This window comes from Nocardioides humilatus (assembly GCF_008373755.1).
In the GTDB taxonomy this organism is placed as follows: Bacteria; Actinomycetota; Actinomycetes; order Propionibacteriales; family Nocardioidaceae; genus Nocardioides; species Nocardioides humilatus.
The window spans coordinates 1,308,666-1,364,205 of the sequence record NZ_VUJV01000003.1 but is presented as its reverse complement, the minus strand read 5'-3'; the positions used below and the strand labels follow the sequence as shown (position 1 = coordinate 1,364,205).

60 protein-coding genes and 1 riboswitch (2 of these 61 only partly in view) are annotated in these 55,540 nt (G+C 70.4%); of the genes, 47 read left to right on the top strand and 13 right to left on the bottom strand.

Features of this window, described 5'->3' with window-relative positions:
* On the bottom strand, positions 1-338 hold the start of the coding sequence (locus F0U44_RS14410) for a penicillin-binding protein (RefSeq protein ID WP_149728951.1). Its footprint begins 2,068 nt before the window's first position; the window shows 338 of its 2,406 coding nt (coding positions 1-338); it begins with the start codon at positions 336-338; its stop codon lies beyond the left edge, outside the window.
* 229 nt (positions 339-567) lie between these two features.
* Between F0U44_RS14410 and F0U44_RS14405 the strand changes: the two genes are divergently transcribed.
* Entirely contained in the window at positions 568-864 is a 297-nt protein-coding gene (locus tag F0U44_RS14405) for a WhiB family transcriptional regulator (RefSeq protein WP_188113484.1), read from the top strand.
* A gap of 19 nt (positions 865-883) precedes the next feature.
* On the opposite strand, the gene bagB is transcribed toward F0U44_RS14405, so the two are convergent.
* From bagB to F0U44_RS14390, 3 genes are read right to left on the bottom strand one after another with little or no spacing between them, the layout of a single operon-like run.
* Positions 884-2,074 carry an ArsA family ATPase gene (gene bagB, locus F0U44_RS14400; RefSeq protein ID WP_149728949.1) on the bottom strand — a complete coding sequence of 397 codons (1,191 nt, stop codon included), beginning with the start codon at positions 2,072-2,074 and terminating at the stop codon, positions 884-886.
* Between the two features lies 1 nt (position 2,075).
* Complete coding sequence (gene bagA, locus F0U44_RS14395) at positions 2,076-3,074, bottom strand: ATPase BagA (protein ID WP_149728948.1); 999 nt, start codon at positions 3,072-3,074, stop codon at positions 2,076-2,078.
* A 26-nt stretch (positions 3,075-3,100) separates the two neighbouring features.
* Positions 3,101-3,514 (bottom strand): hypothetical protein, encoded by a 414-nt coding sequence (locus tag F0U44_RS14390; protein WP_149728947.1) that lies wholly within the window; start codon positions 3,512-3,514, stop codon positions 3,101-3,103.
* An 83-nt stretch (positions 3,515-3,597) separates the two neighbouring features.
* Between F0U44_RS14390 and sp36 the strand changes: the two genes are divergently transcribed.
* The 4 genes from sp36 to F0U44_RS14375 are packed head-to-tail and all read left to right on the top strand — an operon-like array spanning position 3,598 to position 5,907.
* On the top strand, positions 3,598-3,753 hold the full coding sequence (gene sp36, locus F0U44_RS23040; protein ID WP_188113483.1) for a Sp36 family protein: 156 nt from the start codon (positions 3,598-3,600) through the stop codon (positions 3,751-3,753).
* Between the two features lies 1 nt (position 3,754).
* Positions 3,755-4,216 carry a RidA family protein gene (locus tag F0U44_RS14385; RefSeq protein ID WP_149728946.1) on the top strand — a complete coding sequence of 154 codons (462 nt, stop codon included), beginning with the start codon at positions 3,755-3,757 and terminating at the stop codon, positions 4,214-4,216.
* On the top strand, positions 4,213-5,082 hold the full coding sequence (locus F0U44_RS14380; RefSeq protein ID WP_149728945.1) for an NUDIX hydrolase: 870 nt from the start codon (positions 4,213-4,215) through the stop codon (positions 5,080-5,082). The genes F0U44_RS14385 and F0U44_RS14380 overlap by 4 nt, the downstream gene beginning before the upstream one ends.
* Before the next feature lie 3 nt (positions 5,083-5,085).
* A complete protein-coding gene (locus tag F0U44_RS14375) occupies positions 5,086-5,907 on the top strand; it encodes an MBL fold metallo-hydrolase (protein ID WP_246160467.1) in 822 nt (273 codons plus the stop codon).
* On the opposite strand, the gene F0U44_RS14370 is transcribed toward F0U44_RS14375, so the two are convergent.
* Positions 5,904-6,275 carry a DUF1330 domain-containing protein gene (locus F0U44_RS14370; RefSeq protein ID WP_149728944.1) on the bottom strand — a complete coding sequence of 124 codons (372 nt, stop codon included), beginning with the start codon at positions 6,273-6,275 and terminating at the stop codon, positions 5,904-5,906. The genes F0U44_RS14375 and F0U44_RS14370 overlap by 4 nt on opposite strands.
* Positions 6,276-6,388: 113 nt before the next feature.
* Here F0U44_RS14370 and F0U44_RS14365 point away from each other — a divergent pair, with 113 nt between their 5' ends.
* The 4 genes from F0U44_RS14365 to F0U44_RS14350 all read left to right on the top strand — a co-directional run bounded on the left by F0U44_RS14365 (position 6,389) and on the right by F0U44_RS14350 (position 10,029).
* Entirely contained in the window at positions 6,389-7,171 is a 783-nt protein-coding gene (locus F0U44_RS14365; RefSeq protein ID WP_149728943.1) for a helix-turn-helix domain-containing protein, read from the top strand.
* Positions 7,172-7,241: 70 nt separating this feature from the next.
* The gene (locus F0U44_RS14360) at positions 7,242-8,735 is read left to right on the top strand and encodes an NAD(P)-binding protein (protein ID WP_149728942.1); all 1,494 of its coding nucleotides are present in this window, start codon (positions 7,242-7,244) and stop codon (positions 8,733-8,735) included.
* 114 nt (positions 8,736-8,849) lie between these two features.
* The gene (locus tag F0U44_RS14355; RefSeq protein ID WP_188113482.1) at positions 8,850-9,353 is read left to right on the top strand and encodes a Uma2 family endonuclease; all 504 of its coding nucleotides are present in this window, start codon (positions 8,850-8,852) and stop codon (positions 9,351-9,353) included.
* Positions 9,354-9,489: 136 nt separating this feature from the next.
* A complete protein-coding gene (locus tag F0U44_RS14350) occupies positions 9,490-10,029 on the top strand; it encodes a Uma2 family endonuclease (RefSeq protein ID WP_188113481.1) in 540 nt (179 codons plus the stop codon).
* Here F0U44_RS14350 and F0U44_RS14345 read toward each other — a convergent pair.
* Together F0U44_RS14345 and F0U44_RS14340 are read right to left on the bottom strand one after the other, a co-directional pair.
* A complete protein-coding gene (locus tag F0U44_RS14345; protein WP_149728939.1) occupies positions 10,026-10,400 on the bottom strand; it encodes a YdeI/OmpD-associated family protein in 375 nt (124 codons plus the stop codon). The two genes, F0U44_RS14350 and F0U44_RS14345, sit on opposite strands and share 4 nt — an antisense overlap.
* 14 nt (positions 10,401-10,414) lie before the next feature.
* Positions 10,415-11,092: a Crp/Fnr family transcriptional regulator gene (locus F0U44_RS14340; protein ID WP_149728938.1), complete on the bottom strand. Its 678-nt coding sequence runs from the start codon at positions 11,090-11,092 to the stop codon at positions 10,415-10,417.
* 167 nt (positions 11,093-11,259) lie between these two features.
* Here F0U44_RS14340 and nth point away from each other — a divergent pair, with 167 nt between their 5' ends.
* Genes nth through F0U44_RS14315 form a run of 5 tightly spaced genes read left to right on the top strand, consistent with a single transcriptional unit; the run spans position 11,260 to position 15,344 of the window.
* Positions 11,260-11,976 (top strand): endonuclease III, encoded by a 717-nt coding sequence (gene nth, locus F0U44_RS14335; protein ID WP_149728937.1) that lies wholly within the window; start codon positions 11,260-11,262, stop codon positions 11,974-11,976.
* Positions 11,976-12,575, top strand: coding sequence for a TlpA disulfide reductase family protein (locus F0U44_RS14330; protein WP_149728936.1), 600 nt, complete (start codon positions 11,976-11,978; stop codon positions 12,573-12,575). The genes nth and F0U44_RS14330 overlap by 1 nt, the downstream gene beginning before the upstream one ends.
* Entirely contained in the window at positions 12,572-13,336 is a 765-nt protein-coding gene (locus F0U44_RS14325) for an NUDIX hydrolase (protein ID WP_246160466.1), read from the top strand. The genes F0U44_RS14330 and F0U44_RS14325 overlap by 4 nt, the downstream gene beginning before the upstream one ends.
* Positions 13,336-14,517 (top strand): MarP family serine protease, encoded by a 1,182-nt coding sequence (locus tag F0U44_RS14320; protein ID WP_149728935.1) that lies wholly within the window; start codon positions 13,336-13,338, stop codon positions 14,515-14,517. Before F0U44_RS14325 ends, F0U44_RS14320 begins: the two co-directional genes overlap by 1 nt.
* Before the next feature lie 53 nt (positions 14,518-14,570).
* Positions 14,571-15,344 carry an enoyl-CoA hydratase/isomerase family protein gene (locus F0U44_RS14315; RefSeq protein WP_149728934.1) on the top strand — a complete coding sequence of 258 codons (774 nt, stop codon included), beginning with the start codon at positions 14,571-14,573 and terminating at the stop codon, positions 15,342-15,344.
* Positions 15,345-15,370: 26 nt separating this feature from the next.
* Here the strand turns inward: F0U44_RS14315 and F0U44_RS14310 are convergent, their stop codons facing one another.
* Positions 15,371-16,159: a hypothetical protein gene (locus F0U44_RS14310; protein WP_149728933.1), complete on the bottom strand. Its 789-nt coding sequence runs from the start codon at positions 16,157-16,159 to the stop codon at positions 15,371-15,373.
* 77 nt (positions 16,160-16,236) lie between these two features.
* Between F0U44_RS14310 and F0U44_RS14305 the strand changes: the two genes are divergently transcribed.
* The 4 genes from F0U44_RS14305 (at position 16,237) to F0U44_RS14290 (ending at position 20,660) form a co-directional block, all read left to right on the top strand.
* Positions 16,237-17,427 carry an oxidoreductase gene (locus F0U44_RS14305; protein ID WP_149728932.1) on the top strand — a complete coding sequence of 397 codons (1,191 nt, stop codon included), beginning with the start codon at positions 16,237-16,239 and terminating at the stop codon, positions 17,425-17,427.
* A gap of 183 nt (positions 17,428-17,610) precedes the next feature.
* Complete coding sequence (locus F0U44_RS14300; RefSeq protein WP_149728931.1) at positions 17,611-18,708, top strand: NAD(P)H-dependent amine dehydrogenase family protein; 1,098 nt, start codon at positions 17,611-17,613, stop codon at positions 18,706-18,708.
* Complete coding sequence (locus F0U44_RS14295) at positions 18,705-19,550, top strand: SDR family oxidoreductase (protein ID WP_149728930.1); 846 nt, start codon at positions 18,705-18,707, stop codon at positions 19,548-19,550. The genes F0U44_RS14300 and F0U44_RS14295 overlap by 4 nt, the downstream gene beginning before the upstream one ends.
* A 24-nt stretch (positions 19,551-19,574) precedes the next feature.
* On the top strand, positions 19,575-20,660 hold the full coding sequence (locus tag F0U44_RS14290) for an MBL fold metallo-hydrolase (RefSeq protein WP_246160465.1): 1,086 nt from the start codon (positions 19,575-19,577) through the stop codon (positions 20,658-20,660).
* On the opposite strand, the gene F0U44_RS14285 is transcribed toward F0U44_RS14290, so the two are convergent.
* A complete protein-coding gene (locus F0U44_RS14285; protein ID WP_149728929.1) occupies positions 20,650-21,093 on the bottom strand; it encodes a GNAT family N-acetyltransferase in 444 nt (147 codons plus the stop codon). The two genes, F0U44_RS14290 and F0U44_RS14285, sit on opposite strands and share 11 nt — an antisense overlap.
* Before the next feature lie 43 nt (positions 21,094-21,136).
* Positions 21,137-21,243: riboswitch (TPP riboswitch) on the top strand.
* Here F0U44_RS14285 and F0U44_RS14280 point away from each other — a divergent pair.
* The 7 genes from F0U44_RS14280 (at position 21,237) to F0U44_RS14250 (ending at position 30,412) form a co-directional block, all read left to right on the top strand.
* On the top strand, positions 21,237-22,310 hold the full coding sequence (locus F0U44_RS14280) for a thiamine ABC transporter substrate-binding protein (RefSeq protein ID WP_149728928.1): 1,074 nt from the start codon (positions 21,237-21,239) through the stop codon (positions 22,308-22,310). Its footprint overlaps the riboswitch before it by 7 nt.
* A 4-nt stretch (positions 22,311-22,314) precedes the next feature.
* The gene (locus F0U44_RS14275) at positions 22,315-23,985 is read left to right on the top strand and encodes an ABC transporter permease (protein ID WP_149728927.1); all 1,671 of its coding nucleotides are present in this window, start codon (positions 22,315-22,317) and stop codon (positions 23,983-23,985) included.
* Positions 23,985-24,986 carry an ABC transporter ATP-binding protein gene (locus F0U44_RS14270; protein ID WP_149728926.1) on the top strand — a complete coding sequence of 334 codons (1,002 nt, stop codon included), beginning with the start codon at positions 23,985-23,987 and terminating at the stop codon, positions 24,984-24,986. Before F0U44_RS14275 ends, F0U44_RS14270 begins: the two co-directional genes overlap by 1 nt.
* Before the next feature lie 10 nt (positions 24,987-24,996).
* Positions 24,997-26,073, top strand: coding sequence for a phosphatase PAP2 family protein (locus tag F0U44_RS14265; protein WP_246160464.1), 1,077 nt, complete (start codon positions 24,997-24,999; stop codon positions 26,071-26,073).
* Between the two features lie 300 nt (positions 26,074-26,373).
* Positions 26,374-27,714: a C40 family peptidase gene (locus F0U44_RS14260; RefSeq protein ID WP_149728925.1), complete on the top strand. Its 1,341-nt coding sequence runs from the start codon at positions 26,374-26,376 to the stop codon at positions 27,712-27,714.
* Positions 27,715-27,746: 32 nt separating this feature from the next.
* Complete coding sequence (locus F0U44_RS14255; RefSeq protein WP_149728924.1) at positions 27,747-29,735, top strand: acyl-CoA dehydrogenase family protein; 1,989 nt, start codon at positions 27,747-27,749, stop codon at positions 29,733-29,735.
* A 2-nt stretch (positions 29,736-29,737) separates the two neighbouring features.
* Positions 29,738-30,412: a class I SAM-dependent methyltransferase gene (locus F0U44_RS14250; protein ID WP_188113480.1), complete on the top strand. Its 675-nt coding sequence runs from the start codon at positions 29,738-29,740 to the stop codon at positions 30,410-30,412.
* A 93-nt stretch (positions 30,413-30,505) separates the two neighbouring features.
* Here F0U44_RS14250 and F0U44_RS14245 read toward each other — a convergent pair whose 3' ends face one another.
* On the bottom strand, positions 30,506-31,072 hold the full coding sequence (locus tag F0U44_RS14245) for an inorganic diphosphatase (protein WP_438616490.1): 567 nt from the start codon (positions 31,070-31,072) through the stop codon (positions 30,506-30,508).
* 45 nt (positions 31,073-31,117) lie between these two features.
* Between F0U44_RS14245 and dacB the strand changes: the two genes are divergently transcribed.
* The 11 genes from dacB to F0U44_RS14190 all read left to right on the top strand — a co-directional run bounded on the left by dacB (position 31,118) and on the right by F0U44_RS14190 (position 41,043).
* Positions 31,118-32,593 carry a D-alanyl-D-alanine carboxypeptidase/D-alanyl-D-alanine endopeptidase gene (dacB, locus tag F0U44_RS14240; protein WP_188113479.1) on the top strand — a complete coding sequence of 492 codons (1,476 nt, stop codon included), beginning with the start codon at positions 31,118-31,120 and terminating at the stop codon, positions 32,591-32,593.
* A 55-nt stretch (positions 32,594-32,648) separates the two neighbouring features.
* Complete coding sequence (locus tag F0U44_RS14235; protein ID WP_246160463.1) at positions 32,649-33,722, top strand: zinc-dependent metalloprotease; 1,074 nt, start codon at positions 32,649-32,651, stop codon at positions 33,720-33,722.
* Between the two features lie 7 nt (positions 33,723-33,729).
* The gene (tilS, locus tag F0U44_RS14230; RefSeq protein WP_149728921.1) at positions 33,730-34,719 is read left to right on the top strand and encodes a tRNA lysidine(34) synthetase TilS; all 990 of its coding nucleotides are present in this window, start codon (positions 33,730-33,732) and stop codon (positions 34,717-34,719) included.
* Positions 34,720-34,724: 5 nt separating this feature from the next.
* On the top strand, positions 34,725-35,276 hold the full coding sequence (gene hpt, locus F0U44_RS14225; RefSeq protein WP_149728920.1) for a hypoxanthine phosphoribosyltransferase: 552 nt from the start codon (positions 34,725-34,727) through the stop codon (positions 35,274-35,276).
* 134 nt (positions 35,277-35,410) lie between these two features.
* Positions 35,411-37,516, top strand: a complete 2,106-nt coding sequence (ftsH, locus tag F0U44_RS14220; RefSeq protein WP_438616489.1) for an ATP-dependent zinc metalloprotease FtsH — start codon at positions 35,411-35,413, stop codon at positions 37,514-37,516.
* A 51-nt stretch (positions 37,517-37,567) separates the two neighbouring features.
* Entirely contained in the window at positions 37,568-38,143 is a 576-nt protein-coding gene (gene folE / locus F0U44_RS14215; RefSeq protein WP_246160492.1) for a GTP cyclohydrolase I FolE, read from the top strand.
* Between the two features lie 8 nt (positions 38,144-38,151).
* The gene (folP, locus tag F0U44_RS14210) at positions 38,152-38,967 is read left to right on the top strand and encodes a dihydropteroate synthase (protein ID WP_149728917.1); all 816 of its coding nucleotides are present in this window, start codon (positions 38,152-38,154) and stop codon (positions 38,965-38,967) included.
* Positions 38,964-39,359: a dihydroneopterin aldolase gene (folB, locus tag F0U44_RS14205; RefSeq protein ID WP_149728916.1), complete on the top strand. Its 396-nt coding sequence runs from the start codon at positions 38,964-38,966 to the stop codon at positions 39,357-39,359. The genes folP and folB overlap by 4 nt, the downstream gene beginning before the upstream one ends.
* Complete coding sequence (folK, locus tag F0U44_RS14200) at positions 39,352-39,924, top strand: 2-amino-4-hydroxy-6-hydroxymethyldihydropteridine diphosphokinase (protein ID WP_149728915.1); 573 nt, start codon at positions 39,352-39,354, stop codon at positions 39,922-39,924. The genes folB and folK overlap by 8 nt, the downstream gene beginning before the upstream one ends.
* Positions 39,921-40,436: a DUF3180 domain-containing protein gene (locus tag F0U44_RS14195; RefSeq protein WP_149728914.1), complete on the top strand. Its 516-nt coding sequence runs from the start codon at positions 39,921-39,923 to the stop codon at positions 40,434-40,436. The genes folK and F0U44_RS14195 overlap by 4 nt, the downstream gene beginning before the upstream one ends.
* A 10-nt stretch (positions 40,437-40,446) precedes the next feature.
* Positions 40,447-41,043 (top strand): hypothetical protein, encoded by a 597-nt coding sequence (locus F0U44_RS14190; protein ID WP_149728913.1) that lies wholly within the window; start codon positions 40,447-40,449, stop codon positions 41,041-41,043.
* A gap of 10 nt (positions 41,044-41,053) precedes the next feature.
* Here the strand turns inward: F0U44_RS14190 and F0U44_RS14185 are convergent, their stop codons facing one another.
* A complete protein-coding gene (locus F0U44_RS14185) occupies positions 41,054-42,049 on the bottom strand; it encodes an ABC transporter ATP-binding protein (RefSeq protein ID WP_246160462.1) in 996 nt (331 codons plus the stop codon).
* Between the two features lie 4 nt (positions 42,050-42,053).
* On the opposite strand from F0U44_RS14185, the gene F0U44_RS14180 reads away from it, so the two are divergent.
* From F0U44_RS14180 to F0U44_RS14170, 3 genes are all read left to right on the top strand, one after another.
* A complete protein-coding gene (locus tag F0U44_RS14180; protein ID WP_246160461.1) occupies positions 42,054-42,761 on the top strand; it encodes an ABC transporter permease in 708 nt (235 codons plus the stop codon).
* The gene (locus F0U44_RS14175) at positions 42,758-43,453 is read left to right on the top strand and encodes an ABC transporter permease (RefSeq protein WP_149728911.1); all 696 of its coding nucleotides are present in this window, start codon (positions 42,758-42,760) and stop codon (positions 43,451-43,453) included. The genes F0U44_RS14180 and F0U44_RS14175 overlap by 4 nt, the downstream gene beginning before the upstream one ends.
* Before the next feature lie 172 nt (positions 43,454-43,625).
* Positions 43,626-44,567 carry a glycine betaine ABC transporter substrate-binding protein gene (locus F0U44_RS14170; protein WP_149728910.1) on the top strand — a complete coding sequence of 314 codons (942 nt, stop codon included), beginning with the start codon at positions 43,626-43,628 and terminating at the stop codon, positions 44,565-44,567.
* A 6-nt stretch (positions 44,568-44,573) separates the two neighbouring features.
* On the opposite strand, the gene F0U44_RS14165 is transcribed toward F0U44_RS14170, so the two are convergent.
* On the bottom strand, positions 44,574-45,683 hold the full coding sequence (locus F0U44_RS14165) for a glycosyltransferase family 2 protein (RefSeq protein WP_246160460.1): 1,110 nt from the start codon (positions 45,681-45,683) through the stop codon (positions 44,574-44,576).
* Positions 45,684-45,720: 37 nt separating this feature from the next.
* Between F0U44_RS14165 and F0U44_RS14160 the strand changes: the two genes are divergently transcribed.
* From F0U44_RS14160 to F0U44_RS14125, 8 genes are all read left to right on the top strand, one after another.
* Positions 45,721-46,761: a Rossmann-like and DUF2520 domain-containing protein gene (locus F0U44_RS14160; protein WP_438616488.1), complete on the top strand. Its 1,041-nt coding sequence runs from the start codon at positions 45,721-45,723 to the stop codon at positions 46,759-46,761.
* A gap of 5 nt (positions 46,762-46,766) precedes the next feature.
* Positions 46,767-47,690, top strand: a complete 924-nt coding sequence (gene panC, locus F0U44_RS14155; protein WP_149728907.1) for a pantoate--beta-alanine ligase — start codon at positions 46,767-46,769, stop codon at positions 47,688-47,690.
* On the top strand, positions 47,690-48,109 hold the full coding sequence (gene panD / locus F0U44_RS14150; protein ID WP_149728906.1) for an aspartate 1-decarboxylase: 420 nt from the start codon (positions 47,690-47,692) through the stop codon (positions 48,107-48,109). The genes panC and panD overlap by 1 nt, the downstream gene beginning before the upstream one ends.
* Positions 48,110-48,148: 39 nt before the next feature.
* Positions 48,149-49,837 (top strand): L-aspartate oxidase, encoded by a 1,689-nt coding sequence (locus F0U44_RS14145; protein WP_149728905.1) that lies wholly within the window; start codon positions 48,149-48,151, stop codon positions 49,835-49,837.
* A complete protein-coding gene (gene nadC / locus F0U44_RS14140) occupies positions 49,834-50,754 on the top strand; it encodes a carboxylating nicotinate-nucleotide diphosphorylase (RefSeq protein WP_149728904.1) in 921 nt (306 codons plus the stop codon). Before F0U44_RS14145 ends, nadC begins: the two co-directional genes overlap by 4 nt.
* Positions 50,751-51,527: a type III pantothenate kinase gene (locus F0U44_RS14135; protein ID WP_149728903.1), complete on the top strand. Its 777-nt coding sequence runs from the start codon at positions 50,751-50,753 to the stop codon at positions 51,525-51,527. The genes nadC and F0U44_RS14135 overlap by 4 nt, the downstream gene beginning before the upstream one ends.
* 132 nt (positions 51,528-51,659) lie before the next feature.
* The gene (locus tag F0U44_RS14130; RefSeq protein ID WP_149728902.1) at positions 51,660-51,986 is read left to right on the top strand and encodes a histone-like nucleoid-structuring protein Lsr2; all 327 of its coding nucleotides are present in this window, start codon (positions 51,660-51,662) and stop codon (positions 51,984-51,986) included.
* 152 nt (positions 51,987-52,138) lie between these two features.
* Positions 52,139-54,703, top strand: a complete 2,565-nt coding sequence (locus F0U44_RS14125) for an ATP-dependent Clp protease ATP-binding subunit (protein WP_149728901.1) — start codon at positions 52,139-52,141, stop codon at positions 54,701-54,703.
* Between the two features lie 72 nt (positions 54,704-54,775).
* Here F0U44_RS14125 and F0U44_RS14120 read toward each other — a convergent pair whose 3' ends face one another.
* On the bottom strand, positions 54,776-55,540 hold the 3' portion of the coding sequence (locus F0U44_RS14120) for an HhH-GPD family protein (RefSeq protein WP_149728900.1). Its footprint extends 102 nt past the window's final position; only the last 765 of its 867 coding nucleotides appear in the window; the start codon falls outside the window, past its right edge; its stop codon occupies positions 54,776-54,778.

Below are 55,540 nucleotides of genomic sequence, written 5' to 3'. Positions count from 1 at the left end.
TAGAAGCGGTAGTCCTCGATCGACACGATCGCCTTGACCATGATCCGCGAGATCTGACGCAGCGGGACGACGACGCGGTTCTGGTCGTAGATGGTGGCGATCTGGTCGCCGTTGCTGTCGAGGATCTCGGTGCGCTGCGGCAGGAGGTCGGTCTCGAGCTCCTGGGGCAGCTCGTCGATCGACTCCGAGACGTTGCGCGCGGCGAAGCCGAGCACGCCGGCGAAGGGGATCGCGAGGCCCGAGACGACCACGCCGAGCACCGCGGAGACGAGCAGCATCACGCCGAGGTGGGAGATCACCTTGGACGCGGGAAGACCATCGGTCCTGGAGCGGGCCATGGGCGCCAGCGTACGTGAGCCTGCCCACCCATCCGGATTCGGCGATTCCACGTGGTCACCGAGCCTGAAACGCGCGGTTCGCCGCCTGCGACTAGTGAAATGTGACTAGACAGGTTGCGCACAACGAGTGATGTGCCGGACCAGACCAGTCCTTTACCTTTACCAGCACGAGAAGGAACTCGCGACGCTGTGGGGGCGGCGCCCTTCTCATGAAGATGGGGACAACGTCATGTGGGTAGACGATTGGGCATTGCGGGCGGCATGCCGCACCGAGCAGCCGGACCAGCTTTTCGTCCGGGGCGCCGAGCAGAACAAGGCCAAGCAGGTGTGCGCCGGATGTCCGGTCCGCACCGAGTGCCTCGCTGAGGCGCTCGACAACCAGATCGAGTGGGGCGTCTGGGGCGGTATGACCGAGCGCGAGCGCCGTGCGCTGCTGCGCCGTCGCCCCGACGCGTCGTGGCGCAAGGTCCTCGAGACCGCTCGGGATCGCGAGTTCGCCGCGGTCACCGCCAAGGCGACCGCCTGACCCGCGAGTTCGCCGCGGTCTAAGCGCTTGCGGCGTCGGCCAGCAGGCCGCCGATCCGTCGGAGCCCGTCGAGGTCGTGCACGTCACCGGCGAGCGCCGGTACGACGGCCGTCGGCACCTGCGGGTGCGCAGTCGCGAAGCGCTCGCGCAGCCCCTGCTCCCGCTCCACCAGGCGCACCTGGTCGGCGTGCAGCCGCAAGAGGCCGGCCGCGAGCGTCCCGGTGTCGTCACGGCGCAGCCGTCCCGCACCCGCCAGCGCCTCCTCGGCAGCGAGCGAGCTCTCCGGCGCCGGGCTCGCGCGGTTGACGATCAGGCCGGCCAGCGGCATGCCGTCCTCGCTGAGCCGCTCGACGAAGTAGGCCGCTTCGCGCAGGGCATCGGGCTCGGGCGCCGCCACCACGAGGAACGCCGTGCCGTCGGCCTGCAGCAGTGAATAGGTCTGCTGCGCCCGCTGACGGAACCCGCCGAACACGGTGTCGAGGGCGGACACGAACATGCCCAGGTCCTTGAGGAACTGTGCGCCCAGGATCTTGGTGAGGGCGTTGGTGATGATGCTGAAGCCCGCCGACATCAGCTTGGCGGGACCCTTGGCCGGCGCGAGCAGCAGCCGCACGAAGCGACCGTCGAGGAAGCTCGAGAGCCGCTCGGGCGCGTCGAGGAAGTCCAGCGCCGAGCGCGACGGCGGGGTGTCGACGACGATCAGGTCGTAGGTGCCCGTCTTGAGAGCATCACGATGAATCTGGCCGAGCTTCTCCATCGCCATGTATTCCTGCGTGCCCGCGAACGAGCTCGACAGCGCGATGTAGAACGGGTTGGCGAGGATCTGCTGCGCCTTTTCCGGGCTGGCCTGCGACTCGACCACCTCGTCGAAGGTGCGCTTCATGTCGAGCATCATCGCGTCGAGCCGACCAGAGCCGACGACGCCGGTGACCGGCCGCGGCACGTTGTCGAGCGCCTCGATGCCCATCGACTGGGCGAGGCGGCGGGCCGGGTCGATCGTGAGTACGACGACCTTCCGCCCCTGCTCCGCAGCGCGCAGCGCGAGCGCGGCCGACGTGGTCGTCTTGCCGACGCCCCCCGAGCCGCAGCATACGATGATGCCGGTCTTGGGATCGGCGAGGAGCGCGTCGACGTCGAGCGCTCCGGCCCGCCGTGCGCTGGGGGAGGTCGGGCCCACCCGGGTCTGGTGCTCCGTCGTACGCCGTGCCATCTCAGGCCATCCCTTGCTCGCGCAGGAGTCCTGCGAGTTCGTAGAGAGCGCCGAGGTCGACCCCGCCGGCCATCCGGGGGAGCTCGTAGGTCGGCACGCCCAGGCTGCCGACGACCTCGCGCTGGGCGTCCTCGAGCGCGCGCCGCTCGGCGTGCTCGCGGGCCTCGTGCAGCAGGCCGTCGAGCAGGGCGGGGGACACCTCGATGCCGGCGGCCTTGACCTCCGACTCGATGCGGTCGCGGTCGAGCGTGCCCTCGCGGGCGGCCGCTAGGTCCTCGGTCGACAGGTCGCGCGGGCGGACCATGTTGACGATCACGCCGCCGACGCGGAGCTTGGCGCGCTTCAGCTCGGCGATGCCGTCGATGGTCTCCTGCACCGGCATCTCCTCCAGGAGGGTGACCAGGTGCACGGCCGTCTCCGGCGACTGGAAGAGCTTCATCATCGTGTCGGACTGCGCCTTGACCGGGCCGACCTTCGCGAGGCCGCCCACCTCGCCGCCGACGTTGAGGAACTGGGTGATCCGGCCCGTCGGCGGGGCGTCGAGGACGACGGCGTCGTAGTCGATCGCGCCCTTGTTGCGGCTGTTGCGCTGCACGGCCTCGTAGACCTTGCCGCTCAGCAGCACGTCGCGGACGCCCGGGGCGATCGTGGTGGCGAACTCGATGACACCGAACCGGTCGAGCGCGCGGCCGGCGCGACCGAGCCGGTAGTACATGGAGAGGTACTCGAGCAGCGCGGACTCCGCATCGATGTGCAGCGCGTGCACGACACCCCGGCCGCCGTCGGCGTCCGGGAGGCCGGTCGTCAGCCGCCGCTCCTCGTAGGGGAGCGGGTCGACGTCGAACATCCGCGCGATGCCCTGGCGTCCCTCCACCTCGCAGAGGAGCACGTGCTTGCCTTGGTGGGCCAGGGCTAGGGCCAGCGCGGATGCGACCGTCGACTTGCCCGTGCCGCCCTTGCCGGTGACCACGTGCAGCTGTACTCGCGACCAGTCACTCACCCTGGCAGCGTAGCGGCTGCTAAAGGTCAGCCTGACAGCTTGTCCGCGAGCACGATCCAGGTGAAGAAGCCGATGCCGAGGAGCATGCCGATGTGTCCGAGCACCGACAGACCCGGTCCTTCGGCCCAGCTGTCACCGGTGGTCTCCGTGGCGTGCTTGCTCGGGCGCGACACCCAGCGCGCGAGGATCAGCAACCCGATCACGACCTCGATCCACCACAGCAGCAGGGCGACCAGCCCCCAGGTGTCGTCGGGCGAGTTCAGGTAGTAGATCCACGCGGCGAGGGCGCCCACTCCGAAGAGCGTGTGCGCGTTGACGATGGCGAGGGGCACGAGGGCGTGGCCCGACTGAGACTGTTCCGAGGACAGTCGCATCCTGGTGAGGAGTACGACGACCGCGGCCAGTCCGGTCAGCAACCAGACGGCGTTGTCGAGACTCATTCGCGCATCGTGGCACAGGCCCCGCTCGTTGACGTGCGAGCGCAGCGAGCCTCGAAACCGAGGCCATGGGTAGTGTGCGCCGCATGACCAAGTGGGAGTACCAGGTGGCGCCCGTCCTCAACCACGTCGCGGCGCAGATCCTCAACAACTTCGGCCAGGACGGCTGGGAGCTCGTGACGCTCATCTCCGGTAACGGCGGCAACGACATCGCCTACTTCAAGCGTCCGGTCGAGGCCTGAGGTGAACGGCCCCGAGGAGCGGCTCGCCGAGCTCGGCCTCAGCATCCCCGACGTCGTACCTCCGGTGGCGGCCTACGCGCCTGCGGTCCGGTCCGGCTCCTACGTCTACACGGCGGGCCAGCTGCCGATGCGCGACGGCGCCTTGATCGCCACCGGCAAGGTCGGCGACGGGATCACCGAGGAGGTCGCGACGGCCTGCGCCCAGCAGTGCGCCCTCAACGCGATCGCGGCCATCGCCTCCCAGGTCGACGACCTGGCCAAGGTGCGCATCGTGAAGGTGGTCGTCTTCGTCGCGTCCAACCCCAACTTCACCGGCCAGCCCAAGGTCGCCAACGGCGCCTCGGAGCTCTTCGGCAGCGTCTTCGGTGAGCTCGGCATCCACGCCCGTTCCGCGGTCGGGGTCCCGGTGCTGCCGCTCGACGCGCCCGTCGAGGTCGAGGTCGTCGCGGAGATCCTTCGTTGAGGATCCCGCTCCCGCCGGTCCCGCTGCCCGTCGAGCTCATCGACGTCATCAAGGAGTACGAGGACGGCGTGCGTGAGGTGGCGGCTCCCCGCGACGCCGCGACCGTCGTCCTGCTCCGGCCGGGGGCCGACGGCTCGCCCGAGGTCTACCTCCTGCGCCGCCAGGTCACGATGGACTTCGCCGGCGGCATGTGCGTCTTCCCCGGCGGCGGTGTGGATCCCCGCGACTACGACGCCAACGTGGCCTGGGCCGGTCCGTCGCCTGCCGAGTGGGCGGCCCGGCTCGGGGCCGACGAGGACGTCGCGCGGGCGCTGGTGTGCGCGGCGGTGCGCGAGACCTTCGAGGAGTCCGGCGTGCTGCTGGCCGGCGAGTCCGTCGACACGGTCGTCGCCGACACGACGGGTGCGGACTGGGAGGCCGACCGCGAGGCGCTGGTCTCGCGGGAGCTGTCGATGACCGACTTCCTCAACCGGCGCGGCCTCGTCCTCCGCACTGATCTGCTCGGCACCTGGAGCGGTTGGCTGACGCCGTCCTTCGAGCCGAAGCGCTACCGCACCTGGTTCTTCGTCGCGGTGCTGCCCGAGGGGCAGCGCACGCGCGACGTGTCGACCGAGTCGTCCGAGGTGGTGTGGTTGCCAGCGGCGCAGGCCGCCGACGACGCCGACGGCGGCACCCTCGCGATGCTCCCGCCCACCTATCTCACCTGCCTCGAGGTCGGCACTCTCGGCACCATCGACGCGGTGTTCGGCGAGGCGTCGAAGCGGACGGTGCAGATGTTCATGCCGGTGGCCGAGGCCCACGGTGACGGCTACATGCTCTCGATGCCCGACGAGCTGCGGGGGCTCGTCGCCGCACGGAGGGCCTGACCCGTGAGTGCCCCCTGGGCTGGAGGTGACTACGGCGACCGCGGTCGCTGCGTGCTCGCCCCCAACCCGGGGATCATGACGCTCGACGGCACCAACACCTGGGTGCTGCGCGAGCCCGGCGCCGAGCGGTCGATCGTGGTCGACCCGGGTCCGCTCGACGACGCCCACCTCGACGCCGTCGCCGAGATCGCCGGCCAGGTCGACTTCGTCCTCGTGACGCACCACCACATCGACCACACCGAGGCCGCGCGCAGCTTCGCCGAGCGGATGGGCTGCGGGGTGCGCGGCCTCGATGCGGCCCAGTGCTGGCGCTCCGACCCGGTGACCGACGGCGAGGTCGTCGACGTCGGTGGTCTGCGGGCCGAGGTGATCACCACCCCGGGTCACACCGCCGACTCGATCTCGTTGGTCGTCGACGCCGACCGCGCCCTGCTCACCGGCGACATGGTGCTCGGCCGCGGGACGACGGTCATCGTCCATCCCGACGGTGACCTCGGCGGCTACTTCGAGTCGATCGCGAAGATGCGCGCGCTGGTCGCCGAGGGCCGGGTGGAGTCGCTGTGGCCCGCCCACGGACCGGTCCTCCCCGACGCCGCCGGAGTGCTCGACCACTACGTCGCCCACCGGCGCGAACGGCTCGGGCAGGTCGAGGCCGCCCTGACCCGTCTGGGGCTGGCGCCCGCCGACCTGCCGCCCGACGTCGCCGAGCACCCGACCCTCCCGCGCGAGGTGGTCGAGGTCGTCTACTCCGACGTCGACGAGTCGCTCTGGGGCGCAGCCGAGTGGTCGGTGCGCGCCCAGCTCGCCTACCTGGCGAAGCGCTAGCTCGCCGTCGCGAGGGCGAGCACCTCGGGCACCTTCTCGATCGCGCGGTAGCCCTCGGGCACGCCCTCCACCATGGCCGCGATCGACTGCGAGTGTTCGGTGCGCAGCGGCAGGATCGCCTGGTAGGCGGGGGAGTCGTACCACTCCTCGACGGCCGCGGTGGACGGGAATTCGATGACGACGACGGCGCCGTCCCACGTGCCTTCGGCGGGCGTGAGCGCGCCGCCGTGGACGAGGAAGTGGCCGCCGTACGGCGCCAGCGTCTCGTCGATCCGCTCGAGGTACTCCGCGATCTCCGGGCCGAAGTCGATCTCGCGCAGGTAGGCGATGGCGTAGGCCTTGGTCCTGGGGGTCTGGGGACTGTTCATGGTGCTGCTCCTTCCGGGCGGTTGAGGGACCGATCAGAACCCGACCGACCGCGTGGCGTCGATGACCTCGGAGGTCATGGGCACCACGACCTCGCGCCGCTAGCGTCGGGGCCATGAGCGACCATCACGGTCAGCCGGCGGGCGACCTGCTGCGGGACTGGCGGCAACGACGGAACCTGTCCCAGCTCGACCTCGCCAGCCGCGCCGACGTGTCGACACGGCACCTCAGCTATGTCGAGACCGGTCGGTCCCAGCCCACCAGCGGCATGATCCTGCGGTTGTGCCGCCACCTCGACGTGCCGCTGCGCGAGCAGAACCGGGTGCTGCTGGCCGGCGGCTTCGCCCCGGCCCACCCCGAGCACCGACTGTCCGACCCGCCGATGGCCGAGGCCAACGCGGCGCTCGAGGCCATTCTCCGGGCCCACCTGCCCTACCCGGCCCTGGTGATCGACCGGCACTGGGAGCTGGTCGCCGCCAACGACGCGGCCTACGGCCTCCTCGACGGGGTCGACCCTGCCCTGCTGGAGCCACCGGTCAACGTCATCCGGCTGTCCGTCCACCCCGGCGGCCTCGCTCCGAGGGTCGTCAACCTCGACGAGTGGCGCGCCGCGCTGACCGCCCGGCTGCGCCGTGAGTACGACGCCACCGCCGATCCTGCTCTCCGCGACCTCGCCGACGAGGTCGGTGGCGACATCGACCTGCCCGCGGCACCGGCCGCGCTCGTCGTACCTCTGCAGCTGCGGGTGGGAGACACCGTGCTGTCGTTCATCTCGACCTCCACCGTCTTCGGGACGCCGCGCGAGGTCACGCTCTCCGAGCTGGCCATCGAGGCGTTCTACCCGGCCGACCAGGCGACCCGGCGGGCGCTGCACGCGGCTACCGATTCATCCGACTGACGGTTGTCGGTCCTGTCGGGGGAGGAGCACACTGAGGCGAGCTTCTCGGGACGGCCGAGAGGGGACCGCTGTGTCGACATCCCAAGACCTGGGGATCATCCAGGCGGACGTCTGCGTCGTCGGCGCGGGCATCGCCGGTGTCAACGCGCTCTACGTCGCTAGCCGCTACCTGCGCCCTGACCAGCACGTCGTGCTGATCGACCGCAACGAGCGGGTCGGCGGCATGTGGGTGGACACCTACGACTACGTGCGACTCCACCAGCCGCACCCGTTCTTCACCGCCGGCGACGTCACGTGGACGATCGATGAGCCTCCCGAGCACCTCGCGACCAAGGGCGAGGTGCTCGACCACCTGCGGCACTGCGTCGACGAGGCGCGCAAGGCCGTGCGGGTGACCGAGCTCCTCGGCCACGAGTTCGAGGGAGCCGTCGACAACGGCGACTCGGTGACCGTGACGTGCCGTGCCGGCGACGGCCCGGCGGTGGTCGTCCGGGCAGGCAAGTTCATCAACGCCGTCGGGCTGAGCATCGAGGTCAACGAGCCGCTGACCCTGTCCAGCAGCCGCGTGCGATCGGTCGCGCCGGAAAGCTGCGACCTCCGCGGCGGTGCGATCGCGGACGACAACGCGCCGGTGTGGGTCGTCGGCAGCGGCAAGACCGGCATGGACGCCCTCCACACGTTGATCACCCACTACCCCGGCCGCGAGATCAACCTGGTGGCGGGAAGCGGCACGTTCTTCGTGTCGCGCGATGCCTTCTACCCCACGGGCGTACGGCGCTGGTACCGCGGCCGCCGCCCGAACTGGCTGATCACCGAGCTGGCGAACCGGTTCGACGGCACCAACGAGGCCGAGGTCTACGCCTGGTGCCGGGAGAACTACGGGACCTTCGCGACGCCGACCGCCCAGCACTTCTTCGTCGGGCTCATCTCCGAGGCGGAGATCGCGACCATCCGCGGCGGGCTCCGCCGGAGCGTGATGGACCACCTCCTCGACGCGGTCGACGACGGTGACCAGGTGCGCCTGGAGCTGAAGAGCGGCGACCACGTCGCTATCGAGCCCGGCAGCTGGATCGTCAACTGCACGAGCCACTTCGACTTCGACGACCGGCCGACCGAGCCGCCGTACGTCGAAGCCGACGGCCGGATCATCAACATCGGGGCGACCGGGTTGTTCGGGTTCAGCTCGTTCGGCGGGTACTTCCTGACCCACCTGCTCTTCCTCGACAAGATCACGACGGTCCCGCTCCTGCAGGTCGACGGGATGGCCCTCTTCCGTGCCTCGCAGTCAGCGGGCCTCGCCGGGTTGCTCACCCTCGCCCAGTACAACCTCGGCCAAGCCTTCGACCACCTGCCGTCGAAGGTCTTCGCGGAGTGCGGTCTCGACTTCGACCGGTGGTACCCGGCGCCGCGCCGGCTCGTCGGTCAGCTCGTGTTCGTCGCCCAGCACAAGCGGCGGCGTGAGCAGTACGTGACGGCGATCGAGGCGCTCTGTGATCGGTTCGGGATCGAGCGGGGTGCGGTCGTCGCGCCGTCCTCCACAGGTCGCCACCGCGCGCTTGCCTGATCCCTCGCGGTTGCGAAGGATCGCGGTGTCGGGTGACGATCTCGGGAGACGCTCGACCGGAGGGGACCAATGACCGTGGCGATCACCCGCAGCGATGACCTGCAGCGTCTTCCCATGTCCTGGGAGCAGTACCTCACCTATGACGATGCCGTCCCGAGTGAGTACTACGGGGGCGCACTCGTCGTGGCAGCACAACCGTCGCAGCTCCATCAACACATCCAGTTCAGGTTGACGACGCTCCTTCATGCGCATGCCCCGGCAGGCGCGGCGGTCACCCAAGGCTGGGCCTGGTCGCCCGATGGGGCGCGCGAGGAGCTTGGGCCAGACCTCATGGTCCACGAGCCCACGACGGAGCAGCGCGCCCTTCGCAGCATCCCGTTCCTCGTTGTAGAGATCGTGTCGACCAACCGCTCCGCCGACCTGGTTGCCAAGCTCCAGCGCTACGCAGCGTGGGGCGCTCCGTCGTACTGGATCGTCGATCCACGCGATCACGCCGTGACCACGCTGGTGCTGCGAGACGGCCTCTACGAGGAGTCCGGCTTCCACACCTCGGGCGCGGTCGTCCTCACCTACGGCGACATCGAGGTGCCCGTCGACCTGGACGCGCTGTTCGGCTGACCGGTCGCTGCGTCGGTATCCACAGGCCTGTGCCGCGCGCTTGCCTGTCCCGTGCCGGTTGCGGAGGATGAGCCGGTCGGCAACCATCTCGGGTGAGGCCGACACGAGCCGAGGGGACGGCCCAGGGGTGACTGCGATGCGGACAACGCCGGACGACCTGCTGCGCATCCCCATGTCTTGGGACGACTACCTGGCTCTCGACGATCCGCGCCCGAGTGAGTACTACGGGGGCGCTCAGGTGATCCAGGGAAGTCCGACGTTTCGGCACCAGAAGGTCATCCAGCGTCTCGAGCGGCACCTGGGCGACGGGCTCGCCGACGGCACGGACGTGATCGGCGGCTGGGCCTGGTCGCCGGACGGCTCTCGCGAGGCGCTCAAACCCGACCTGATGGTCATCACCCAGGACGGCGAGGACGACCACCTGACGGTTCCGCCGCTGTTGGTGGTCGAGGTCGTGTCGAGCAACCGCAAGGACGACTACGTCGCCAAGACGCAGCGCTATGCCCAGTGGGGTGCGCCGACGTACTGGATCGTCGACCCCCGTGACCGCGTGATCGTGACCTTTCGCAACGATGGCGGGACCTTCGTCGAGTCGGCTCGTCACACGGACGGAGCGGTCGTGCTCGCCTACGGCGATGTCGAGGTGCCGGTCGACCTCGACGCGCTGTTCGCCTAATCAGCAGCGATAGCAGCGTCCCAGCGGCCGTCGGCCTGGGCCGCCTCGATGACCGCGCGCCCGGCATCGGTCATCAGCCCCTCGTCCTCGAGGAGCGCGACCCGACGGACGTTGGACATCGACCACTTGCTCTTCGGTCCGCGCGGGGTGAAGCGGATGAAGGTCGTCTCCGCGTCGCGGCCACGGCCCTGGCCGTCGATCCAGCCGAAGCAGAGCGCCTCGAGCACGGCGTCCTCGTAGGACAGCGCCGTGACGGTGCCGCCCTTCTTGGTGAGGATCACCCAGGCCGCCGGCTCGGTGGCGTGGTGCTGCGCCAGCCAACCGCGCCATCCGGCCCGGTCGGCGACGAGGACCTCGACGCCGCTCAGCACGGGTGGGTTAGAGGTCAGCGCGCACGGCGGGACATGCGGTCCATGTCCATGATGACGACCGAGCGGGGCTCGAGTCGCAGCCAGCCGCGCGACGCGAAGTCGGCGAGTGCCTTGTTGACCGTCTCGCGGGAGGCGCCGACCAGCTGGGCGAGCTCCTCCTGGGTGAGGTCGTGGTGGACGTGGACGCCGTCGTCGGCGGTGCGGCCGAAGCGCTCGGCGAGGTCGAGCAGCGCCTTGGCGACGCGGCCGGGGACGTCGGAGAAGACCAGGTCGGCGACGACGTCGTTGGCCTTGCGGAGCCGGGCCGCGAGCTGGGAGAGGAGGCCGCGGGCGACGGCGGGACGGCCGTCGAGCCAGCGCAGCAGGTCCTCGTGGGACAGCGAGGCGAACTCGGCGTCGGTCACCGCGGTCACGGTCGCCGACCGCGGGCCCGGGTCGAAGAGCGACAGCTCACCGAACATCGAGCCGGGACCGAGGATCGCGAGGAGGTTCTCGCGGCCGTCGGAGGAGGTGCGCCCGAGCTTCACCTTGCCGTCGAGGACGATGTAGAGCTTGTCGCCGCTGTCGCCCTCGTGGAAGAGGACCTCGCCGCGTCGCAGGCGGGAGTCGGACATGGACGACCGGAGGGCCGACGCAGCCTCGTCGTCGAGCGCGCTGAAGAGCGGGGCCTGACGGAGAACGTCGTTGTCCACGGTTCCTCCAAGGATTCGGTACGGCGAACCGGTCCCCCCAGGTGAGGTCGGCCCGAACGCGCGCGTGTGGTTGCCGCCACGTCAGCCCGCATCCTAGCCAGTGGTCCACCTCACACCTAGCCGGTCTGACCGCCGGACTTGTCCGCGCCTACCCGTAGGCTGACCGAGTGCGGGCGATCACGACGGAGGCCGAGACCCCGACAGGACTCGTCCGCCGGGCGCGCAGGATCGACCGGGTCCTCGGCGAGACCTATCCCGACGCCAAGTGCGAGCTCGACTTCGCCAACCCGTTCGAGCTGCTCGTCGTCACGGTGCTGAGCGCCCAGACGACGGACAAGCGGGTCAACCTCGTGCGCCCGACGCTCTTCGCCGCCTATCCCGACCCCGCCTCGATGGCCGCCGCCGATCGCGCGCACCTCGAGCAAATCGTCGGCCCCCTCGGCTTCTTCCGGGCCAAGACCGAGTCGCTGCTCAAGCTGAGTGCCGCGATCGTGGAGCGCTTCGACGGCGAGGTGCCGCCGCGGCTCGACGACCTGGTCACGCTGCCCGGCGTCGGGCGCAAGACCGCCAACGTCGTCCTCGGCAACGCGTTCGACATCCCCGGCATCACCGTCGACACGCACTTCGGCCGGCTCGTGCGTCGCTTCGGCTGGACCGAGGAGACCGACCCGGTCAAGGCTGAGCACGCCATCGGCGCGCTCTTCCCCAAGCGCGACTGGACGATGCTGAGCCACCACGTGATCTGGCACGGCCGTCGGGTCTGCCACGCCAAGAAGCCCGCGTGCGGCGCCTGCCCCGTGGCGCGCTGGTGCCCCTCCTACGGCACCGGGCCGACCGACGTCGTCGAGGCCGAGAAGCTCGTGCGTACCGAGGGCCCCAACTGATGCGTGCCCTCTTCCTCGCACTGGTGGCGATCTCTGTCCTCCTGACGGGGTGCGACCAGGGTGAGTCCGCCGGCGGTTGCTCGGTCGACGCGGACACCGCTGACCTGCGGGCGCAGAAGGCCGAGGTCGGCATGGCCGACTGCCCGGTCGGCGACGGCGACGCCGACCTTCCCGACGTCGCGCTGACCTGCCTCGGTGGCGGCACGGCGGGCTCGCTCAGCGACATCGAGGGGCCGGCGATCGTGAATTTCTGGGGATCCAACTGCACGCCGTGCGTGAAGGAGATGCCGGCGCTGCAGGCCTTCTCCGAGCAGTACGGCGACCAGGTGCCCGTGATCGGGGTCGACTTCCTCGACACCTACCCGGGTGCCGCGCTCGACTTGGCGAAGCGCACGGGCGCGACCTACCCCTCCTACGCGGACCCGTGCGGTGACCTGCAGGACGACGGGCTCAACGTCGTCGGCTTGCCCACCTTCGCCTTCGTGAAGGCCGACGGCTCGGTCGAGCTCGCCAGCCCGGGAGGGCTGGAGTCAGTCGATGAGATCGTCGACCTGACCGAGGACAAGCTCGGCATCGAGCTGGAGCGGAGCGCCTCGTGACCGACCAGCTGAGCCCCGAGCTCCCTGCAGACCTGCCGGAGTGGCTGTTGCCGATCGCTGAGGCCGCGCGCCAGATCAAGGGCAGCGACCTGACGGCGTTCCTCCCGCCGGAGGGGTCCAACCCGCGGCGTGGTGCGGTGCTGATGCTCTTCGGTGAGCACGACGGCCGCGGTGACCTGATGCTGACCGAACGTGCGCACGACATGCGCTCCCACCCGGGGCAGGTCTCCTTCCCCGGCGGCACGATCGACCCGGGTGAGACGCCGATCGCTGCGGCGCTGCGCGAGGCCTACGAGGAGATCGGTGTCGACCCGGCCGGCGTCGTCGTCTTCGGCACCCTGCCCGAGCTGTGGCTGCCGCCGTCCAACTTCGCGGTCACGCCGGTGCTGGCCTGGTGGCGCGACCCGCACCCCGTGGAGGTCGCCTCGCCCGACGAGGTCCACGAGATTCACCGTGTCGTCCTCGAGGAGCTCTTCGCGCCCGACCGACGGATCGCCGTACGTCACCCGAGCGGGTGGACCGGCCCCGGCTTCCTCATCGGCGAGGACCACGACGTCATCCTGTGGGGCTTCACCGGCGGCATCATCACCCGGTTCTTCGACTTCCTCGGCTGGCTGCCGCCGGTCGCCGAGCCGCCCGTCCACGAGCTGCCGAGCTACATGCTCGCCGAATACCAGCGGCGCGTCGACGACGCCAGCGACGGTGACGAGCCCGACAGCCTTGACATCCTGGACCCCGACGAGCGAGGAGGTGGCAGCTGATGGGTCTCAACCTGCTCGACTGGCTGCTGCTGGTCCTCGTCCTCGTCTACGCCCTCTCGGGCTACTGGCAGGGATTCGTGACGGGCGCGTTCGCGACCGTGGGACTGCTGCTCGGCGGGTTCGTCGGCATCTGGGCCGCCCCGCTGATCCTCGGCGGCGCCAACCCCTCGCTCGGCGTCTCGCTCGGCGCGCTCTTCATCGTGATCCTGGCGGCATCGCTGGGCCAGGCCGTGTTCCAATACGCCGGCTCGCGGGTCCGTGAGCAGATCACCTGGCAGCCCGTACGGGCCGTCGATGCCGTCGGCGGCGCGGCGCTCTCAGCGGCAGCCGTACTGCTCGTCGCGTGGGCCCTCGGCTACGCCATCTCCGGCACCCGGATCGGCGGTGTCACCGAGGAGGTGCGCGGCTCCTGGGTGCTCAACAAGGTCAACGCCGCGCTGCCGGCGTCGGCCCCCAACGTGCTCCAGGCCTTCAACCAGGTCGTCGGCACCGGCTTCTTCCCGCGCTACCTCGAGCCGTTCTCGCCGGAGAACATCCGTGAGGTCGCACCCGGTCCGAGCCGCCTGCAGCGTGACCCGCAGGTGCTCGCCACCCAGGACAGCATCCTGAAGATCCGCGGCGCCAACGACTGCGGCCGCGGCGTCGAGGGCAGTGGGTTCGTCTACGCGTTCAACCGGGTGATGACCAACGCCCACGTCGTGGCCGGCGTCGACGATCCCGAGGTCGAGATCGACGGCCACACCGAGCTGGCCCGCGTGGTCCTCTACGACCCCGAGCTCGATGTCGCGGTGCTGGCCGTTGACACGGGGGATGCGCCGATCCTCCAGTTCGACGACTCCGTCGGGTCCGACGACCCGGTCGCCATCGTCGGTTACCCGCAAGACGGGCCATTCGACGTCCAGCCCGGTCGGGTCCGGTCCAACCCGACGCTCCGATCGCCCGACATCTACGGCAAGGGCACCGTGCTCCGCGAGGTCTTCGCGCTGCGCGGGCTCGTGCGGCCGGGCAACTCCGGAGGACCGATCATCACGCCCGACGGCGATGTCGCCGGAGTCGTCTTCGCGGCCTCCGTCGAGGACTCCGACACCGGCTACGCCCTGACCGCCGACCAGGTCGAGGACGCCGCCGACAAGGGTCGCGAGCGCGACACCGAGGTCGGCACCGAAGACTGCGCGGCGTAAGTCGCGTTTCTGGCCAGCTCCCCACAGATCCATCGCCGAAAGAGGACACCCCCATGACCGAGCAGTACGTCGACTACGCCTTCGCCGACGGCGCCGCGCGCATCACGCTCACCGCCGCTGACCGGGGCAACCCGATCGAGCCGGTGGCGACGGCACAGCTGCACGCCGCCGTACTCCGGGCGAAGGCCGACGGCGCGCGAGTGATCGTGCTCGCGGCGGACGGTCGGTTCTTCTCCGTCGGCGGCGACCTCGGGGCGTTCGCGGGCGCCGACGACCCGGGCGCGCTCCTCCTCGACCTGGCCGAGGCGGTCCACCGCGTGATCACCGAGCTGGTGCGCGGCGACGCGATCGTCGTGACGGTCGTCCAGGGCACCGCCGCCGGCGGCGGCTTCCCGCTCGCTGCGGCGGGCGACATCGTGCTGGCCGCCGAGACGGCGAAGTTCAGCCTCGCCTACGCGAAGGTCGGGCTCAGCCCCGACTGCGGCGGCAGCCAACTGGTCCACACGCTCGGCTTGCACCGCGCTCTCCGTCTCGCCCTGCTCGGCGATCTCCTGACCGCCCAGCAGGCGGCCGACGCCGGACTCGTGGCGCGGGTCGTGCCCGCTGACGAGCTCACCGCCACGACCGACCAGGTCGTCGCCACGCTGCTCGCCGGTTCGCCGCAGGCCTTCGCCGCTGCCAAGCGGCTGCTCCGCGACGCTGCCGAGCCGGCGCCGGAGACGGCGCTGCGCAAGGAGGCCGAGTCGATCAGCGCGCTCGCCGGCACCCCCAACGGTCAGGAGGGCATCGCTGCCTTCCTGGAGAAGCGCGCCCCCAGCTTCAGCTGACCAGCGCGAGACGTCGGGTCAGGGGGTCAGGACGTCGCGGGCGCCGGCGCCGTGGTGGCGGCCGGCTCCTCGCCCGCGGCGACCTTCAGCAGCCGGTCGACGGCGATCGCGGTCCAGGCCGCGCTCTCGTCGCTGCGGGGCTCGGTGTCGATCGTCGTGACGCCGCCGACGTTGGCGCCGACGCGGAAGTTGGACCACTCGATGTAGATCTGGGTCGGGTCGCCACCGCCGGAGGTGATGGTGCCCGATGCGGCGATGTGGAGCTGGTCGTCCACGTCGTAGGTCGCGGCCTCGTCGTAGTTCAGCGTCAGCTGCCACTGGTTGCCGTCGCCGTCCGGTGCGTCGATGGTCGTGCACGCGCCGAGCGCCGTCTGGACCTGGTCGAAGACGGCCGCGATCGCCGTCGGGTCCTCATAGGCGGACACGGTGCTCTCGACGAACGGCAGCTCCGCGTCGCCGTAGGCGAACTCGGTGCCGGCCTTGGTCGTCTTCGTGAGGCCCTCGGTCAGGGTGTCGATGTCGGCGAGGCAGCCGGGGGCCTCGGTGTCGTCCTCGGTCGAGGGGGTCGCTGACCAGCCCTCGCCCATGTTGTCGCTCTGGAGCACCGCCTGGGCCGCCTGGTCGGCCGACAAGGGGCCGACGGCGTCGGGGTCGCCACCGATGGTCTGGCCGTTCTCGTCCACGACGACGGTCTCCTGCGCGTCGGTGTCCTTGCTGCTGCTGCCGCCGTCGTCGTTGCAGCCGGTGGCGGCGAAGGCGACGAGCGCCAGGACGGCGAGCGGGGCGAGCGAGCGGGAGCGGGCAGTACGGCGCACGAGGACCTCCGTGGGGGAGCGCGATGTCGAGTGAATGAAACCATGCACCTGAAACTAGAACACGTTACAGTTCTGAGATGAGTACGTCGGTCTTCGATCCCGTCACCCTCGGTCCCGTGCGGCTGCGCAACCGCACGGTGAAGGCCGCGACCTTCGAGGGCCGAGCGCCCGAGGGCCAGGTCACCGACGCCCTCATCGACTACCACCTCGCGCCGGCGCGCGGCGGGATCGGGCTGACCACCGTCGCCTATCTCGCGGTCGCCCCCGAGGGGCGGACCCACAACGAGCAGATCGTCGTGGGTCCGAAGACGCTCGCGGGTCTCCGTCGGCTCACCGACGCGGTCCACCATGAGGGCGCCGGCGTCGCCGCGCAGGTCGGTCACGCCGGACCAGTCGCCAACGGGCGGTCCAACGGGGTGCACGCGATCTCCGCCAGCCGGATGCCCAGCCCGCTGTCGATGCAGATGATCAAGTCCGCCACCGAGCAGGACCTGACCCGGGTCACGCGGGCCTACGTCGACGCCGCCCGCGTGCTCGTGGAGGCCGGCTTCGACGTCCTCGAGCTGCACATGGCGCACAGCTACTTGATCTCCTCGTTCCTCGCGCCCGGGCTCAACCGCCGTAAGGACCGCTGGGGCGGGCCCCTCGAGAGCCGGGCTCGGCTCGCTCGGCAGGTGGCGCGCGCCGTACGAGAAGAGGTCGGCGACGCCGTCGCCCTCACCGCGAAGGTCAGCGTCTCTGACGGGTTCAAGGGCGGCGTGACGACCGAGGAGGGCATCGCGGTCGCCCGCCTGCTCGAGGCAGACGGCCACCTCGACGCGTTGCAGCTGTCGGGCGGTTCGTCGCTGATGAACCCGATGTACCTCTTCCGTGGCGAGACCCCCGTCTCCGAGTTCGCCGACGCGATGCCGACCATCGTGAAGTGGGGGATGAAGACGCCGGTGGGCAAGAGCTTCCTCAAGCGCTACGAGTTCGAGGAGGCCTACTTCAAGGAGAAGGCGCTCCAGTTCCGCAAGGAGCTGTCGATGCCCCTCATGCTGCTCGGCGGCATCAACCGCGTCGAGACGATGCAGCAGGCGATGGCCGACGGCTTCGACTTCGTCGCGATGGGCCGCGCCGTGCTCCGCGAGCCCGACCTGGTCAACCGGCTCCAGGCCGGCACCGCCACCCAGGGCATCTGCACCCACTGCAACCGCTGCATGCCGACCATCTACACCGGCACCCGCTGCGTCGACTGGACTCCCGCCGAGGTCATCCCCGGCCCCTGACCCCCCGCGAAGTGTCGGGGTTGAGCGCACGAAGTGTCGTACTTGAGCCGTCGAGCTGTCACACCTCGACGGTGCAACCTCGACACTTCGACAACTCAACTCCGACACTTCGACAGCGCAAGAGCGACACTTCGCGAGGGACTGACCCTTTCCCAAAACTAGAACATGTTCTAGTGTGGCCGCATGTCGCAGGTCATCCCAGAAAAGCCCCTCCGTGTCGTCGTCTGGTCCACGGGGACCATCGGGCGTCACGCCATCGCGGGCGTGGACGCCCACCCGGACCTCGAGCTGGTCGGGGTGTGGACCTCGACGGCCGCCAAGAGCGGGGTCGACGCGGGGGAGCTGGCCGAGCTTGGGCGTGAGCTCGGCATCAAGGCCACCAACGACCGTGACGAGCTGATCGCGCTCCGGCCCGACTGCATCCTGCATGCGGCGATGACCGACGACCGGGTGTTCGAGTCGATCGACGACCTCACCGGCTTCATCCGCGACGGCGTCAACGTCGTGTCGAGCGGGCCGGTCATCCTGCTGCACCGCACGGGCACGCTCCCCGACGAGATGATCGCGGGCATCGACGAGGCGGGCCGGCAGGGCAACGCGAGCCTCCACGTCAACGGCATCGACCCGGGGTGGGCCAACGACGTGCTGCCGCTGGTGCTGACCAGCCTCAGCCAGCGCATCGACCACGTGAAGGTCAGCGAGATCGCCGACTACTCGACCTACTACCAGCCCGTCGTCATGAAGGACATCTTCGGCTTCGGGCAGCCCATGGAGACCCGACCGATGCTCTGGGAGGGCGGCATCCTCAGCACCGCCTGGGGCCCGGTCGTCCGCCTCATCGCCGCCGGTCTCGACATCACGCTCGACGAGCCGCTGATCGAGGAGGTCGAGCGTCGGCCTGCGCCGCGCACGGTCAAGACCTACTCGGTCGACGTCGAGGAGGGCACGATGGGATCGGTGCGCTTCCGCGTGATCGGCACCGTCGACGGTGTCCCGCGTGTGACGCTCGAGCACATCACCCGCACCGACGCGACCTCCGACCCCGACTGGCCGACGCCGTCGGAGGGCGACGGCTGCTACCGGGTCGAGATCACCGGCGAACCGCAGATGAAGCTCGAGTTCAGCCACCACGGCGAGCACGGCGACCACAACGTCTCCGGGATGATCGTGACGGCCCAGCGCCTCGTCAACGCGATCCCGGCCGTCGTCGCCGCCAAGCCGGGCCTGCTCACTGCGCTCGACCTCCCGCTCATCACCGGCCGTGGGCTGGTGAGCAAGTGAGCATCCTCGACCGCTTCCGCCTGACCGACCACGTCGCCGTCGTCACCGGCGCCGGCCGTGGCATCGGCGCGGCGACCGCCATCGCGCTCGCCGAAGCCGGCGCCGACGTCGTCATCTCTTCCCGCACCGAGGACCAGCTGACGGGGGTCGCGGAGCAGATCCGTGCCATCGGACGCCGGGCGCTCGTCGTACCTGCCAACCTGGCGCACACCGACGCCGTCGCCGGCCTGGCCCAGGCGGCCTTCGACGAGTTCGGTCGGCTCGACGTCGTCGTCAACAACGTCGGCGGCACGATCCCCAACGCGTTCCTCGACACCGACGTGGCCTACCTCGAGGAGTCGTTCCACTTCAACGTCAGTACGGCGCACGCGCTCACCCGCGCCGCCGTACCCCTGATGCTCGCCTCCCTCGGCGAGGAGGGCGAGCAGCGCCAGAAGTCGGTCGTCAGCATCAGCTCGGCCATGGGCCGCCTCAGCGGTCGCGGCTACCTGGCCTACGGCACGGCGAAGGGCGCGCTCGCGCACTGGTCCAAGCTCGCCGCCACCGACCTCGCGCCGCGGATCCGCGTCAACGGGATCTACGTCGGCTCGGTGATGACGAGTGCCCTGGAGTTCGTCGCGGGCGTGCCCGAGATGAAGCAGCAGATGGAGACCGGCACGCCGCTCGGCACGATCGGTGAGGCCGAGGACATCGCGGCCGCGGTCGTCTACCTGTCCTCGCCGGCCGGCAAGTACGTCACCGGAAAGATGCTCGAGGTCGACGGCGGCATCCAGACGCCCAACCTCGACCTCAACCTCCCCGACCTGAAGCCGATGGATGTGGCCCCGGCCACAGCGGAGTAGAGGGCGAGTCCCTAGGGTGCCCAGGTGACCTCAGGAGTCAGTACCGGCATGGCCATCTCGCCCGACTCGGGCGAGCACTGGGCCAACGAGGGCGCGTGGGAGGTGGCGCCGGGCATCCACCGGATCCCGCTGCCGCTCCCCATGGACGGCCTCAAGGCGATCAACGTCTACGTCGTCCAAGGCGATGACGGACTGACGCTGATCGATGGCGGGTGGGCGATCCCGGTCGCACGCGAGCTGCTCGACAAGTGCCTGCGCTCGATCGGGTCGGGCTTCGGCGACATCAAGCGCTTCCTGGTCACCCACATCCACCGCGACCACTTCACGTTGGCGACGGTCCTCGGCCACGAGTACGGCGCCGACGTCGCCCTCGGTCTCCCCGAGAAGCCCGGCCTCGACCTGCTCCACGCAGCCGGTCGCGGCGAGCTCGAGGGCGGCAACCCGTTCTCGGCCGTGCTGCGCTCGGCCGGTGCCGGAGCGGTCGCCGACGCGTGGGACCTCGGTCGCCGCGTCGAGGACCTGCCCGACCCGATCGACTGGGCCTACCCCGACATCTGGCTCGAGGGCGACATGACCTTCGACATCGGCAGCCGCTCGATCGACGCGGTGCACACTCCCGGCCACACGCCCGGCCACTATGTCTACGCCGACCAGGCTGACGGTCTGCTCTTCGCGGGTGACCACGTGCTGCCGACCATCACGCCCTCCATCGGCTTCACGATCCCGCCCGAGCCCGACCCGCTGGGCCACTTCATGCGCTCGCTCACGCGGGTCCGCGCGCTGCCGGACCTGCGGATCCTGCCGGCCCACGGCCCCGTCGCGCCGTCGTCGCACGCGCGGGTCGACGAGCTGTTGACGCACCACGAGCACCGGCTCGTGCAGTGCCTCGCGTCGCTCAGTTCGCGCGACGGGTCGACCTCGGTCGCGGTCGCCGGTGACCTGGGCTGGACGCGCCACGAGCGGTCCTATGAGGAGCTCGACCTCTTCAACAAGGGCATGGCCGCGATGGAGACCAAGGCGCACCTCGACCTGCTCGTCGTCCGTGGCCAGGCGACCGAGACCGCGACCGACGAGGGTGTGGTCTACCGCGCCGTCGAGGTCAGCTCCTGACCCACCGCATCGGCGTGTGCGGGATGCCGTCGTCGAGGAACTCCTCGCCGTCGACGGCGAACCCGAATCCGCCGTACCAACCCGTCAGCGGCGACTGCGCGTCGAGTACGACGTCCCGCCTGCTGTCGGTCGCTGTGCAGTGCTCGAGCGCGGCGCCCATGAGCCGGTCGGCGAGGCCGCGGCCCCGTCCGGCCGGTGCGAGGACGACCCGCCCGATCCGCCACGTCGTGCCGTCGTCGAGCACCCGCGCGTAGCCGACCAGCGTCTCGCCCTCGCGCAACAACACGTGGCCGGTGCCCGGCTCGGTGTCCCGCCCGTCGAGGTCGGGGTAGGGGCACTCCTGCTCGACGACGAAGACGCCTTGGCGCAGCCGCGCGACGTCGTAGACCTCCGTGGCGGTGAGCGCCGCGAAGCCATCGACCCTGATCTCCATGACCCCGAACCTAGATGAGCAGTCCGAGGGGCCTACATTGAGAGGCGAAAGACAGGGGAGCACGGATGCGTGCTGAGAGTGCGGGACACCCGCAGACCCTCCGAACCTGATCCGGTTAGCACCGGCGAAGGGAGTCCGCACCGATGCAGACCCGTCCTGCCCGCACGTTCACGGCCCTCGCGGCCATCTCGATCGGCTCGACCATCGCCTTGGTGAGCACCAGTTGCTCCCTCACGGCGGAGGACGACAAGAGCGACCGCGCCACCGGCGAGTGCGGCGAGGTCGTGCTCGTCACCCACGACTCGTTCGACCTGCCGAAGAAGCTGGTGACCGCCTTCGAGAAGGAGACGGGTTGCGAGCTCACGCACAGCCCGGCCGGCGACGGTGGCGAGCTGACCAGCAAGCTCGTGGTCACCGAGGGCGACCCCATCGGTGACGTCGCGTTCGGCGTCGACAACACCTTCGCCGGGGTGGCGCTCGACGAAGGGGTGTTCGCGCCCTACCGGCCGAGCCTGCCGTCCGGTGCCGACCGCTACCTGCTCTCCGGCGACGACGACGGAGTCCTGACGCCGATCGACAACGCGAGCGTCTGCGTCAACGTCGATGTCGCCTGGTTCGACGAGCACGGCGTCACGCCGCCGACGAGCCTCGACGACCTGACCGACGCGACCTACCGCGACCTGCTGGTGACCGAGTCGGCCACCACCAGCTCGACCGGGCTGGCGTTCCTGCTCGCGACGATCGGTGAGTACGGCGACGACTGGGCGTCGTACTGGCAGGACCTCCTCGACAACGGCGCAAAGATCGACAAGGGCTGGGAGGACGCCTACTACGTCGACTTCAGCTTCTCCGGTGGCGACCGGCCGATCGTGGTCTCCTACGACACCTCGCCGGCCTACACGGTGAAGGGCGGCAAGACCTCCACCTCGGCCCTGCTCGACACCTGCTTCCGCCAGGTGGAATACGCCGGAGTGCTCGAGGGCGCCGCCAACCCTGTGGGTGCCGAGCAGGTCGTCGACTGGCTGCTGAGCCCCGAGGTCCAGGCAGCGCTGCCGACGAGCATGTACGTCTTCCCGGTCGACGACAGCGCACCGCTGCCGAAGGACTGGGCGTCCTTCGCCACCTCGCCGAGCTCGCCGATCCAGGTCGACCCGGCCGACATCGCCGAGCACCGTCGCGAGTGGCTGACGCAGTGGACGGACCTCATCTCCGAGTGATCCGATGAGGAGGGTCGCCGGACTTCTCGCCCTGGCCGCGGTGCCGACCGGGGTGCTGGCGGTCTTCTTCCTGCTCCCCGTCTCCGGCATGCTCCAGCGCGGCGTCTGGCCGGACGGCTCCTTCGACCTCGGCGGGATCGCCGAGGTGCTCGGCCAGGAGCGCACCCGCAAGGTCGTCTGGTTCACCGTCTGGACGAGCACGGTGTCGACCGTGGCCTCCGTGGCGATGGGTCTCCCGGCCGCCTATGTGCTCCACCGGCTGGCGCTCCCGCTCCGCGGCGTGGTGCGGGCGGCGCTCCTCGTACCGTTCGTCCTGCCGACGGTCGTCGTCGGCATCGCGATCCGGCAGCTGGTCGGGCCGTCCGGCCCGCTCGGCTTCCTCGGCCTCGACGGCACGCCTGCCGCCATCGTGATGGGGCTGGTCTTCTTCAACGTCGCCGTCGTCATCCGCACCGTCGGCACCGCGTGGGAGGCGCTCGACCGGCGACCGGCCGAGGCCGCCTCCGCGCTCGGTGCATCGCCGCTCCAGGTGCTGCGCACCGTGACCCTGCCCGCCCTCCGCCCGGCGATCGTGTCGGCCGCCGCTGTGGTCTTCCTCTTCTGCGCGACCGGCTTCGGCGTCGTACTGATGCTCGGCGGCACGCGCTACTCCTCGGTCGAGACCGAGATCTACCTGCTGACGACGGGAGCGATCACCGGGTCCGTCGAGTACCAGGCGGCAGCAGCGCTCTCGCTGCTCCAGATCGCGGCGGTCGTGGTGATGCTGCTGATCGCGGCGCGGCTGCGGGCGGTGCCCGACCCGACCGTACGGCGCCTCCGGGCCCCCGCCGCTCGACCACGAGCCCACGACGTGCCGGCGCTGGTGGCCACCGGCGTCGTGCTGCTCGCGATCGCCGCGCCGATCCTCACCCTGCTGGCCGGGTCGTTGCGCCAGGACGGGCACTGGACCCTCACCTACTACCGGGCGCTCCAGGGGAGTGGCCAGGACGCCGGCGCGTCGGGGATGGGCGGCGGTCTGCTGCGCGTGCCGGTGAGCGAGGCGCTCGGCAACTCCCTGCGGATCGCCGTCGACGCCACCTGGATGGCGCTCCTGCTCGGCCTGCTCGTCTCGATCGTGGTGACCCGGCGGGCACACAGCCGCACCGAGGCGTCGGTGCGCAACGCGTTCGACGGGCTCTTCATGCTGCCCCTCGGCGTCTCGGCGGTGACGCTGGGGTTCGGCTTCCTCATCACCCTCGACGACCCGCCCCTCGACCTGCGGTCGAGCCCGTTGCTGGTGCCGATCGCGCAGGCGCTGGTGGCGCTGCCCCTGGTGGTGCGCGTGCTCGTGCCGGTGCTCCAGAGCATCGACGACCGGCAGCGTCAGGCCGCCGCGTCGCTCGGTGCCGGGCCGCTCCGGTCGCTGATGACCGTCGAGGTCCCGGTGCTGTGGCGGCCATTGCTGGCAGCCGCGGGCTTCGCCTTCGCGGTGTCGCTGGGCGAGTTCGGCGCGACGTCGTTCATCGTGCGTGCCCAGGTCCCGACGCTGCCGGTCGTCATCTACCGGTTGATCGGCAGCCCCGGCACGCTCAACTACGGCACGGCGATGGCCGCCTCGGTGGTCCTAGCCGCCGCGACGGCGCTGGTCGTCTTGGCGGTCGAGCGGCTGCGGGTGCCAGGAGTGGGAGTCCTCTGATGCTGTCGATCGAAGGCGTCACGGTCAGCTTCGGCGCGCAGCGTGCTGTCGACGACGTCGACCTGCGCCTCGACGACGGGCACGTGCTCGCCGTCCTCGGGCCGTCGGGCAGCGGGAAGTCCTCACTGCTGCGGGCGGTGGCGGGCCTCGAGCCGCTGCGTGCCGGGCGGGTCTCGTGGGACGGGCACGACCTGGCCGGCACCCCGACCCATCAGCGCGGCTTCGCGCTGATGTTCCAGGACGGCCAGCTCTTCGACCACCTCACCGTCGCGGGCAACGTCGGCTACGCGCTACGGCTCCGTGGGCTCGGACGCGCGGCGGCGCGCTCGCGGGTCGGTGAGTTGCTGGAGCTGGTCGGCCTCGCCGGTTACGGCGACCGGCTCCCGCGCACCCTGTCCGGGGGCGAGCGCCAGCGGGTCGCCCTCGCGCGATCCCTGGCCGCCGAGCCGCGGCTGTTGCTCCTCGACGAGCCCCTGTCCGCCCTCGACGCCGAGCTCCGGGTGCGGCTCGCGGCCGACCTGCGCCAGATCCTGCGCGAGTCCGGCACGACCGCGCTCCTGGTGACCCACGACCAGGAGGAGGCGTTCGCCGTCGCCGACCGGCTCGCGGTGATGCGTGCGGGTGCCGTCGTGCAGCAGGGGACGACCGAGGAGGTGTGGGCGGCGCCGGTCGATGCTGCGACCGCCCTCTTCTTGGGCTACTCCCGGGTGCTGACGGGGGCGGCCGCAGCGGTCGTTCTCGCCGCAGCAGGCCTCCCGCCGGCTGACGCAGTCGCCGTACGACGCTCGGCGCTGACGGCTGGCGGATCAGGTGGGCTGCTGGCCAGCGTGGTCGCCGTACGGGCGACGCCGGACGAGGTCCGGCTCGTCGTCGACGTCGACGGCGTGGGGGAGGCGGACGCCGTCGGGGCGCCCGGTTGGCTCCCCGCGCCGGGCGACGCAGTGGAGCTCCGGGTGGACGCGGCACGACTCGCCGTACTGACCCCTGGGGCGTCCCCCTAAACTCTCCCGGGTGTACCGCCGTGCCTACTCGCTCCTCATCGGCACGGCAGCCGTCATGGGCGGGCTCGCGGTCTTCGTGTCGATCAAGTACGACCGGCCGCTGCTCGACCCTGAGGGCAGCTTCCTGGGGCCGTCCTACGTCCGGCTCCCGCTGCTCCTGATCTTCGCGCTCGCCATCGACCTCATCCCGCGCACCATGTGGATGTCACGTGGCCGCCCCGGATCGATCTGGCCGGAGGCGCGGGAGCGGCTGCGCACCCACTGGGGCAAGGAACGGCTGATCCTGGTCTTCATCGGGGTGGTGTCGTTCTACGTCACCTACGTCAGCTATCGGAACCTGAAGTCCAACCTGCCGTTCGTACGGGACACCAATCCCGACCCGATGGACACCTCGCCGGTCTCCTTCGACCACGAGCTGCACGTCATGGACAAGATCCTTTTCTTCGGGCACGACCCGTCCACGGTGATGCAGGGGCTGCTCGGGCACTCGTTCACGGCTCACCTGCTCTCGCCGATCTACCTCTTCTTCCTCCCGATGGTGCCGATCGGCATCACGGCGTGGATCGTCTGGTCGCGCAACATCTCCTTCGGCTACTGGTTCGTGACGTCGCAGTGCCTCGCCTGGTCGTTCGGCACGCTGTCCTACTACCTGCTGCCGACGCTGGGCCCCGGGATCAACTACCAACCGCCCTACGAGGACCTCGCGCACACGCCGACGTCGGACCTGCTCGCGTCGATCACCAACGCCCGACATCGGGTCCTCCACGACCCGACCGCGACCGAGATCGTCAACTCGGTCGCCGGGTTCGCCAGCCTCCACTGCGCCATCACCCTGCTCGTGGCGCTGATGGTGCAGTACACGATCCGCAACAAGGTCGTGAAGATCGTCGTCTGGGTCAACTTCGGCCTGACCGTCGTCGCGACCCTCTACTTCGGCTGGCACTACGTCGCCGACGACATCGCCGGCATCGCCATCGCGATCGTCGCCTTCTACCTCGGCGCGATCGCCAGTGGTCAGAAGTTCGACAAGGGCTTCAAGTCGCACCCCACGACCACCACGTCGAAGATCCCGCGCGACCGCGACTAGCGCGAAGTGTCGCTGTTGCGCTGACGAAGTGTCGTTCTTGGCGCGTCGAAGTGTCGGTGCTGAGCGCGCGGATCCGCCAGGTCTGACACTTCGTCAGCGCAACCCCGACACTTCGCGGATCGGCGAATTTCGAGAATTACATTGTTGTAGTTCGCAAGCCGACACGCCGGTGACTGGTGAGAAAGTTGGGGTTTTTGTGGCTTTTGTGACGAATGAGCACTAGCGTTCTGCGAGTTGCAGCCGGGGAATGGGGATGTCCCCGGGTGCACCAGACCTACTCGTCGACCGGAGGAGAACCTCGTGCGCCGTCCCGTGATCGGGATCGCCCTGGTGGCTCTCGTGGCCGTCACCGCTCCCGCCAGCGCCGACAACGCGCACCACACGCCCACGCGTAGCGAGGTCCGTGAGGCTGAGCGGAAGGCGGACGCGGCGGCTGACGACGTCGACGGGATCCAGGCGCAGATCGACCGCGCCAACGCCAGTCTCGAGGCCGCCTCGATCGCCGCCCAGCAGGCGGCCGAGGCCTACAACGGCGCCGTGTGGCGGTTGCAGCAGGCGCGGAAGGCCGAGCGGGTCGCGACCCGCGCCTCCCGCCGGGCCGACCGGTCGCTGGCGGTCGTGAAGCACGACTACCGCGACGCCATCCTCGAGAGCTTCGTGACGGGCAGCCCTGACCTCAACGAGTTCAGCGCGCTGCTCGACGCCGACGGGCTCTCCAGCGCGCTCGACCGCGTCGCGACCTCCGAGATCGTGCAGCGCGAGTTCGTCGAGAAGCGCAGCGCCTACGAGTCGGCCGCGGGCAAGGCAGAGGAGGCCGAGGAGGCCGCCGAGGACGCGACCGACGAGGCCGCCGACGCGAAGGCCGACGCCGGCGAGGCGAAGGACGACGCCGAGGCTGCGGTCGCCGCCGCGCAGTCCGCAGCCACCACCGTCGCCGACGAGAAGGCGCTCCTCCTCCAGAAGCTCGCGCGACTCGAGGGCATCAGCGTCGACCTCGCGCAGCAGCGCCAGGCCGCGCTCGAGCAGCAGCGCCAGGAGGAGATCGCCGAGCAGGCCCAGCAGCAGGCCGCCGAGGAGCAGGCCGCGCTGGAGCAGGCCCAGCAGGAGGCTGCCGAGGAGCAGGCCCAGCAGGAGCAGGAGCAGGAGCAGGAGGAGCAGGAGGACCCGCCGGCTGACTCCGGCGACTCCGACGACTCCGACACCCCCGACGACACGACCACCGACGATCCGTCCGACGAGCCCGACACCGAGGAGCCCCCGGCCACCCCGCCGCCCGCCGGCGGAGCCGCTGCGGCCGTCGCCTTCGCGCGTGCCCAGATCGGCGAGCCCTACGTCTGGGCGGCCGACGGTCCGGACTCGTGGGACTGCTCGGGCCTCACCATGGGCGCCTGGGCGGCGGCAGGGAAGTCGCTCCCGCACTACTCGGTGGCGCAGTACGCCCAGTCGACGCCGATCTCGTCCGGCAGCCTGCAGCCCGGCGACCTGGTGTTCTGGGGCTCGTCGAGCGACCCGAGCTCGATCTACCACGTCGCGCTCTACGCCGGGAACAACATGATCATCCACGCCCCGCGCACCGGTCGCGACGTGAGCGAGGAGTCCATGTACTACTGGATTCCGCCGAACTTCTTCGCTCGACCCTGACGCGGGTCTCGCGCCGCGAGTAGCGTGCGCCCATGGCAAGCGACGTGCAGCAGCCCTCGACGGACTCGACCGCGGAGGCGTCGCCCTACGGCGAGCTCCGTGTCGACGTACCGGCCCTGACCGCTCTCCTCGACGGCGACTACGCCGACATCCGCAACACCGTGCGTGACGGCCTCGTCCAATACAAGGACGTGCTCGACGACGCCGAGACGATGACCCGGGCCGAGTTCCGCGAACGCGTCAAGGACGTCGTCGTCGAGCTCGCGGCGACCGGTCAGACCGGCATGGGTTTCCCGCAGGAGTACGGCGGCGGCGGCGACATCGGCGCGTCGGTGGCCGCCTTCGAGACGCTCGCCTTCGGTGACCTGTCGGTCCTGGTCAAGGTGGGGGTGCAGTTCGGTCTCTTCGGGGGCGCGATCCTCCAGCTCGGCACGAAGCGGCACCATGACGCCTACCTCGCCGGCCTGGTCAAGGGCGAGATCATGGGCTGCTTCGCGATGACGGAGACCGGCCACGGCAGCAACGTCCAGGCGCTCGGTACGACGGCCACCTACGACCCCGCGACGCAGGAGTTCGTCATCCAGACGGAGTCGCCCGCCGCGACCAAGGACTACATCGGCAACGCCGCGCGGCACGCGCAGCTGGCCGCCGTCTTCGCCCAGCTCGTGGTGGGCGGGGAGAGCCACGGCGTGCACGCCCTCGTCGTACCGGTGCGCGACGGGGACACCGTGCTGCCGGGCGTCACGATCACCGACGACGGCGCCAAGATGGGTCTCAACGGGGTCGACAACGGCCGGATCCGCTTCGACGGCGTCCGGGTGCCGCGCTCAGCCCTGCTCGACAAGTTCGCCCAGGTCACCGAGGACGGCCGCTACGAGAGCGCGATCGAGAACGCCAACAAGCGGTTCTTCACGATGCTCGGCACCCTGGTCCAGGGGCGCGTGTGCGTCGGTGCGGCGGGCCTCAGCGCCTCGAAGGTCGCGCTCAACGTGGCGGTCGAGTATGGCCTGCGCCGTCGTCAGTTCGAGGCCGCCGAGCCCGGCGTCGAGCAGGTGCTGCTCGACTACGGCCTGCACCAGCGGCGGCTCTTCCCGCTCGTCGCCCGCACCTACGGCCTGCACTTCGCCCAGGAGATCTTGTCGAGCCGCCTGCACGAGGTGTTCTCGGGCATCAAGGACGATGAGGCGACCCGGCGCTTCCTGGAGTCCCGCGCCGCCGGCACCAAGGCGCTCGCGACCTGGCACGCCACCCGGACGATCCAGGAGTGCCGCGAGGCATGCGGCGGTGCCGGTTACCTCGCCGAGAACCGGTTCGCCGCGCTCAAGGCCGACACCGACGTCTTCACGACGTTCGAGGGCGACAACCACGTGCTGCTGCAGTTGGTGGCCAAGGGTCTGCTGACCGACTACGCGAGCGACTTCTCCGACCTCGACCAGCTCGGGATGGTGCGGTTCGTCGCCGGGATCGCGGTCGAGACGGTGCTCGAGCGCACCTATGCGCACAAGCTCCTCGAGCGGATCAAGGACGTCTTCGGCAGCGACACCTGGGATGCCGACGCCGGTCTCCTCGACCCCGACTACCACCTGGCGATGTTCCGCTTCCGCGAGGAGCACCGCATCGCCGGTGTCGCGAAGCGGCTCAAGCGCGGAGTGGACTCGGGCATGAACCCGGGCGACGTCTTCTCGCGCGTCCAGGACCACGTCATCGCGGCCGCCCACGCCCACGTCGAACGGCTGGTCCTCGACGCGTTCGTCGACAAGGTGCGGGCTCAGCCGGAGGGCGAGCTGAGGAACGTCCTCAACCTGCTCTGCGACCTCCACGCCCTGTCGTCGATCGAGGCCGACCGCGGCTGGTTCATGGAGCACGGCCGGCTGACCAGCGTCCGGTCGAAGTCGATCAGCCGTGAGGTCAACGCCCTGTGCCGCCGGGTGCGGCCGCTCGCAGGAGACCTGGTCAGCGCCTTCGGGGTGCCGCGAGAGATGCTCCGGTCGGAGGCGCTGCTGACCTGGGGCGAGGAGTGAGTGTGCAGCTGAGTCGCATCCCTGGCCTCGGTGGTTGGGACGACGACCCGCTCTGGGCGCACTTCTACGACTGGACCGTCGAGCACCCCCGGCTCGGCGGAGCCGTGTGGCGACTCGGCATCCAGAGCGACCTGCAGCGGCTCTACGACGCCGCCGCGGAGATCGGGCGCCAGCCCGCCGGTGCGCGGATCCTCGACATCCCCTGCGGGGGCGGGGTCGCGCTGCGCGGGCTGAAGCCCGACCAGGGGGTGGAGTACGTCGCCGCCGACATCGCGCAGTCGATGCTCGACCGCACCCTGCGTGCTGCCGAGCGGCGCCAGGTCGCTGACCAGGTCGTGCCGCAGCTCGCCGACGTGGGCGACCTGCCCTTCGATGACGACGCCTTCGACCTGGTCGTGTCCTTCACCGGTCTGCACTGCTTCCCCGACCCGGCCCGCGCCGTGGTCGAGATGGTGCGCGTGCTCAAGCCCGGCGGCGTGATCACGGGCAGCGCGTTGCTCAACGACAGCGGCCTGCACCACCTGCCGATGCGCCGGGTCGGTCGCGCGGCCGGCCTGCTCGGCCCGGGCTGCACCGGGGACCAGCTCGTGAGCTGGCTCGAAGGCCAGCGGATGGCGGACGTCGTACTCGAACGGAGCGGAGCGATCGGCTACTTCCGCGCCGTCAAACGGGGCTGACCCCAAAAGCAGCGTCGCACCTGACGGACGTGTCGTGATTCGGCTGAATCACGACATCTACGTCAGGTGCGACGAGAGCGCGGAGCGCGAGGATCAGTGGTGAGCGTCGCCGCCGGCGGCGAGGCGCTCGGTCTCGCGCTTGAACGAGTCGTTGATCTCGACCTCGGCCTCGGTGCGGCCGACCCAGTCAGCGCCCTCGACGGACTTGCCGGGCTCGAGGTCCTTGTAGACCTCGAAGAAGTGCTGGATCTCGAGCCGGTCGAACTTCGGCACGTGGTTGATGTCGCGGATGTGCTCCATGCGCGGGTCGCTGACCGGCACGCAGAGGACCTTGTCGTCGCCGCCCTTCTCGTCGGTCATGCGGAACATGCCGATGGCGCGGCAGCGGATGAGGCAGCCGGGGAAGGTGGGCTCCTGCAGCAGCACGAGCGCGTCGAGCGGGTCGCCGTCCTGGCCGAGGGTGTCCTCGATGTAGCCGTAGTCGGCGGGGTACATGGTCGAGGTGAAGAGGAAGCGGTCAAGGCGCATGCGACCGGTCTCGTGGTCGACCTCGTACTTGTTGCGGCTCCCCTTGGGGATTTCCACGAGGACGTCGAACTCCAGCACTTCTTCCTCCGTTTCCGGTGCCAATGCACCGGCCGTTTCCTCTAGCGGGGTCATCCTCCCGCACAATGTGCCCGAACGCGCACTTGAGAGGGGGTGACCGTGGCCGAACGTGACGTGGACCACGTCCGCGGCGCCGTTGTCGGCTGGGTCTCCGCCGCACTCGCGCTCGTCCTGGTGCTCGCCGTGGCCGGCTGGCAGCTCGGCTGGCTCGACGGGCTCGGTGACGACGACGCGGCGCCCCCGGTCGACGACCCGGCAGCGGTCGCCCCGCCGCCCGAGGTCGACGTAGCGCCGGTGAAGAAGCCGCGTGCCGTCGCTCCGGTCGCCGACCTGAGCCCCACGCTCGACGTCCCCGCCGTTGAGGCAGCGCTCAAGCGGTTCCTGCGCGACAAGGACCTCGGTCCCCACGTCGTCGCGGCGGTCGAGCCGCTGCGCGGAGGCGGTCGCGGCTACGAGTTCGCGAGCAGTGGCGCCGACATCGCGACGCCCGCGTCGACGACCAAGGTCGTGACCTCGACGGTCGCCCTGTCGCTCCTCGGCCCCGACCACCGCTTCACGACCCGCACCGTGCTCGAGAAGGGCGCCACTCCTCGCGTGGTCCTCGTGGGTGGCGGCGACCCGTTCCTGCTCAGCAACCCGCAGGCCAAGTGGGGCACCAACACCGAGGCGACCTTCGCGCCGAAGAAGGCCGACGTCGTCACCCTCGCCAAGGCGACGGCCAAGGCGCTCCGCGCCCAAGGAGTACGGCGGGTGCGACTCGCCTACGACGCCTCGCTCTTCAGCGGTCCTGCCGTCAACCCGCACTGGCCGTCCGACTACGTCCCGACCGGCGTCGTGCCGCCGATCTCGGCGTTGTGGATCGACGAGGGACGCGACCCCCAGGGCTACGGCTTCTCGGCCGACCCCGCGCTGACCGCCGCGCAGGTCTTCGGCACGGCATTGGCGAAGGCCGGGATCACCGTCGACGGCGCGGCCACCTCGACCGTCGCCGATGCCGCGGCCCGCGACCTGGCCTCGGTCGACTCGGCGCCACTGGCGCAGATCGTGCAGCGGCTGCTCGAGGTCAGCGACAACGAGGCGGCCGAGGTGCTGCTGCGGCAGGCCGGTCTCGCCCACTCCGGCGACGGCTCGTCGGTCGGCGGTCAGGCCGCGGTGAAGAAGGTGCTGGCCGCGGGCGACGTCGACATGGACGGCAGCGTCCTCTACGACGGCAGCGGCCTGTCCCGCGAGAACCTCATGTCGCCGCACCTGCTCATCGACGTGCTGCGCTGGGCCTCCTCCGACGCCCGGCCCGAGCTGCGCGCCGTGCTGACCGGGCTCCCGGTGGCCGGCTTCACCGGATCGCTGGCCAACCGCTTCGACAACGCGCCCGCCGACGGACCCGGCCGGGTGCGGGCCAAGACCGGCACCCTGACCGGTGTCTTCTCGCTCGCCGGCATCGCTGTCGACCTCGACGGCTCGGTCCTGGTCTTCGCGCTGATCGCCGATCAGGTGCCCCCGGCGCGCAGCGGCCTGGCCCAGATCGCTCTCGACGACGCCGCGGCCGCCTTGGGTGCCTGCCACTGCACGCGGTGACGACGACGAACCGCTGGCTGAGGGCGGGATCCGCCAGCCCCGTACGCTTCACCGCATGACGAGCGAGGCGGCCTCCGGAAGCAACCCCGGGAGCAACCCCGGAAGCAACATGGTCGACTGGTCGCTCGCGGTGACCATCGGCTCGATGCTGGCCGGCGACGGCCCGAGCGTGAGCAGGGCCGAGGCCGACGAGGCGGTGGCCGAGCTCCGGGCCGACGCCGGCAAGAGCACCGGGCTGGTCCGCGACTTCACCGGTCTCGACGCCCCGGACGGCACTGCGCCGGTGCTCGTGGTCGACCGGCCCGGCTGGGTGCAGGCCAACGCCGACGCCTTTCAGGTCGCGACCGGCGCGATGATGCGCAAGATGGTCGAGAAGCGCGAGCCCGGCCGGATCGCCCAGCTCGTCGGGTCGAAGGTGACCGGTGCCGAGGTCGGTGGCCTGCTCGGCTTCCTCGCCGGCAAGGTGCTCGGTCAGTTCGACCCGTTCTACGAGCCGGCCGGCCGCCTGCTGCTGGTCGCGCCCAACATCGTCCACGTCGAGCGCGAGCTCGGCGTCGACCCGACCGACTTCCGGCTGTGGGTGTGCCTGCACGAGGAGACCCACCGGGTGCAGTTCACGGCGGTGCCGTGGATGCGCGACCACCTCTTTTCGGAGATCAACGCGATCAGCGAGACCCTCGAGCCCGCGTCGCTCCTCGACGGCGGCATCGAGCGGGTCACCGAGGCGATCAAGAGCGGTCGCAACGGCGGCAGCATCGTCGACATGTTCAGCACCCCGGAGCAGCGCGAGATCCTCGACCGGGTGACCGGGATGATGTCGCTGCTGGAGGGCCACGCCGACGTCGTGATGGACGACGTCGGCCCGCAGGTGATCCCGTCGGTCGACGACATCCGCGCGAAGTTCACCAAGCGTCGCCAGGGCATCGGCCCGCTCGATCGGATCCTGCGACGCCTGCTCGGGCTCGAGGCGAAGATGGCCCAGTACCGCGACGGTGCCCACTTCGTCCGCGCGGTGGTCGACAAGGTCGGCATGGACGAGTTCAACGCCGTATGGACCGACGCTGCGCACCTGCCCTCGAAGGCCGAGCTGGCCGACCCCGAGGGCTGGGTCCGCCGCGTGCTCGGCTGAGGCAGCCGTGACTCTCCACCCCGCCGTCGCCGCCTGCCGACGCGGCGTGCGTGCCGTGCTGTCGGGCCTGGAGCCGGGCGACGTCGTACTCGTCGCCTGTTCCGGGGGCGCCGACTCCCTCGCGCTCGCCTCGGCGACGGTCTTCGAGGGGCACAAGCTCGGGCTGCGGGTCATCGGCGCGACCGTCGACCACGGGCTCCAGGCGGGCTCGGCCGACCAGGCCGCCCGGGTGGTGGCCCAGCTCGCGGCGATCGGGGTCGACGAGACGGCAACGGTCCGCGTCGAGGTGACGGCCGAGGGGCTGGGGCCGGAAGCGGCCGCCCGACAGGCCCGCTACGACGTCCTCGAGCAGCTGCGTGAGCACGCAGGAGCGGCGCTCGTGCTGCTCGGGCACACCCGCGACGACCAGGCCGAGACCGTGCTCCTCGGCCTGGCCCGCGGTTCGGGTGGGCGCTCGCTGGCCGGGATGCGCCGCTCTTACGACCGCTACGCCCGGCCGCTCCTCGACGTGACCCGCGACGACACCTTCACGGCTTGCCAGGTGGAGGGCCTCGAGCCGTGGCACGACCCCCACAACGACGATCCCGGCTACACCCGGGTGCGCGTACGACGTACGGTCCTCCCGGTCCTCGAGGAGCACCTCGGCCCCGGCGTCGCCGCGGCGCTCGCGCGGACGGCCGACCAGGTCCGCGACGACGTCGAGGCGCTCGACGCGATCGCCCAGGCGGCGTACGCCGCCCTCCGCGGCCCTGATGGGACCGGTGGCATCCCGCTCCGGGCTCTCCACGACCACTACCGAGCGGTCGCCTCGCGAGTGCTGCGGCTCGCCGCACTCGAAGCGGGGGCGATCGACAGCGAGCTCGCCCACCTCCACGTGCGCGCCCTCGTCGACCTCGCTGCGGGCGAGATCAGGGGCGAGGTCCGCTTGCCGGGCCATGTCACGGCGTATCGCGCCGACGGCCATCTCCGGTTCCGACCCACCCCTATGACATCCTGAGCGCCATGGACTCTGGGGCAGTCGAGAAGGACCTCGTCGAGGTGCTGTTCACCGAGAAGCAGATCCTCGACCGGCTCGGTGAGCTGGCCCAGGAGATCGAGCGCGACTACGACGGCAAGGACCTCGTGATCGTCGGCGTCCTGCGCGGCGCCGTGATGGTCATGGCCGACCTCGCCCGGGCGCTCGGCCGCCACGTCGAGATGGACTGGATGGCGGTGTCGTCCTACGGCTCCGGCACCAAGTCCTCGGGCGTCGTGCGGATCCTCAAGGACCTCGACGCCGACATCTCCGGTCGCCACGTGGTCATCGTCGACGAGATCATCGACACCGGCCTGACGCTCTCGTGGCTGACCTCCAACCTCTCCTCGCGCGGCCCCGCCAGCGTCGAGATCTGCACCCTCCTGCGCAAGCCCGAGGCGCTGCAGATGCCCGTCGAGGTCAAGTACGTCGGCTGGGACATCCCCAACGAGTTCGTCGTCGGCTACGGCCTCGACTACCGCGAGCGCTACCGCAACCTGCGCGACATCGGCACGCTCGCGCCCCACGTGTACTCCTGAGTCCCATCGGTCCTAGTCGGATCTGACTAGATCCGGGGTCACCCGGACGGGCCTTGAGTCGTTAGGACTTCTGTCCTACCACCGGGCTGCGATGATGAACCCGTACGACGACGGGTAACGTCGTCGGTTCAAATGTGCTGGTAGGAGCGGATGAGTCTGTGAAGCGTGTTTTCAGGGGTCCCTGGCTGTGGATCGTGGTTGCGGTCCTGGCAGTTCTCCTCGCCCTGGAGTTCCTCGCGCCCGGCGGTGGCTACGACGAGGTCTCGACCTCGACGATGAGCAAGTACATCGCTGAGGGTGAGGTCAAGGAGATCACCTTCATCGACGGCGACCAGACCATCGAGGCGACCCTCGACGACGGCGTCCGTGACGACGGCGAGCGGGTCATGGCCCACTACATCCAGGGCCAGCAGGAGGGCATCATCGATGCCGTCGACAAGCAGGTCCAGCTCGGCACCATCGAGAAGTCCAACTCCGAGAACCCGCAGCCGAGCCTGCTCGGCTCGCTCCTCGCCACGCTGCTGCCCTTCGCCCTCATCGTGCTGCTCTTCATCTTCTTGATGAACAACGTCCAGGGCGGCGGCCGGGGCGTGATGCAGTTCGGCAAGTCCAAGGCCAAGATGATCAGCAAGGACATGCCGAAGACGACCTTCGCCGACGTCGCGGGCTGTGACGAGGCGATCGAGGAGCTCGGCGAGATCAAGGAGTTCCTCCAGGAGCCCGCCAAGTTCCAGGCCGTCGGCGCCAAGATTCCCAAGGGCGTGCTGCTCTACGGGCCTCCGGGCACCGGCAAGACCCTGCTCGCGCGCGCCGTTGCCGGCGAGGCGGGCGTGCCCTTCTACTCGATCTCCGGGTCCGACTTCGTCGAGATGTTCGTCGGTGTGGGTGCTTCCCGCGTCCGCGACCTCTTCGAGCAGGCCAAGGAAAATGCTCCGGCCATCGTCTTCATCGACGAGATCGACGCCGTCGGTCGCCACCGCGGCGCCGGCATGGGCGGCGGTCACGACGAGCGCGAGCAGACGCTCAACCAGCTGCTCGTCGAGATGGACGGCTTCGACGTCCGGGGTGGCGTGATCCTGATCGCGGCCACCAACCGTCCCGACGTGCTCGACCCGGCGCTGCTGCGCCCGGGCCGCTTCGACCGTCAGATCGGCGTCGACGCGCCCGACCTGGCCGGCCGCAAGCGCATCCTCGAGGTCCACTCGCGGGGCAAGCCGCTCGCCGCCGACGTCGACCTGATGAACGTCGCTCGCCGCACTCCCGGCTTCAGCGGTGCCGACCTGGCCAACGTCCTCAACGAGGCGGCGCTCCTCACGGCGCGCAACAACCAGAAGCAGATCGTGCCGACCGCGCTCGACGAGGCGATCGACCGCGTGATCGCCGGACCGCAGCGCAACTCGCGACTGATGTCGGAGAAGGAGAAGCTGATCACGGCCTACCACGAGGGCGGCCACGCCCTCGTCGCCGCGGCGCTCCCCGGCACCGACCCGGTCCACAAGATCACGATCCTGCCGAGAGGCCGTGCGCTCGGCTACACGATGGTGCTGCCGGACGAGGACAAGTACTCCCAGACCCGCAGCGAGATGCAGGACAAGCTGGCCTACATGCTGGGCGGCCGGGCCGCGGAGGAGCTGATCTTCCACGACCCGACCACCGGTGCGGGCAACGACATCGAGAAGGCGACCAGCCTGGCGCGCGCGATGGTCACTCAATACGGCATGACCGAGCGCCTCGGTGCGATCAAGCTGGGCGAGTCCAACGCCGAGCCGTTCCTCGGTCGCGACATCGGCCACACGCGCAACTACTCCGAGGACGTCGCGGCGATCATCGACGAGGAGACCAAGAAGTTCCTCGCCGTTGCCCACCAGGAGGCCTTCGACATCCTCGCGGAGAACCGCGACGTGCTCGACGCGCTCGTGCTGGAGCTGCTCGACAAGGAGACCCTCGACAAGGCCGAGGTGGCTGCGATCTTCGAGCCGCTCCGGCGGCGTCCGGTGCGGCCGGCGTGGACCGGTTCCCCGACCCGGGTGCCCTCGAGCCAGCCGCCGGTGGAGATCCCCGAGGAGATCCGCAAGCGCGGAGCCGACGCGATCGCCAACCAGGCCAGCAACGGCAACGGCACCAAGCCTGAGGACGAGGACGCCGGCGCCGTGCTGACGCCTCCCGGGCCGGGCGGCGACGTCTTCGGCGGCACCCCGGTGGCTCCGCCGACCGACAACCCCACTCCGCCGTCCCTCTAGGCTGCCTGCGTGCCTGACCCGATCCACACGCCGGAGCGCGACCCCGCTGACGTGCCCGCCTTCGACCAGGCGCGCGCCGAGGCGGCCGTCCGCGAGCTGCTGATCGCCATCGGCGAGGACCCCGATCGCGAGGGCCTGCTGGAGACTCCGGCGCGTGTCGCCCGGGCTTACGCCGAGGTGACGGCCGGGCTGCGCAAGCGACCGGAGGACGTCCTCACCACGACGTTCGACCTCGGACACGACGAGATGGTGCTCGTGCGCGACATCGAGCTGTGGTCGATGTGCGAGCACCACCTGGTGCCCTTCACGGGTGTCGCACACGTGGGCTACATCCCGGCCGAGTCCGGCAAGATCACCGGCCTGTCCAAGCTCGCGCGGCTCGTCGACGTCTACGCCAAGCGCCCGCAGGTCCAGGAGCGGCTGACCACGCAGATCGCCGACGCCCTCATGAACATCCTCGAGGCACGAGGCGTGATCGTGGTGATCGAGGCCGAGCACCTCTGCATGACGATGCGCGGCGTCCGCAAGGCCGGCGCCCGCACCATCACCTCGGCGATCCGCGGCACCATGCACAACGCCGCCACCCGCCAAGAGGCGATGAGCCTCATCATGCACGGCACCCGCTAGGACGCAGGATGAGCCCGCTGGTGATGGGCGTCGTCAACGTCACGCCCGACTCGTTCTCCGACGGCGGGCGCTACCTCGACGCCGACCGCGCGATCGCCCACGGGCGTGCCCTTCTCGCCGACGGCGCCGACATCCTCGACGTCGGCGGCGAGTCCACCCGGCCCGGTGCGACCCGGCCCTTGGTGAGCGAGGAGCTCGCGCGGGTCGTCCCCGTGATCGAGGCCCTCGCGGCCGACGGGGCGACGGTGTCGGTTGACACGATGCGGGCCGAAGTGGCCGCGGCCGCCCTCGCGGCGGGCGCGACGATCGTCAACGACGTCTCGGGCGGTCTCGCCGACCCGGAGATCCTCGCGGTCGTGGCGGCCAGCACGGCGTCGTACGTCGCGATGCACTGGCGTGCCCACAGCGACCGCATGCAGCAGTTCACCCACTACGACGGCCCGGTCGCTGCCGCCGTCGCGCGCGAGCTGCAGGACCGAGTCGATGCCATCCGGGCGGCGGGGGTGCCCGACGAGCGGATCGTGCTCGACCCGGGCATCGGCTTCGCCAAGGACGCGGAGCAGAACTGGGAGCTGCTCGCGCACCTCGACGTGATCGGCGACCTCGGCTTTCCCGTGCTCGTCGGCGCCAGCCGCAAGCGCTTCCTGGGCGCCCTGCTCGCCGCCGCCGACGGCACCCCGCGCCCGGTCGACGAGCGCGAGCTCGCGCACGCTGCGATCATCACCCGGCTGGCTCTCGACGGCGTGTGGGGCGTGCGGGTGCACGACGTCCGCGCGACGCGCGACGTGCTGGCCGCCGTACGACGATGGGAGAGTCACCGATGACAGATGAGCTGAGCGTGCTCGGCATCGAGTGCTGGGGACACCACGGAGTGTTCGAGCACGAGCGTCGGGAAGGGCAGACCTTCGTCATCGACCTGACGCTCGGCATCGACACCACCCCGGCAGCTGCGTCAGATGACTTGCGCGACACGGTGGACTACGGAAGTCTCGTCGCGCAGGTAGCGGCGGCTGTCAGCCGGGATCCGGTCGACCTGATCGAGACTCTCGCGGGCCGGATCGCCGATGTCTGCCTCTTGGACCCTCGTGTTGAATGGGCCAGGGTGACCGTGCACAAACCAGATGCTCCGATCGAGGCGAAGTTCGGCGACGTCACACTGACGATCACCCGCCACCGACCACCGACATCCCCCCGAAAGGGAGAGGCCGATGACTGAGACCCCCAACCCCCACATCATCGATGCCGACACCCTCACGGGTGAGATGCGGCCGATCCGTCGTGTGGTGGTCGCCCTCGGTTCCAACCTCGGCGAGAGCTTCTCCAACCTCCAGGGCGCCGTCGACGCGCTCGCGGACACCCCGGACGTCTGGGTCACCGGTGTCTCGCCGGTCTACGAGACCGAGCCGATCGACTGCCCGCCCGACTCCCCCAAGTTCCTCAACGCGATCGTCCTGATCGACACGACCCTCGCGGCCAACCGCCTGCTCGACCGGGCGCTGGCGATCGAGGACGCCTACGACCGCGACCGCAGCCACGGCATCAACGCGCCGCGCACGCTCGACGTCGACCTGATCGTGGTGGGTGACCGGCGCAGCGACACCGACGCGCTCAAGCTGCCGCACCCGCAGGCCCACGAGCGGGCGTTCGTCCTCCAGCCGTGGCTCGACCTCGAGCCCGACGCGCAGATCCCTGACCTGGGTGCCGTGTCGGTCCTGCTCGACAAGGTCGGCACCGAGGGCCTGGCCCGCCGCGACGACCTGGTGCTCGAGTACGACGAGTGAGGGATCAGCCGGAGCCTGATCGGTCCGGCGAGCGGCCGGAGGAGCAGGAGCCCTTCGAGGGCTCGCTGCGACCGACGTCGCCTCCGGTCCTCCTCGGCTGGGCGCTGGCCGGTCTGGTCCTCGGGTGGGCGTTGCACCCGCTCAGCGACCGCGTCGGGCGGGTCCCGCCGCTGGTGACCTGGGCGCAGCCGCTGGCGCTGGTGCTGCTGGCCGCGATCCTCGGCTACGTCGCCTGGGTGACCCACCGGACCGTCCACGTGCGCCACGAACGCCTCCAGCCCCACCAGGCGGTCAACCGGCTGGTGCTGGCGCGGGCGAGCGCGCTGGTCGCTGCCCTCGCGGGCGGCGGCTACCTCGGTTACGCCCTCAGCTGGCTCCGTGACTCGGCCGAGCTGGCCGACGACCGGATGTGGCACTCGCTCGCCGCTGCGGGCGCGAGCCTGCTCGGTGTGGTCGCTGCACTGCTCCTCGAGCGAGCGTGTCGCATTAGAAACACGAATAACAACGCGTAACGTCAGTCACATGACTACCACCGCGGGCAGCTCCCGCCGTCGTCAGCGGTCGACCCGGCTCGTGGTCGCCGTCCTTCTCCTCCTGGCGGCCGGTCTCGCGGTCGCCTCCAGCGCCGTCACCGGCTCCTGGCTGGCCGTCACCCTGGCCGGCGCCTGCGCCGTGGTCCTCGGCGCGGCCGCCACCAAGATCACCCACACCGAGCTGATGACGGTGCGCGTCGACGGCGCCCGCGAGCGCGCCGCCCAGGCTCAGGCCTTCCGCGAGCTCGACGGCCGCCGCGCCGCCGAGGGCGTCGAGTTCGCCGCCGACATGCAGGGTCGCCTCGCCCGCCGCGACGCGGTCGTGTCGCGACTCGAGCGGCGACTGGGCGAGGCCGCCCAGGAGCTCGCCGAGGCGCGCCGCAGCCTCAGCAGCGTCGAGGAGCAGCTCTCGACCTCCGAGCGCGAGCGCGCCCGGGTTGGCGAACGCCTCGTCGACGCCGAGGACCGAGCCACCCAGGCCGTCGTACGCGTTGCCGAGCTCGAGGCCGAGGTCGACACCCTCACCGCCCAGTGGGAGGCCGCCGAGGCCGCCCTCGCCTCGCGCCAGGTCCGCAAGGGCGCCTGACCGCGCAACCTCACTCCCGCAGCGCGCTCCGCAACGAGCGGTGGACGCCCGCGGGGGTGAGCACACCGACGAAGGTCGGTCCGTCGGTGACCCCGAGCATCGCCCGGTCGTCGCGGAGCATCAGCGCGAGCGCTTCCTCGAGGGTCGCGTCGACGGCGATCGTTGCGCCGAGCTCGGCGGCCTTGACTCCGTCGACCGGATCGAGCTGGGCGGGGTCGATCCGGGTGACCGACAGTCGCCGCAGCCCGCGCTCGGCGCCGACGAACGTGGCGACCTCGTCATCGACGGGGTGGGCGAGCAGCCGGGCAGGGGTGTCGTACTGCAACAGGCGCCCGCCGTCAGCGAAGACCGCGACCCGGTCACCGAGCAGCACGGCCTCGTCGATGTCGTGGGTGACCAGCACGACGGTCTTGCCGAGCTCCTGCTGCAGCCGGCGGAACTCCTCCTGCAGCCGGCCGCGGATCACCGGGTCGACAGCACCGAACGGCTCGTCCATCAACAGCACCGGCGGGTCGGCCGCGAGCGCGCGGGCCACGCCGACCCGTTGCCGCTGACCTCCGGAGAGCTGGTGGGGGTAGCGGTCGCCGTACTGCTCGGGGTCGAGCCCGACCAGTGACATCAGCTCGTGGGCGCGTTCCCTCGCGGTCGCCTTCGACTCCCCGTAGAGCAGCGGGACGGTCATCACGTTGGCGGTGATCTTCTGGTGCGGGAAGAGGCCGACCTGCTGGATGACGTAGCCGATGCCGCGCCGCAGCCGCACCGGATCGACGTGGGTGACGTCCTGGCCGTCGATCTCGATGACGCCCGTGCTCGGCTCGACCAGCCGGTTGATCATCTTCAACGTCGTCGACTTGCCGCAGCCCGACGGACCGACCAGGCAGACGAGCTCACCGCGCCCGACCTCGAGGGAGAGCTCGCGTACGGCGACGGTGCCGTCGTCGTAGGTCTTGCTCACGCCGCTGAGCCGGATCATCGGGTCCGGGGGGAGGGGCGCGGTAGCGTCCATGCCCGTGACCCTAGTGGCAGCCACGACGGAGCCCAGCTGCTACAGCGCCTTCGTCAACGAGTGGTGGTGCGCTCAATACGTCGAGGACCGGCACGCCGACATCATCGCCGCGACCACCGAGCACCTGCGGATCACGGTCGCGGCCGTGCTCCTCGGTCTGGTCCTCGCCTTCCCGCTCGCCCTGCTCGCGCGCCGCTTCCCGCGGCTCGAGTCGACCGTCCTCGGCGTCAGCACGGGCCTCTACACGATCCCGTCGCTCGCGCTCTTCCCGTTGCTGGTTCCCTTCACCGGGTTGTCCGCCACCACCGTGGTCATCGGACTCGCGGTCTATGCGCTCACGATCCTGGTGCGTGGCCTCCTCGACGGCCTGAGGTCGGTGCCCGAGGAGGTCGTCGAGTCGGCGGTCGGGCTGGGCTACGGCTCGACCCGGCTGCTGCTCAAGGTGCAGTTGCCGCTCGCTCTCCCGGTGCTGGTCGCGTCGCTGCGGGTCGCGACGGTCTCGACGGTGGCGCTGACGACCGTCGGCACCCTGGTGTCGTACGGCGGTCTGGGTGACCTGATCTCCCACGCGGTCCAGCGCAACTTCCGAGCCGAGCTGGTGACGGCCGCGGTCCTGTGCGTCGTGATCGCCTTGGTGCTCGACGTCGCGCTCGTCGTCCTCCAGCGGTTGCTGACGCCCTGGACCCGATCGACCGGGCGGGCGACGCGATGACGCTCTTCGGTCTCACCTGGGACTACCTGACGACGGCCTCCAGCTGGACCGGCGACGGGGCGCTCCTCGACCGGTTGGTGGAGCAGCTCCTGCTCACCGTCACGGCGCTCGGGCTCGCCCTCGTCGTCGCCCTGCCGCTGGCGCTCTGGCTCGGCCACCTGGGCCGCGGCGGCTTCGTCGCCGTCAACGTCTCCAACATGGGCCGCGCGATCCCGACGTTCGCCCTGCTCGCGGTGCTCGTCACGGCCGACTGGCCCGGGCCGGCCTACTTCGGGCCCTACGGCCGCGCCGGGCTCGCCACCCTGATCGCCCTCGGCCTCTTCGCGCTGCCTCCGCTGGTGACCAACGCCTACACCGCCGTGCGCGAGGTGCCCGCCGACGTGTTGGAGGCGGCCGACGGGATGGGCATGTCCGGAGCGCAGCGGTTCTGGCGGGTCGAGCTGCCACTCGCGCTCCCGCTGGTGCTGTCGGGCGTCCGGCTCGCGCTGGTGCAGGTGTGGGCGACGGCGACCATCGCCGCCCTCGTCGCCGGCCCCGGTGTGGGCGCGATCATCGTGTCCGGCTTCGCCCGCAACCACTACAGCGAGGGCATCGGAGCGGCGTTGGTGGTCGCCGTCGTCGCACTGTTGCTGGAGATCGCTGCCGCAAGCGCTCAACGCATTGTGCGAGCGCCTGTCGGTCGACGCCCCTGAGATGGGTGAGCCGACGCCGTCGCGCGCTGCGCAACGCTCAGCCCGCACGCTTGCTGCGTTGTCGTCAGTCGCCGGGACTCCGTCCCGGCTCCCTCCTCCGCCTTGCCATCGCACGACCTGAGTGTTGCTCACTTGCACGACGGCGTCGGCTCACCCATCTAGGGTGGCGCGCATGACTCTTCGCCGTTCCCTCCTCGCGGCCGCCCTGACTGGCGGCCTGCTCTTCACCGCAGCCTGCTCGGGCGACGACCTCGCCAAGGACGACGACGCCAACGACGACAGCTCGGGCGGGGGGAAGGTCACCCTCGCCAGCCAGAGCTTCGACGAGGCGGCCCTCGTCACCGCGATGTACGCCGAGATCCTCGACGACCTCGGCTACGACGTCGAGACCAAGCTCGTCGACACCCGCTCGGCCTACCTCTCCGAGTTCCCCGGTTCGGTCGACATCGTCCCCGAATACGTCGCCGGCCTCGGCGACCAGCTCAACACCGACGCCAACGGCGAGGACGCCGCGCCGATCAGCAGCAGCGACCTCGACGCCACCCTCGAGGCGATGCAGCCGCTGCTCGACGACAAGGGCATCACCCTCCTCGACACGTCGGGGGCCGCCTCGCAGAACGCCTACTTCGTCACCCAGGCCTACTCCGACGACAACGGCGTCACCAAGCTCTCCGACCTCGAGGGTCAGTCGATCACCCTCGCCGCTGCCCCCGACTGCACGGGCCGCGACGACTGCGAGGCCGGCCTGATCGACGTCTACGGCATCGACATCACCTTGCTGCCGCTGGGCTACGCGTCGCCGCAGACCTACCAGTCGGTGATCGACGGTGAGTCCCAGCTCGGCCAGACCGGCACGCTCGACGGCACCCTCGACGACCAGGGCCTGGTGCTGCTCGAGGACGACCGGGGCATCCAGCCGGCCCAGAACCTGGTGCCGGCCGTGTCTTCTGACTTCCTCGCCGACCACCCCGACGTCGAGGCGCCGCTCAACGCCCTGATGGCCGCCCTTGACAACGCCACCCTCGGCGAGCTGATCGCCCAGGTCACCGTCGACCGTGAGTCGCCTGAAGACGTCGCCGAGAAGTTCCTCGAGGACAACGGCCTCGTCGACTGATCGATCTCAGCTCTCGTGGTCCCGGAGGCGCAGCGCCTCCGGGGCCACGGTGGCGGGGTTGAGACCCGGTACGTCGACCCGCACACCGCCGCCCTCGAGCGGCACCCGCGGTAGGGGAGCCCCCAGTCGCCGGGCGTAGGTGATGACGTGCGCGGCATCCTCGCGCCGGTCCTGTTCCACGAGCCAGCCGACCAGGCGGTGCATGGGCGGCAGCGAGACGCCGGTGAGCGAGTGCTCCGGACCCCAGAGGTCGCGGACCCCGGTGACCAAGAGCTCCCACCACTCGTCGGAGCAGTCCGGGATGTTCATGAAGTACTGCCACATGTCACCGGGCAGCACGCGCTCGCGGAACGCGTCGGTGACCGCAGCGACGCCGTGGGCCTCGACCGACGCGATCGCCATCCGCTTGGTGATCCAACGGTCGGTCAGGTCGGTGATCGTGCCGCGCTGCTGGGTGATCGACGTGCCGTCGTCGCGCACCCGCCAGCGGTAGACGACCTCGGGCACGATCGCGATCCGGCCGGCGCGGAGGTAGGCATCGGTCGTCGCGGGCTGGTCCTCGTAGCGGAGCCGCTCGGGCCAGGTGAGTCCCGAGGCGTCCCACCAGTCCCGCCTGAAGAGCTTGTTCCACGCGAAGACGTCGCCGAGGAGCTCGGGCACCTCGTCGATGCTGACGGCCCCGCGATCGGCGTGCAGCCGGTCCATCCACGGCATCCGGACCGGGCGGTCCGCCTCCCAGCGCACCACGTTGCCGGTCACGAGGGGGGCGTCGAGCTCGCGCGCCGCGGCGACCATGAGCTCGAGGGCGCGTGGGGTCATCAGGTCGTCGGCGTCGCAGAAGCCGAGGTAGCGGCCGTGGGCGTGGCGGGCGCCCTCGTTGCGCGCCGCGCCCAGTCCGCCGTTGGGGATGTGCAGCACGCGGACCCGTGGGTCACTGCCGGCGTACTCCTCGGCGATGGCGCCGCACGCGTCCGGCGAGCCGTCGTCGACGACCACGACCTCCAGCTCGGTGAGACTCTGCGCGAGCAGGCTGTCGAGGCAGGCAGGCAGGTAGGCGGCGACGTCGTAGGCCGGGACCACCACGCTGACCAGCGGGGTCTTCCGGCGTCCGAACACGCACAGCAATCTACTCAAGTCACACCTGTCCCAGGTCGTGTTGCTCAGGTCACTCGGACGAGACCTGTCGCGCGGGCATCGTTTGCGCCTACGCTTGGTTCCATCGAATGAGCAACGTCCGGTACCCACCCCGGCCTGCGTGAGCAGGTGGTCGGAGGGATTGGAACGGAAAGGTTCGAAGCAAACGATGCTGTCCATCGGTGTGGTGGGTGCCGGCAAGGTCGGCGCCGTCCTGGCTGCTCGCCTTCGCGAGGCCGGCCACGAGATCATCGCCGCCGCAGGTGAGTCCGACGCCTCCCGCGATCGCGCCGCTGCGCTCCTGCCCGGCGTACCGCTCATGAAGCCCAGCGCCGTCGCCCGCTCGTGCGACCTGCTGCTGCTCACGGTCCCCGACGACATGCTCCCCAACGTGGTGCGCGTGCTGGCCGACTCCGGGTCGCTCCGCGAGGGCCAGTACGTCGTCCACACCTCCGGCCGTCACGGCCTGGCCGTGCTCGCGCCTGCCGCAGCGGTCGGTGCCCACGTGATCGCGCTGCACCCGGCCATGACCTTCACCGGCACCTCGGTCGACCTCGAGCGCCTCGACGGCTGCGTCTTCGGCCTCACTGCCGGTCCGGACGAGCGGCTGCTCGCCGAGGACCTCGTCCGCGAGCTCGGCGGCCGCCCGACCTGGGTGCCCGAGGAGATGCGCGGGCTCTACCACGCGGGTCTCGCCCACGGCGCCAATCACCTGGTGACCCTGGTCAGCGAGGCGATGGACCTCCTGGCCGCGGCCGGCTCCGCCGACCCCGCCGGCACCCTGCGCCCCCTGCTCGAGGCGGCGCTCGACAACGCGCTCGAGCGCGGCGACGCCGCCTTGACCGGGCCGATCGTGCGCGGTGACGTGCAGACCGTGAAGGCCCACCTCGAGGACATCAAGGCCAACCGCCCCGACACGCTGCCGTCCTACGTCGCGATGGCCCGGGCCACCCTCGACCGCGCCGTCACCGACGGCCGGGTCCTCCCGATCCGGGCCCTGAGCATCCTGCGCCTCCTCGACGCCGCGGTCGCCCCGACCTCGCGCCACCAGGACCACTGATCCCGATGACCACGGCGACGACGACGCCTATTGTCGCGCGCACGCGCGCCGAGCTCGCCGCAGGACTCTCGCGTCCCGGCCGCGTGGCTTTCGTGCCGACGATGGGTGCGCTGCACGAGGGGCACGCCAGCCTGATGCGCAGCGCGCGCGATCAGGTCGGCCCCGACGGTTCGGTGGTGGTCTCGATCTTCGTCAACCCGCTCCAGTTCGCTCCCGGCGAGGACCTCGACCGCTATCCGCGCACGTTCGACGACGACCTTGACGTCTGCGGTCGTGAAGGTGTCGACGTCGTGTTCGCGCCGACGGTCAGCGAGGTCTATCCCGGTGGGGTCTCCGCAGGCATCACCACCGAGTCGGTCACCGTCGATCCCGGTCCGCTCGGCGACGTGCTCGAGGGCGCGAGTCGGCCCGGCCACTTCCGCGGCGTGCTCACCGTCGTTGCGAAGCTCTTCGGACTGGTGCGACCCGACGTCGCCGTGTTCGGGGAGAAGGACTACCAGCAGCTCGCACTGATCCGACTCATGGTCAGCGACCTCTGCCTCGGCATCGAGATCGTCGGCGCGCCGACCGACCGCGAACCGGACGGCCTGGCCCGCTCCAGCCGCAACCGCTACCTCGACCCGGTCCAGCGCGAGCAGGCCGTCGCGCTCAACCGTGCCCTGCGGCGCGCAGCTGATGCCGCCGACCAGGGTTATGCCGCCGCCCTCGCCGCAGGCCAGGCCGAGCTGCAGCGCAGCGCGGGGATCGACCTCGACTACCTCGAGATCCGTGCGACCGACCTGGCCGAGCTGCCGGTCGACGCAACTCCTGGCACTTCGGCTCGCGCGCTCATCGCCGCGCGGGTCGGCACCACCCGCTTGATCGACAACCTGGCCCTCACCATCGGGGAGCCAGCCACTCTGACCAGCAGCACCGAGGGGAGCAACTGATGTTGCGCACCATGATGAAGTCGAAGATCCACCGCGCCACGGTGACGCAGGCCGACCTGCACTACGTCGGCTCGGTCACCGTCGACGAGGACCTGCTCGACGCCGCCGACCTGCTCGCCGGCGAGCTGGTCCACATCGTCGACATCACCAACGGTGCCCGGCTGGAGACCTACACGATCGCGGGTGAGCGCGGCTCGGGCGTGATCGGCATCAACGGTGCTGCCGCTCGGCTGGTGCACCCCGGCGACCTGGTGATCCTCATCGCCTACGGCCAGATGACCACCGAGGAGGCGAAGGCCTACCAGCCGCACGTCGTCTTCGTCGACGCCGACAACAAGATCATGGGCACCAGCGCCGACCCGGCCGACACGTTCGGCGACGCGAGCCTGCTGCGCGGCGACCTGACCGCGGCTCGTTGAGGCCCCGGACCCCACCTCGCTGACCGCTAGCCTGCTCGGATGCCCGACGTCCCCGCCACCACCCGGCGTCTGCCCGGACGACTGACCGCGCCGTCGCCCGGGTGGACCATCCGCGCCGACGTGGTGATCATCGGGTCCGGCGTCGCCGGTCTGACTGCCGCCCTGCGGCTGCGTGGTCGCGTCGACAAGATCCTGGTCGTCACCAAGGACGTGCTCAACGCGGGTTCGACCCAGTGGGCCCAGGGCGGCATCGCCGCAGCGCTCGGGCCGGAGGACACCCCGGAGGAGCACGAGGCCGACACCCTGGTCGCGGGCGCAGGAGCGTGCGACGAGGAAGCCGTCCGGGTGCTGGTGACCGAGGGTCCCGACGCCGTACGCGAGCTGATCGCTCTCGGCACCAACTTCGACCACGACGACGACGGCGCGCTGTCGCTGACCCGCGAGGGCGGACACCACCGCGACCGGATCGCGCACGCTGGCGGTGACGCCACGGGCGCCGAGATCCAGCGCGCGCTCATCGCGGCCATCGAGGCAGCCCCCGACATCGAGGTGATCCAGCACGCACTGGCGGTCGACCTGCTGCTCGGCACCGACGGCGGAGTCAGCGGCGTCAGCCTCCACGTCATCGGCGAGGGCGTGCGCGACGGTGTCGGTGCCGTCCACTGCCGCGCCGTGGTGCTGGCGAGTGGCGGCCTCGGCCAGGTGTTCTCGCAGACCACCAACCCGGTCGTCTCGACCGGCGACGGCATGGCGATCGCACTGCGAGCGGGTGCGACGCTGCGTGACCTGGAGTTCGTGCAGTTCCACCCGACGGTGATGTACCTCGGGCCCGACTCGCGCGGCCAGCAGCCGCTGATCTCCGAGGCCGTCCGCGGTGAGGGCGCCTTCCTCGTCGACGACGAGGGCAACCGCCTGATGCAGGGCGTCCACGAGCTCGCCGACCTCGCTCCGCGCGACGTGGTCGCCAAGGCGATCATGAAGCGGATGCTCGAGACAGGTCGGCCGCACATGTGGCTCGATGCCCGACACCTCGGCGCGGAGTTCTGGGAGCGCCGCTTCCCGACCATCCTCGCCACGGCCCGGTCCCACGGCGTCGATCCGGTGACCCAGCTGATCCCTGTCGCGCCGGCCTGCCACTACGCCTCCGGCGGCGTGCGCACCGACCTCGAGGGCCGCACCGACCTGCCTGGTCTCTACGCCACCGGCGAGGTGGCCTGCTCGGGTGTCCACGGCGCCAACCGGCTGGCCTCCAACTCGTTGCTCGAGGGACTGGTCTTCTCGCGTCGGATCGCGGCGGTCCTGCCCGACGAGCTCCGGCCGTGGACCGAGGTCGCCCCGGACCAGCGGACCGAAGGTCTGGTCTCGGGCGCCGCGCGCCGCGACCTGCAGGAGACGATGACGTCCCGTGCCGGTGTGCTGCGCTCCGCCGAGGGCCTCGCCGAGGCGACCGCACTGCTCGACAAGCTTTCGGGCAACGCCGCCGAGCAGGTCGACCAGGCCTCCTGGGAGACCACCAACCTGATCACCATCTCCGCCGCCCTGGCCGACGCGGCGGCCCTGCGCGAGGAGACCCGCGGCTCGCACTGGCGCGACGACTTCCCCGAGCGCGATGACGCGCACTGGGCCGGGCACTTCGACGTCGTGATGAGCGACGGCGCGACGACCGTGACGTTCCACCCGGCAGCTGCCACCGACATCGACCTCCCGACGCAGGAGCCCGACGCATGAGCATCGTCCGGACGCCGTACGACCGCCTCCCGGGTGCCCTGATCGAGGAGATTGCGGCCGCGGGCCTCGACCCGCGTGCGGTCTACGACCACGTCGCGCTCGCTTTCGCCGAGGACCTGCCGGGCGGCGCCGACGACGTCACCAGCGCGGCGATGCCGGAGATGGGCCACGCGGTCGCCGACATCGGGTCGCGCGAGTCGGGCGTCGTCGCCGGCCTCGCGATCGCCGAGCTCGCCTTCCGCTACGCGCTCGACCAGGAGGTCGAGATCAGCGGCCGGGTGGCCGACGGCACGCGGGTCCGCCCCGGCGACGTCGTCCTGACCGTCGCCGGACCGGTGAAGGGCGTCCTGACCGCCGAGCGCACCGCCCTCAACTTCGCATCGCACCTGTCGGGCGTCGCGAGCGCGACGGCCGCATGGGTCGACGCCATCGACGGCACCGGCGCCCGGGTGCTCGACACCCGCAAGACGCTGCCGGGTTGGCGCGCACTGCAGAAGTACGCCGTCCGCTGCGGCGGCGGGGTCAACCACCGCTTCAGCCTCGTCGACCGGGCGATGGTCAAGGACAACCACGCCGTCGCTGCCGGCGGGGTCGTCGAGGCCTACCGGGCCGTCGTCGCCGCCAACCCCGGCCTGCGGGTCGAGGTCGAGGTGATGGACCTCGACGAGCTGCGCGCCGTGCTCGCGGCCGGGTGCACCGAGGTCCTGCTCGACAACATGAGCACCGACGACATGCGCGAGGCCGTCCGCATCAACGAGGCGGCGGGAAGCGCGGCGGTGCTCGAGGCGTCCGGCGGGCTGACCCTCGACCGCGCGAAGGAGGTCGCCGCGACCGGGGTCGACTTCATCTCCGTCGGCGCGCTGACCCACTCCGTCAACGTCTTCGACCTCGGGCTGGACTTCAGGACCGAGCCGTGACCCTCCTCGCCGTCGACATCGGCAACGCCCACACCGTGCTGGGCCTGATCAGCGACGGTGAGGTCGGGTCGCACTGGCGCGTCTCGACCCACGAGCACCGCACCGCCGACGAGTGGGCGGTCCTCCTGCGCGGCCTGCTCGGCGCCGAGGCCGACGACATCACCGGTATCTCGGTCTGCGCCACCGTTCCTGCGGTGCTGAATTCCTGGCGCGAGATGTTGGCGCGGCATTTCTGCGATATCCCGCACGTGGTCGTCGAACCCGGAGTCCGCACCGGCGTGCCCATCTTGGTCGACAATCCACGTGAGGTCGGCACCGACCGCATCATCAATGCGCTCGCCGCCGCGACCGACTTCGGCGGCCCTGCGGTGGTCGTCGACTTCGGTGGCACCGCGACGACGTTTGACGTGATCGATGCGCAGGGTCGTTATGTGGGGGGCGCGATCACGCCCGGTATCGAGATCTCCTTGGAGGCACTGGGTCGTCGCGGCGCGCAGCTGCGCATGGTCGAGCTGGCCCGCCCGCGCGGCGTGATCGGCAAGAACACAGTGGAAGCCCTGCAGTCGGGGATGGTCTTCGGTGTGGCCAGCCAGGTCGAAGGCATGGTGGAGCGGATCATCGGTTCGCTCGGGGTCGACGTTGCCGACGTGCGCGTGATCGCGACGGGCTATCTCGCGCCCCTGGTCGTCGAGGAGTGCCGGTGCTTCACCGACCACTCGCCGTGGCTCACCCTTCGCGGCCTGGAGAATGTTTTCGTCCGCAACTCCAAGTAATATTCCTACGCTTTTCCACAGGTCGATATCGCCGACTTTTCTCCAATCTTCGAATAGGGCATTATTCCCAGTAATCGGTCGGAGGGGACGACCGCAATTTCGAATCATTGATTTGTGGGAAAGGCTCCAGCAATGGCACAGCGCGTCAACATTGTTCTCGTCGACGACATCGACGGCTCCGAGGCATCCGAGACGGTCGCTTTCGGCCTCGACGGCAGCTCGTATGAGATCGACCTCAACGAGAAGAACGCGGCCAAGCTCCGTGACGCCCTCGCGGGCTACGTCGGTCACGCTCGCAAGGTCGGCGGCGCTCGCCGCGGCCGCTCCGCGGCGAAGGCTCCGGCCGGTGGCGTCTCGGCCAAGGATGTCCGCGACTGGGCCCGCGCCAACGGGCACAAGGTGCCCGACCGCGGCCGGATCCCGGCCGACGTGCGTGAGGCCTACGACGCCGCGCACTGACCTCGGCTGCCGCTCATCTGCGTCTCGTCCGCTGGCAGCGATTTCGCTGTCAGCGGACGAGATTTCTCCGTGACACGGAACGCGTAGGCTGTCGACGGGAGTTGTACCCGTCGTACGCCCCGTGACGTGTGCCTGATGGTGGAGGAGCAACTATGTTCGAGCGGTTTACTGACCGAGCCCGTCGGGTGGTCGTGCTGGCCCAAGAAGAGGCTCGCATGCTCTCCCACAACTACATCGGGACCGAGCACATCCTCCTGGGCCTCATCCACGAGGGCGAGGGTGTCGCCGCCAAGGCGTTGGAGTCCCTCGACATCTCGCTCGAGGCCGTCCGTGCCCAGGTCGAGGAGATCATCGGCCAGGGCCAGCAGGCGCCGAGCGGTCACATCCCCTTCACGCCGCGCGCCAAGAAGGTTCTCGAGCTGTCCCTGCGCGAGGCGCTGCAGCTGGGCCACTCCTACATCGGCACCGAGCACATCCTGCTCGGCCTGATCCGTGAGGGCGAGGGCGTCGCGGCCCAGGTGCTGCAGAAGCTGGGCGCCGACCTCAACCGGGTCCGCCAGCAGGTCATCCAGCTGTTGTCCGGCTTCCAGGGCAAGGAGTCCGGCTCCTCGGCGGCTTCGACCGGCAGCGGCAGCAGCGATGCGCCGTCCTCCTCGCTGGTGCTCGACCAGTTCGGTCGCAACCTGACCCAGGACGCCCGCGAGGGCAAGCTCGACCCGGTCATCGGTCGCGAGAAGGAGATCGAGCGGGTCATGCAGATCCTCTCGCGCCGCACGAAGAACAACCCGGTTCTCATCGGCGAGCCCGGCGTCGGCAAGACGACGATCGTCGAGGGCCTGGCGCAAGACATCGTCAAGGGCAACGTCCCCGAGACGCTCAAGGACAAGCAGATCTACACCCTCGACCTCGGCGCGCTCGTCGCCGGCAGCCGCTACCGCGGTGACTTCGAGGAGCGCCTCAAGAAGGTGCTGAAGGAGATCCGCACCCGCGGCGACATCGTGCTGTTCATCGACGAGATCCACACCCTGGTCGGTGCGGGTGCGGCCGAGGGCGCGATCGACGCGGCGAGCATCCTCAAGCCGATGCTGGCGCGCGGTGAGCTCCAGACGATCGGCGCGACCACGCTCGACGAATACCGCAAGTACCTCGAGAAGGACGCCGCGCTCGAGCGTCGCTTCCAGCCGATCCAGGTCGCCGAGCCGTCGATCGCCCACACGATCGAGATGCTCAAGGGCCTGCGCGACCGCTACGAGGCCCACCACCGGGTGACGATCACCGACGAGGCACTGGTCTCGGCGGCGACGCTGGCCGACCGTTACATCTCCGACCGCTTCCTCCCCGACAAGGCGATCGACCTCATCGACGAGGCGGGCTCGCGCCTGCGCATCCGTCGGATGACCGCCCCCGCCGACCTGCGTGAATACGACGACAAGATCTCCGAGGTGCGGCAGCGCAAGGAGGCCGCCATCGACGGTCAGGACTTCGAGGCCGCCGCGCGCCTGCGCGACGAGGAGAAGCAGCTCATCTTGAAGAAGGCCGAGCGCGAGAAGCAGTGGCGCGCGGGCGACATGGACGAGGTCGCCGAGGTCGACGAGGAGCTCATCGCCGAGGTGCTGGCGGTCGCGACGGGCATCCCGATCGTGAAGCTGTCCGAGGAGGAGTCCACGCGACTGCTCAAGATGGAGGACGAGCTCCACAAGCGGGTCATCGGCCAGGACGAGGCCGTCAAGGCACTCAGCCGCGCTATCCGCCGTACTCGTGCGGGTCTGAAGGACCCGAAGCGTCCCGGTGGGTCGTTCATCTTCGCCGGCCCGTCCGGTGTCGGTAAGACCTGGCTGTCCAAGACGCTCGCCGAGTTCCTCTTCGGTGACGAGGACGCGCTCATCCAGCTCGACATGTCGGAGTTCGGTGAGAAGCACACCGTCTCGCGGCTCTTCGGCTCGCCTCCGGGCTACGTCGGCTACGAGGAGGGCGGCCAGCTCACCGAGAAGGTGCGCCGCAAGCCGTTCTCCGTGGTCCTCTTCGACGAGGTCGAGAAGGCCCACCCCGACATCTTCAACAGCCTGCTGCAGATCCTGGAGGAAGGTCGCCTGACCGACTCCCAGGGCCGGGTCGTCGACTTTAAGAACACCGTCATCATCATGACGACCAACCTCGGCACCCGCGACATCGCCAAGGGCATCAACCTCGGCTTCCAGCAGACCGGTGACGCCGCCGGCTCCTACGAGCGGATGAAGGCGAAGGTGTCGGAGGAGCTCAAGCAGCACTTCCGCCCGGAGTTCCTCAACCGTGTCGACGAGATCATCGTCTTCCCGCCGCTGTCGCAGGAGCAGATCATCGCGATGGTCGACAACATGATCGCCGCGGTGGAGGTCCGGTTGCGTGACCGCGACATGCGGATCGAGCTGACGCAGCGGGCGAAGAACCTCCTCGCCCAGCGCGGCTTCGACCCGGTGCTCGGTGCGCGTCCGCTGCGCCGTACGGTCCAGCGCGAGATCGAGGACATCCTCGCCGAGAAGATGCTCTACGGCGAGGTCGGCCCCGGCCAGATCGTGCTGGTCGACGTCGATGGTGACGGTCCCGACGCGTCGTTCACCTTCGAGGGTCAGAAGGTCAGCGAGCTGCCCGACATGCCGCCGCTCGAGACCACCGCGATCGAGGCCGGTCCCGACGGTCCGGCCACCCAGGTCGAGGACGGTTCGACCGCCGCGGAGTAGCCGACGCTGATGGCGTCCGATCGCAGTCACCAGATGACTGCGATCGGACGCCATCGCTGATTTCGGGTGGGGTCAGGGGAGCGCGTAGCGGCCGTCGCCGGCCTCGACCACCAGTCCGTCGGCCAGCAGGGAGGCCAGGCAGCGCTCGCGCTGGTCAGCCAGGTCCCACGCTGCGTCGAGCTGGGTCTTCGGCACTGACCCCGGAGCGTCGCGCAGGACTGCCAGCAGTCGGCCCCGACACTGGCGGTCGGTGCCGGCGTAGGTCTGCACAGTGCGGGCCGGGCCGTCGTACGCCGGGCGACCGGCCCCGTGCCACGCGCACAGCGTGACCACGGGACAGCTCTCGCAGCGGGGGCGGTCGGCGGTGCACACGAGGGCGCCGAGCTCCATCACCGCGACCGACCAGGTCGCTGCTGTCGGGGCGTCCGCCGGGAGCAGCTCCGCCGCGACGAGCCGCTCGGCCTTCGTGACCGACCGAGCCGGGAACTCCACGCCGGACACGGTCCGCCCCAAGACCCGACGCACGTTGGTGTCGAGGACGACGTGACGCTGCCGGTAGGCGAACGACGCGATCGCCGCGGCGGTGTAGTCGCCGACGCCGGGGAGGGCGAGGAGCACGTCGTAGGAGTCAGGTACGACGCCCGCGTGCTCCTCGACGATCGCGACCGCCGCCGCGTGCAGCCGCAGGGCCCGGCGCGGATAGCCGAGCCGGCCCCAGGCGCGGACCGCCTCGCCGCTCGACTCGGCCGCGAGGTCGGCCGGTGTCGGCCAGCGCTCGAGCCAGGCCTCGTGGACGGGCAGCACCCGCACCACCGGCGTCTGCTGCAGCATGAACTC

Excerpts from the sequence above, each read along its gene's own strand:
- F0U44_RS14190 (WP_149728913.1), top strand. The coding sequence starts at position 40,447 with ATGACTACCACCGCGGGCAGCTCCCGCCGTCGTCAGCGGTCGACCCGG.
- F0U44_RS14270 (WP_149728926.1), top strand. The coding sequence starts at position 23,985 with ATGCTGTCGATCGAAGGCGTCACGGTCAGCTTCGGCGCGCAGCGTGCT.
- F0U44_RS14170 (WP_149728910.1), top strand. The coding sequence starts at position 43,626 with ATGACTCTTCGCCGTTCCCTCCTCGCGGCCGCCCTGACTGGCGGCCTG.
- F0U44_RS14365 (WP_149728943.1), top strand. The coding sequence starts at position 6,389 with ATGAGCGACCATCACGGTCAGCCGGCGGGCGACCTGCTGCGGGACTGG.
- folK (WP_149728915.1), top strand. The coding sequence starts at position 39,352 with ATGACTGAGACCCCCAACCCCCACATCATCGATGCCGACACCCTCACG.
- F0U44_RS14175 (WP_149728911.1), top strand. The coding sequence starts at position 42,758 with ATGACGCTCTTCGGTCTCACCTGGGACTACCTGACGACGGCCTCCAGC.
- F0U44_RS14320 (WP_149728935.1), top strand. The coding sequence starts at position 13,336 with ATGGGTCTCAACCTGCTCGACTGGCTGCTGCTGGTCCTCGTCCTCGTC.
- bagB (WP_149728949.1), bottom strand. The coding sequence starts at position 2,074 with ATGGCACGGCGTACGACGGAGCACCAGACCCGGGTGGGCCCGACCTCC.
- F0U44_RS14125 (WP_149728901.1), top strand. The coding sequence starts at position 52,139 with ATGTTCGAGCGGTTTACTGACCGAGCCCGTCGGGTGGTCGTGCTGGCC.
- F0U44_RS14255 (WP_149728924.1), top strand. The coding sequence starts at position 27,747 with ATGGCAAGCGACGTGCAGCAGCCCTCGACGGACTCGACCGCGGAGGCG.
- folB (WP_149728916.1), top strand. The coding sequence starts at position 38,964 with ATGACAGATGAGCTGAGCGTGCTCGGCATCGAGTGCTGGGGACACCAC.
- F0U44_RS14275 (WP_149728927.1), top strand. The coding sequence starts at position 22,315 with ATGAGGAGGGTCGCCGGACTTCTCGCCCTGGCCGCGGTGCCGACCGGG.
- F0U44_RS14370 (WP_149728944.1), bottom strand. The coding sequence starts at position 6,275 with ATGAACAGTCCCCAGACCCCCAGGACCAAGGCCTACGCCATCGCCTAC.
- sp36 (WP_188113483.1), top strand. The coding sequence starts at position 3,598 with ATGACCAAGTGGGAGTACCAGGTGGCGCCCGTCCTCAACCACGTCGCG.
- F0U44_RS14315 (WP_149728934.1), top strand. The coding sequence starts at position 14,571 with ATGACCGAGCAGTACGTCGACTACGCCTTCGCCGACGGCGCCGCGCGC.
- F0U44_RS14305 (WP_149728932.1), top strand. The coding sequence starts at position 16,237 with ATGAGTACGTCGGTCTTCGATCCCGTCACCCTCGGTCCCGTGCGGCTG.
- panC (WP_149728907.1), top strand. The coding sequence starts at position 46,767 with ATGACCACGGCGACGACGACGCCTATTGTCGCGCGCACGCGCGCCGAG.
- F0U44_RS14280 (WP_149728928.1), top strand. The coding sequence starts at position 21,237 with ATGCAGACCCGTCCTGCCCGCACGTTCACGGCCCTCGCGGCCATCTCG.
- folP (WP_149728917.1), top strand. The coding sequence starts at position 38,152 with ATGAGCCCGCTGGTGATGGGCGTCGTCAACGTCACGCCCGACTCGTTC.
- F0U44_RS14185 (WP_246160462.1), bottom strand. The coding sequence starts at position 42,049 with ATGGACGCTACCGCGCCCCTCCCCCCGGACCCGATGATCCGGCTCAGC.
- F0U44_RS14130 (WP_149728902.1), top strand. The coding sequence starts at position 51,660 with ATGGCACAGCGCGTCAACATTGTTCTCGTCGACGACATCGACGGCTCC.
- nadC (WP_149728904.1), top strand. The coding sequence starts at position 49,834 with ATGAGCATCGTCCGGACGCCGTACGACCGCCTCCCGGGTGCCCTGATC.
- F0U44_RS14330 (WP_149728936.1), top strand. The coding sequence starts at position 11,976 with ATGCGTGCCCTCTTCCTCGCACTGGTGGCGATCTCTGTCCTCCTGACG.
- F0U44_RS14285 (WP_149728929.1), bottom strand. The coding sequence starts at position 21,093 with ATGGAGATCAGGGTCGATGGCTTCGCGGCGCTCACCGCCACGGAGGTC.
- F0U44_RS14245 (WP_438616490.1), bottom strand. The coding sequence starts at position 31,072 with ATGACCCCGCTAGAGGAAACGGCCGGTGCATTGGCACCGGAAACGGAG.
- panD (WP_149728906.1), top strand. The coding sequence starts at position 47,690 with ATGTTGCGCACCATGATGAAGTCGAAGATCCACCGCGCCACGGTGACG.
- F0U44_RS14405 (WP_188113484.1), top strand. The coding sequence starts at position 568 with ATGTGGGTAGACGATTGGGCATTGCGGGCGGCATGCCGCACCGAGCAG.
- F0U44_RS14350 (WP_188113481.1), top strand. The coding sequence starts at position 9,490 with ATGCGGACAACGCCGGACGACCTGCTGCGCATCCCCATGTCTTGGGAC.
- F0U44_RS14355 (WP_188113482.1), top strand. The coding sequence starts at position 8,850 with ATGTCCTGGGAGCAGTACCTCACCTATGACGATGCCGTCCCGAGTGAG.
- F0U44_RS14390 (WP_149728947.1), bottom strand. The coding sequence starts at position 3,514 with ATGAGTCTCGACAACGCCGTCTGGTTGCTGACCGGACTGGCCGCGGTC.
- F0U44_RS14300 (WP_149728931.1), top strand. The coding sequence starts at position 17,611 with ATGTCGCAGGTCATCCCAGAAAAGCCCCTCCGTGTCGTCGTCTGGTCC.
- hpt (WP_149728920.1), top strand. The coding sequence starts at position 34,725 with ATGGACTCTGGGGCAGTCGAGAAGGACCTCGTCGAGGTGCTGTTCACC.
- F0U44_RS14145 (WP_149728905.1), top strand. The coding sequence starts at position 48,149 with ATGCCCGACGTCCCCGCCACCACCCGGCGTCTGCCCGGACGACTGACC.
- F0U44_RS14235 (WP_246160463.1), top strand. The coding sequence starts at position 32,649 with ATGACGAGCGAGGCGGCCTCCGGAAGCAACCCCGGGAGCAACCCCGGA.